The organism is Rheinheimera sp. UJ51, from assembly GCF_020819615.1.
Classification (GTDB): Bacteria; Pseudomonadota; Gammaproteobacteria; order Enterobacterales; family Alteromonadaceae; genus Alishewanella; species Alishewanella maricola.
In genome coordinates this window covers 1-47,658 of the sequence record NZ_JAJHOG010000018.1, presented here as the reverse complement: position 1 = coordinate 47,658, position 47,658 = coordinate 1, and the positions used below count along the sequence as shown (strand labels likewise).

Sequence of the window (47,658 nt, the reverse complement as noted above, 5' to 3'; positions counted from 1 at the left end):
CAGATAAGTGTGCATATCTGTCCTTACCATTTTCTTTTTACGTGTCATGACTACTCCGGCGAACAGTTAAAAAACTGTTATGCCAAAGTCCGTAAAACGAAGGAAGAACAAACTGGCCGGACGATACCGAAAAAGGTGGCCGGATGAGGCCGAAATCAGTGGCCGGATGATACCGAAATGGGTGGCCGACTCATGCCGAAATCGCTGGCCGGATCATCCCGAAATACGCACAAATAGACCTTAGGCACATCGAGGAACATTTTCATGGTCAAAGTGCCCTGAACAAGGCGGCTAACCACAGTGCATCCGTCTCTGCTGGAAGCTACAATTCCATATCACGCTTGCTTAGCAGGATATGCCGGGCCAGTGGCGAGCTTTGTGGTGCTAATTCAATGAAACCGGTGTCAACATTCTGATGAGCCAACAACTGGCGTTTACGGAGATTGAAATAGGTCGAGATAATCCCTTTTCATTTAGCAAATGCCGATTGAGTGAGGCCACTTTGGGCTTGCTCGGCGAATAAGGCTAGCCATTGTTCTTTAGTGCGTTTCATGATGAGTACCCTGATAATTTAAAGAGGTAGACAGATCCTGCTTATTGGTTAATAGAATTCATACTGAGTTAATTCTCCCTTGAACTATTTTGGGTTCGCTTCGTTCATCAACACTGTCTTGCCTGCGATGCTGATTTTGCTTATTAATTTGCTATTTTACTACTTTTATAAAGGGAATAAGTTACAAGAGTAGAAAAGGTGAGCAAGCCTGTCGCTTAGGTAGGTGGCATAGAGCAACCTCAACATGATTGGGGTTGCTCTAAGATTATCGAGAACAGGTAAACTGCTATTAATAATTATAGCTTATGTGCTTTTGAGGACTCTATTCTATACTGCCAGAACAGAAACACTTTGGTTGGTCAAATATAGTGTAAATTGCTATTTTATATAACAATTTAACTATTCCAGATGGAAAACATTGTCAAGTTGAGTGACGACAGGCGAGTTATCAGCATGGGTAACCATAATGTCCGCCATAAATGCCCACCATTTTTTTACAATGGGTGTTAGTGGTAGTTCATCCATTTTATGATCAGTCGTGCGTTTCAATACCGCAAAAAGAGTGTTGGTCTTTTTATCATGGTAGATAGAATAATCTGATATACCAGATTGTTTAAGCATCGCGGCAAGTCCCGGCCAGATTTCATCATGACGTTTTTTATATTCAGCCTCAAAGCCGGGCAGTAATGTCATTGTAAAAGCGATTTTTTCCATAACTCTGACCTATTTAATAGCTTGTTGATCTAAATAAAGCAGCCATTGAGATAGCGTGGTAATGTCACCAGCACCTTCCCAGGCAAAACCTGCTTTATAAGAAAGTTTTCCATTGTCATCAGTTTCGGTAATTAGCCAGATATGACTTTCGTCTTTGACTTCGCTGGGAGTATGTTTAATTTCTTTAAGCTGACTTGGCGCCAATAATGCTCCTGTGCCTACACCTTTTCCATCGATCACTTCCCAGGCTGCAATCCTTCCGGTGTTTTCGTTGTGATGAACGGAAGCTTTTTCATCATGGGTGGCTACACCAATCGCGATAGGTAATGAAGCGGGTTTGCCATCTAGAGTAAAAGTGGACTCGACCTGATAGAGCTGAGATCCCATAATCAAAGAGATATTTTTTTCTTCCTTGACAATTCCTAAGGGGGTATACCATTCGTAAGTTAGATTAAAGGAGATTTTATCGCCACTATTCTCCAAGATTTCATAGCGCTTGAAACTGTGTGCTGCGTAGGCCTTGCCATCAAGCCAAACAGCTGAGCCTCCAACGCCTCGACTAATTCCAGTATGATAGGGGTCATAACCTTCGCCATAGTCTATATGGTATGAAATACCATTTACAAATCCTTCATACCACTTATCAATAATTGAATAATCCACCTTTTTGAACCAGGCATCTACGCCACTTGAATGACCTTTCAGTGGAGCTGCTGGGCCATAAACCCTGAACGCTACTTTATCATTTTCCCAAGCAAAATCGTCACTGCGCTCAGGCACAAAACGACCATAAGCCATTACTTGAGTAGGGCTTGAAGTTTTCGACTTACCGTTTACTGAATCACCGCGATCAATAGTCGAGATACATGCCGTTAGAAATAAACTTCCGCACGCAATTAGGCTAAAGCTTTTCAACAGAGTTCTAGTTTTTACCGTCATAAAATGTCCAATAAATTAGTCAGTGGCTCAAAATTAATGTCCCGTGGATCTGTGAGTTTGCGCTATCTTGAAATTTAACGCTTGTTTGAGTGACCGATAATGCAGTATAGTGACTTAAATTGCAATTTTAAAAGTCGTATTAATAATGCTTTAGTTGTGAAAATGCTAAATTGCATGTTGGCTATTCTTATCTTTCTATAAGCAAAAAGTGCTTGCATCATCGCATAATGTTGATGCGAATCTGGGTTAGTGTTGTTAATTTCTAGGTTGTCCCCATAAATTTATCGCAAACCATACATATCTTTATCGAAATTACTAATCATGGTAAATCGAAAAATTTTTCGATACTTATGGAGTACTGTGAATTTACTGCAACTTGCAAAATTTTATATTTCAAAAACGCACTCTCGAAAAAGGGTTACTGAGAGTTTACCGAACATTAAATAAAGTATCTTCGGTGGCTTAATTTCTGACATTTGGCTCAAAGCATTCGCAGAATCAGCAAGGACACTAAATGGTAAGTAAATTAGTTGTTTTCGACTTTGATGGGACAATCACACATCCTGGTAATGACCTTTTCTTCAGTTGTTTTAACGACATATTAGACAAAAATCAATTCGAAAGTATCAACAAGATTGTCAAAAAAAATGGCAACGGGTTTAATTCAGCTCAATCGGTGCTTGAGCTTTGTAGAACATATCTGAATTTAAGAGGGGCAGGATGGGATAGTGAGTTACGGACGCTTGGCTATAAAAAAATGTCCATTCTGATTAAAAATGGGCTTTACTATAAACAGGCTTTAAAAGTGATTAATGACAGTGCGACAAAACATGGTCATGTCGTTTTAATTAGCACGGCAAATATCAGATTTATAGCTGAAGGTGCAATGTCCGCATTGAAAGATAGAAGTCTGTTGGAGGTTGAATCAGTCAAGCTTATTTCCTCTGAGATCTGTAGTAAGGGTGTTACGAGAGTAAACGCTGGAGTTGGAAAAGGTGTTTATCTCAGGGAATGGATGAAAATGAATATATTAGGAAGTCCGGATTCAATAGATGTTTATTGTGATGACCCACATGGAACTGATGCAGGGCTAATTGAGTTAGCTGACAAAACATTTGTAGTTCCAGAGTGTTTTGTATAGTTTATGAATATTCTGCTACAGAACGCTATATCCATACACGACCTGTGTACTGAAAAACATATCATCATCTCTAACTTACGAGGATATTAAAATAATAATACTGATTAAGTGCCCACTTAATTCGATTGGACTCAAAGCATGTAAATTTTGGTAATGTCTCGCCACTCAATTTGATGGTTTCACAAGAAGCAGGCATTTTAATTGCTCACCAAAAAAACCTCATTTTTTTAACTTGGATTTGTCATTAGGTAATCTTGCATTGGCATTTTGCATTTTAAATAATTTCATTTGGTGGCAGTGGGTAATTACTCTCAGCATAGCTGAAATATATAAGCGCTAGCGAGACAAAAAAACCATGGTCTCCCACTTTGTGACCTAATTCTTCATGGTTTAGCCGTTCAACAGTAAATAAAGCGTACCCATCAACACCTGTGTCTATGTAAGGTGTAAATTTGGTTGAAAAAAAGTGCTTAAATTTATTCGGAGTAGCCCATTTATCAATTAAGTCATGCCAACTTGATGTTGGATGTTCCCGGCGGGCACGGATCTGACATCTGAATTGATATGCAGTGTGGATTTTAACTAGCAATGGATACAGTTGTTCAAGGTACAACCATAGATCATCAGCCTCCCAAAATTGTGCACTAGCCCAGTCTTTTGTTTGAAACATCAGTGTTCTTTTACACGCTTCAAGGACGCTTTCTTTATCATGGTTATTGAGTGATAAAAAATGTGGGATAATAAAATTAATGGTTGCTTTTGCAAAGTTATGAATAGGACTTTTTCTTAGAGTAAAATAGGGATAAATAACATTGTCATCACCATACTCTAATTCGAAACTATTATGAGTTGAAAGGTTAGTTTCTGTTCTAATTGACGCTCCATATTTACCTGGCCATTTCTTATTTTGAAGCTCGTTAAGAAGTCTAACTGCATTTTCAAATTTTTTTTCATTAATGCTATTTTTCTTGGCCCATTCGTATGGCGGAGGGCATATGCTTGTTTTACCTAAATGAAAAGGAAACAAATACCATTCGTTATACGTCAATAATGCTTCATACAGTTCTAATTCAGCTAACGCGGTTTGTTTTCCTGTAGTAAAAGTTAATTCACGTTTAACATGTTCTGCAATCTCAGGACGTTGACAATATTCCGAAATAGCATCTAACAAGGTCATGTGAAAACCAACTTTTTTAAGTTTATCAAAATATGTTCTACGTGGAATATCGAGTAATTTTGCTGATGTATCAGGCGAAAACCATTGCTCTTTCCAAAACTCGGCGTGATAGGCCCATTGAAAAGAATGCATATAATGCAATATGGTTATAGATGGCCCTGAGTGACCTGTCAAAAGGCTTATTGCAAACAACTCGCTGCGAATTTCGTGTTCACCTTTACCTTGAAAATATACCTTACGTGCGTCAATAAGATGCTTCATGTACTCATGACTGAGATACGAAACCAATGGGAAATCATATTGATATTTATGCTGCTGCCAATACCAAAAAATCCATGTGTTGAAACTATGCCTGAGTCGATGATAGCGAAAAGAGTCATCTCCAGTTATTTGTTTTAATAATGAGACTAGAGGGTTAAACAACTCTTCTTGATCAAAAAGACTGTTCGTCATTGGGTTGGTAAATAGATACGTTGTATGTGTTGTGATTTTGTTTTTTTCAAGATAACGATTAAAAAAGCCTATTTCACTTGTATTGAGTAGTTGGCCAATTGGGATCCTTCTTTCTGCGGCAGAGCTTTTGAGCGTTCTTTGTTCAAACGGGCGGATCAGCATTTCAGTTCTTTTGGTTATCTTAATTTCTCGTTTTTCATTCCAATTTTCATTTATCGGATAAATGTCTGATATCCTTAGATAATAAACTTCACTTCGTCTAAGGCCGCATCTAAATCCAATAATTAATAATATGATTTGAGCATACTTTAAAGTTGGCACTTTATCCTGTGTAGCCTTTTCAGAAATGAATCTAAGTAGGTCAAAATACTCTGTCGGCATTAGAATATTGGCATCTACCATCATCTGTGTCTTTTTCACAGTATCAGTAATAAACCCAGAAAAAATGTAACTTGGTGTTAAGTTGTATTGTTTTTCAAGATAAATATGAAAGTCACGAAGGATCCGAGTTCGTTTTAGTTGTCCACGTAAGTTTGGTGCTTCATCAATAATCTCAAGATATAGCTCATCTAAAGAAGAAGGTTCCAATTGGTGTATTTGTTTCGCGCCAAAAACTCTGCTCATAGGGGAGAAAATAGTACCTAAAAATGATAGTAAGCTAGACGGCTTAAGTTTATTAGACCAACGACTGTTGGACGTTAAACGAGTTGCCGTCCATGAGATGAGCAATCGAGTGATAGGTAATAAATTATATTCAGAATTAGAGGCAATGACTTTTAAGGTACTAGAGATTTCTGAAAAGGTTATTTTTTTTTCATTAATGTTATTACGTTCTGACTGAGTTACCGTTAAGAGTTTTTTTAATTCCGCTTTGGCTTGTTTCATAACCTCGGCACAGTCTGTATATGCTGATTCTGGTAACTTAAAGTCTTCACTAATCCTTGGGCCTGTTACGGATGATGTTCTCATTTCTTCTATTGCTAAGTTGCTTACCTTCTTTTCATGAATACCAATTAAACGATAGAAGGAGTTTCTTTGCAGTGTTAGATTGGGTTGTGTCCCGTCGAGTACAGGTAAGTGACACGGAGTTTGTGTTAATGACAATTTAGCAATTAATAGACTAACTAAAGCTTTATTTCGATGTTTTCGAAGTGATGTGTCACCAATATTTTTTAGGTAAGCATTCAGGCACAACCGCCAGTTTGTATTTTTTAGAAAGTCACTTATTTCATCTATATTAGAATTTCTATGTTTGTAAAAGCGGGGTAAAAAATTCATAGTTACAGGATCTGGTATCCAAACATGAAAATCATTTGAAGAGCCTGTTAATTCAAACCAGCATAAATTTTCTTTAAAGAAAGGTTTGCCCTGAGTAAGGTTATGAAAGTATGAGTTAACTAAATCAAGGCGCAGTAATCCGCCAAACCGCATGGCAGAATAAATCAATTGACCCAAGTAAAAACGTGCATCCCATTCATGTGATTTTTGCTCTGATAGCGTTTTAGGTTTGCTAAGGCATAAGTCTGGTTCACTTTTAAACGTCTTATCAAGTCGTTCAATTAGCTTTAAATCATTGCCATACTTGTGTCGTAACGGTGGCTTGGGTCTACGAATTAGAACGGGGTTTCTGAGTTTAATACTATTCGGTACTTGTTTTGATAAGGCGGTAATGTATTCATTTAGGTAGTGGATAAAACGAGTAGCTTGATTTGATGATATCGGTTTACCGTTTTCGTCTCGATGTTGAGTTCTATACATGAGCCAAAAAATTTCATCATATTTATTTTGTGTTAATACATAATAGTTAACGAGCTTGTCTGAATACTTCTTATCAGCATTCTTCTTGATTAATGTTTGTAGTGTCTCAGGCAGTTCGTGAAATTGCATTAATCGATACCCTGAAGTGCTTTGATACCAAGCGACTTGCGTATCTCATCCAACAAAGGTTCAATTGCTTTTCGAATATCATTAATAGACAAGGTGGAAAAAACATGCCATTGGCTTTCTCCGATATTGCTATGGCCAAGAAATGCATCTATGAAAATGGGGTTAATATTTTTTAATTCAAAGTATGAGCGTAGAATCTTACGATTGCTATTTGCTGGTAGTTTGAAAAAATCAGATGTTTGTTGGATATAAATATATGGTCTATATGAACTAACAGTTACTTTTACTGAGCCATTTTTTATGTTGGAAGCTGTAAAAAAAAACGGTTCGGGACACCCTAGCTCTTGCCATTTCCTGAGTAAATCCAGTCTATGAAGGTGACTTAAGATCGACATGAGATGGTTACGATACATTTGTGCAATTTTAATCGCATATTGATGAAGCGGAAGTGTCCGAGTATGAAACTCGTCTGCACTGTCTTTGTCTCTTATTATGGCTACTTTTGAGTCAGCGAGTATTTCAGACATATTTATAAACCCATCATGTGTAGGTCTAATTCCTGATAATAATCCCTGGCAAACAATGCAATACGCTGTATAAAAATTATGAAACTGCATCAATGGATCAAGAGTCCAATTACTGTTCTCATCGAGTTTAGTCGTTTTTGAGTGAGGGAGGCGTTTCTTTAAGTCGGCTAATTTATTTTGAATGCCGCTAATAAGCTGCTTATATTGCGTAAAAGTTGGCAAATCGCGACAACCAATAAAAGTTTTATTTAATTCATTTGAGTCTGTTGTATCACAAAATGGGATTTCTATTCCTACTTCGAGTGATATGACTTCAATGAGTTTTCTATATCTTGTTTGCAATACAGAAATGGGGAGGGCGGTGTAATATAATCTTGCCTGACTTCCTGGCGCCGGTCTGTTGAACATAAGAGTTGCACAAGCACTACCAAACATTGCGCATGCTCTTAAAAATAAGTGATTTTCGAGTTTCGAGCGTATAACTTTAATACCTAATTCTTTCTCCACATTATCTATATATGTGGCTGATGTCCGAAAAAGGCTGCTAGAAGATAAATAATAGCCCTCTAATAATTCTTCTGCGATGTTTGATAAGACCTTTGGTAAAGGCAGATGCAAAAATTCTGAGTATTTGATTGAACATTCATGGTTACTGTCTGAGGAATACTGAATTTTAAAAGCAGGTATCACGAAAGTGTTTTTGCTAAGATTCACATGAGGATATGATTTTGCTGAGTCTATATAGCTTACGTCAGTGTTTGATAAATCATGTTCTTTTTGGCCTGAAAAAAATATCATAGCTAGATAAAATGCAGCAAATAACTTATCAGGGCCTTCTTTTGGAGAAAGGCAAAAATTTAATATTCGACTAACTTCTGTATTAGATAATGTGCGATTTTCAGTTTTCAGGTAATGATGTTGCCTCTCAATCTTTTTTATTACTCCCTTTGCTACTTTTTTGCCATGAAATGCAGCTATATAAGCTTCAACAGGCTCGTGATCAGTGAATACATAAAGTTGTTCATGTTGTTGCTCAAACACTTCTTCGCCGGCATCGTCGATATCATCACTCATACTTACTTGCTGAATTGAGTAAACCTCGTCATCTTTCGTTCCATTCGCGAGACTTTCAATTTGAACAATGACGTCTCTCTCTAGTTCTGTAACACCATGGTTATTGATCGACTCTTTAGGGTTAGCGTGGTTTCTTTTAATCTTAGAAATCTGTTTTCTATTTTTTCGCTTGCCTAAAGGTATCTCAAGGACCTTTATACAATTGGTTATTTCATGGTAGAGATATATTGCATTATCTGATTTGCTTTCAGATGATAGAGATCCTGGACTAAGAAGTGAGATGTGATTTAAGTTATTGGTTTTTTTGTAAAATGTTCTGTAGTTGTAAAGAAAGCCAATGAATTCAGATAGGTTTTGACATTTTCGGCAATCCATCATTTCAAGCCAGGTTATAGCGGTTGTGTCTACTGTTAGTCTTCTAAAGAAGACACTCAATAAGTTGTATTCATAATCCTTAAAGCGTTCAGTATCATCATTTTTGTTTCTAACAAGATACTTTAGCATCAGCAAAACGTGCCTAATCCATTTGAAAAAGCTAGCATTTTTTCTGTTTATTAAATAGAAGATAGGGTAAAAGGGGTAATCCGTAAGAGAGCCTCGGAATAATTCATTGAGTTCAGTTTTTTCATTATTTCTTTTATATTTCTTAGGGTTTCCATTATTTCTTATTATGCCCAATAAGCTATCAGATGCCTCAAGAAGATATTGGATCCTTTTAGTTAGCGCTATGTCTCTGTGTATGTCGTCCATCCATATGTCATCGAATGCAGCTCTAATATTTTTGAGCACCCCAATAATGCCATCTAGTGAACTAGGAGCATCAATTTCGGTTAATAAAGAAGAAAACCAACTGATTTCTTCATCATCTTTAATACCTAATTCTTTTAATGCTTTTTTATACAAGATTATTCATCCAACTTCTAAAGGCAAGTTACACATTTCTTTTTTGTTTGTATTTAGGGTAATCGTCCAGAATTGATGGTTTGAGATAACTCTTGATGATTTCTAGTTGTGCGCTGACCTTGGTTCCTAATGAAAACAACAACGCTCCGCCTGCTATGTCGTCTAATGCAAATTGTAATAGTTCTTCTTTTTTCTGTTTTTTCTTTAGTATTACTTTAAACATATTTAGCTGATCGATATCAAACGATGAATCCAGTTTCGAAGCGGCATGACAGGCACTAAGTAATTCGAATTGTCTAAATCCACTTACAACGAAGTAATCATTTTCAGATGTACCTTTTTTAACTACAGCTATTGGGAATACTTCTAGTAAGCGTGACAAGCTGTTAAATGAGATGTCGTTAATGTTTGCGTTATACATTAATCCATAAAGCTGAGAAATCTGCTCTTTAAGACTTGGGTGGATACCTTTAAGTTGTTCAAAAGATACATGAATGAATTGGTTCATTGCCTAGTCCTTAGTGCATACAAGTAGAGCTGATTATATTTTGAGCAGATATGTGAACGGTGACATTTTCAACTCAGAGCAGTAATCTAAAATGTTATTTTTAAAAGTGCAATAGTGTGACAAATTAATTGTTTTAAAGTGGTATAAACCGGTGTAATATGGGCGCTCATTGAGTATGGATTTTAGTTGTCTCCCAGCAAGTTTCTGCCAGTAAAATATTGTTTTTAATGATTTTTATGTCGCGCCTTCCTTTTTTATCTCCCTTGAAAATTTTATGCTCTCCGGAGGCAGAGGTCCCGCGTTCGAATCGCGGCGGGTGCACCATAAAACATCAAAACCACCTTAAGGTGGTTTTTGTGTTTTTGGCACTTTGCCCAGTGAGAACGCGTTGTTCGACAAAAACGTCTGGAACGTTTTTGAACAGCTCCGCTGGCCCGAAGGGCGAGGGCAGGACAGCCCGAGTAATCGCGGCGGTTGCGCCTTATAAATCAACCACTTATGCTAAAGTCAGGTGGTTTTTTTATGCCTTGTGACCACATTGTGACCATATCGTGACCATCCTATTTTTTATCTTGCCAAATCATGCACAAAATTGACCTTTGCCCTTTTTTAAATTAATGCTCTTAGTAAAATTTCTGGTTGACGTTCAAAGCAAATATATTGTTTGAACAAAACATCTCATAAAGACAGCCGATACGTTGGTTAATTAAGAGCATATTAAATACGAAGGACGAGTTTTTGTATTAGGTAAGCCTAGTCCCAAATGCAGAGCGTTATCACCACCAAAATAAGGATTCGGTATTTTTCTTAAATCAGATGCTTTAGCGTGTAGTTCGAAGGTTTGTAACCATTGAGTCCAATACAGTCCCTCCTTATTCGAACGTAATTTTTTAGTGATTAACTGTCTTTTTGCAAAAAATGCCGTGAGGTACTGAAGCTGGCCTTGATTATTAAATGCCTGCATAAATAGCGAGCCGGATTTATGGCGTTTTGGTGACTCAAGAAACGCAAGATATTCAGCAAAAGTGGTTACATGCAGGTGTTGATGTAACCAATACACTGCGCCTTCCCAGTAAGCACCAAATTCCTCTATCTCTGCTGTTTTTAATGGCATTTTAGGCAGTACCATATTGTTGCCAGCCACTATTGAATCAATAATGCTTTGGTACGCCTCGTGCCAATTAATAACCTGCCACTCAAGGGTGGTATAAGCGCGTTGGATATAGTCTTTACCATTAATAGTAAAAGCGACAGGCAAATCGGGTAACGGGATAACAATATCGTCCAATGTTGAGAGCATGCCGTTTGTGGGGGGCTTAGAATACTCTCGAAAAGCGAGTGGCAATGCGCCTACTCTTGCAAAGGTGAGCATGGTATTAAACCAGCCGATATAACGAGCATTGTTCGCCTTACAGAACGCCATTAGCTCTGGAAACCTATTTTCGATGGCGTCAGCAAGTTGTTCAGCTGTATGGTTTTTACAGTCCTCCCAACCAAAATATTGGTTACCTGTTGCCCCACTTGAATGATAAGCCTCTAACCGCTCACCTAAGGAGCAGCAGGCGAGTTCACCTTCTATAGAGATATAAAGTGCTTGAATGGGCAGCAGTTGTAGTCGCCAATAAAAACCGCTAGCAGACATATAAGGAAAAATGGCTAAGTTTTGGTAGCCACGTTGATGGAGAAGATTGATGGCATGAAGAAGCCTAAGACTGCGCCTAGCAGTCGAGTCATTTAATATCACGTTAGCGCTGTTCATAATCGTAATTAAAACTGTTTTGAGAGTTATATAGGTTAGTTCAGACTCGTGATGTTATTAGCGATTAGCTAAGTAAATGATCAAAAATGTCCATTAGGTAATTATATTTATTTAAGAATACGGGATGAAGAGGGATTCACGCGTTCCTCATAGAGCCGCTCTAGAGCCTCATTGATAGTCATTTCTTTGTCTTTACTCATGTAGCGCTCTATTTGCGGGCTTTTCTTTGATTGGCCTTTATTACACAAACCCCAATATAATCATAGGTTTTGGTGGGTCTGTGGCATCAATTTTAAAAGGGGTAATTAAGGCGAGCTCTTTTCCATTGGCGGAGGTCCCGCGTTCGAAGCAACGACGCGGCTAAAACAGGGGATTTTATTGCTTGGTGTTTTTTGACACTGTTCGCAGCAGTGAATTGCAGTTTTAGGTTGCAAGGTGATAAATTATTGTGCCGTGGTATGGCGAGTGTTGAGGTGCTTGAGCGGCTTTGTCTCTCTGTTGAAAGGGCAAATCACGGTAGGTGTGAGTACTAATAATATAGAGCTTGGTAAGACCGTTGAAGTCAGTCTTACCACGCTTAAGCCAGCCGTTGGTTACGAGTTTTAATTATGTATCGCGATAACCGATGGTAAAGTAACGTTCATTAATCGCAAGCAGCAGGGCCGTCTTTTAGTTGAATTGTTATTGCGTGTTATAATTAGCGTCGATGTAAATAAGCGTTGAATTGATCGAAGGCAAGGAGCCCGAACATGAAATGGATATTGGTTGCAGTACTCATGCTTATTCATAATCCCCTAATCGCTTCAACTCAGTATTCCCAAGCGCAATGTAATGAGTTAAAAAATGAAAGAGAATACATTCGTAAACGCATGAATGCAGGCTATGGTGTCGCTGAAGGTAATTGGTTAAATGAGCGAGACCGCGAGTTATTTCAGATCATCGGCCTGCGTTGCAATCAAGCATCACCCTCTGTAAATCACTCACTGCAAAACACTTCAGAAAATATCTACACACCTATGACTACTTCGTTGTCTGAACCGGCAAAGTCAGCACTGAAGGATATGCCCGATTGGTCGGCACAAAATGCTATTTTTAGTGGAAGCAAAGCGGCTGCTTGGGCTGATTTCTACCAAGTGACAACGCATTGTCGGCAAAAAACCTTGTCTGAAACTGACTTTGTAAAATGTGCAGACCATAAAGCGGAACAACGCCAGCAATTCATCACAAAATGGGAAAAACAGCAATACACTGTCGTTAACATTAGCCCTGCAATTGAGCAAAACGATCAGCAGATACAACAATCCACTTTTGCAATTCTCGAGGCCTATTTAGCTGAAAATAAAAATTTAGAATTGCCATCAAGCCTAACCCTAAGTGTGCAAGCTGAAAGCGATTATCAGCGGCACTTTAGATGGTTTGGCTTATCTTTTGTTCTGCTGCTGGCGGCGGGTGGGTGGTTGATATGGCGAAAGTGATGTTGATGAAAGCAGGCTAAGCACGTGTCAAAATTACTTTAGCGCACAGATTTATACGTTGCTCAAATCACACTTTATTGATAATACTAAACAACATCATGGATTGAGACGGTTTTATGTCGGTGAGTTATTACGATCAGCAAGCAGCGAGTTTTGCGCATGACACCCTCAGTGTCGATATGACGTTGCTTTATGACGAGTTTTTGCCGTTGCTGGCGCCGGGTAGTGTTATCGTCGATGCCGGTTGCGGTGCAGGTAGGGATAGTCGCTTTTTCCTGTCTAAAGGGTTTCAGGTATTGGCCTTTGATGCCAGTAAGTCGCTGGTCGACATCGCTGAACAAGTTACCGGTATCGCGGTGGCACATAGTACCTTTCTTCGCTTTACCCCTCCGATAAACGTTGATGCTATTTGGGCGTGTGCTTCGCTGTTGCACGTGCCCAAAGCTGAGCAGCAAGCTACGTTTCAGCATTTAGCGAAATGGCTAAAGCCCGAAGGGATCCTGTACTGCTCTTACAAGTATGGTGACAACGACTATGCCAAAGCAGGGCGGCAATTTACTAACGCCAATGAGGCGCGCTTAGCTGCATTCTTAGATGGTTCTGGTTTGCGTATAAAAAAAGTTTGGATCACCGCCGATGCTCGTCCAGGTCGCGCAGATGAGCAATGGTTAAATGCGATTTTGGAGAAAACTGCCTGATGGTGCAGCAGTTATTCCAAGGTAAGGTGCTTACTACAGGTGGCGCAAATGACCCGCTATTACCCAAGTTATTAACGGCAATTAATCATGCCACAGAAGTTGAAATCAGTGTGTCGTTTATTCAGCCATCGGGTTTGCAGTTGCTGTTGCCAGCGTTAACCGATGCGTTAAGCGCTGGCGCTAAAATCAAAATACTGACCTCTGATTATTTGCATATCACCTCGCCAGAGGCATTACGCCAGCTGTTGCTGCTTTGCGAGCAAGGCGCCCAAGTGAAACTGTTTTGTTGCCAAGCTAACACGCCGTTTCATATGAAAGCCTATATCTTTGTCAAAGGCTATGAGGGGGTGATGGAAGAGGGCTGCGCTTATATTGGCTCCAATAACATTAGCCGTACAGCACTGCTAAATTCTCATGAGTGGACATTACGCCATGATTTTCAGCAGAAATATGCTGTTGAGTGCCAGTTTACTGATATTCGCCAGCAATTTGCTGCCATATTTAGTCACCCACAAAGCCAGCCACTAACAGAAGCACTGTGGGCGGCTTATTTGCAGCGCTACCAACAAAATAAACAACAACGCTTACAGTTAGTGGATGCGGTTATTGAAGAAGAGCCGCGTTTTACGCCAAATGAGGCACAGTTGTTGGCATTAGCGGCGTTAACCGAGAGCCGTCAACAAGGGTATATGCGCGGCTTAGTGGTTCTTGCAACCGGCATGGGTAAAACCTGGCTGGCAGCGTTTGACGCCAAGCAATTGGCCGTCAAACGTGTGCTTTTTGTGGCCCATCGTGAAGAAATTTTATTGCAAGCGCAGCAAAGCTTTAGTCAGTTAAACCCGAATAAAAGTAGTGGTCTATATCTCGGTTCAGAAAAAGCACCCGAGGCTGACTTGTTATTCGCGTCTATCCAAACGTTAAGTAAAGTAGCGCACTTGCAGCAGTTTAAACCTGATCACTTTGATTATGTGGTTGTCGACGAATTTCATCATGCTGCCAGCCCCAGTTATCAGGCATTATTACATTATTTTACCCCTGAATTTCTTTTGGGGCTAACCGCCACGCCTGAGCGCAGTGATCAGGCGGATATTCTGGCGCTGTGTGATAACAATTTGGTGTTTGAACGCAATCTTGTGCATGGCATCGAAAGCCGTATCTTGGCGCCATTTCATTATTATGGCATTTACGATCAGTTTGTTGATTACCAAGAGATCCCATGGCGCAGTGGTAAGTTTGATCCCAAAGCCTTAGACAGCGCCTTCGCAACGCGCAAGCGGGCGTCACACATTTTTGAGCACTGGCAAAAACACAAACAACAGCGCACCTTGGCCTTTTGTGTGTCACGCCGACACGCCGATTACATGGCCGAGTATTTTAATGCGCAGGGCATCGCCGCGGCTGCGGTTTACCAAGGTAGTGTATTACGGCGCAATGAAGCATTAAGCCAATTGCAGCAAGCGCAGCTGAGTGTGCTGTTTTCGGTTGATTTATTTAACGAAGGAACTGACTTACCCGCTATTGATACGGTGTTGATGTTACGACCAACAGAGTCAAAGATTTTGTTTTTACAACAATTAGGTCGTGGGCTACGCCAAGCTGAACACGTCGGCAAAACGCATTTGGTGGTGCTTGATTTTATTGGTAACCATCAGTCATTTTTAAATAAACCGGCAGCGCTGTATAACGTGAGTGGTGTTAAAGCCATTACCAGTACATTGGCAAAACAGCCAAAGATAGCGCCAGGTTGTTATATTAATTTTGCACCTGAAGTGGTCAATTTTTGGCAGCAGTTAGTGCGTAAAGTGAAAAACACGGCGGCTGAAGATTTTCAACAATTGCAGTTAGAGCTTGGGCATCGCCCCACTGCGGCAGAGTTTGTGCTAGCAGGGTTCGATATCAAAAAAGTGCGGGATAAACACGGTAGCTGGTTTAACTTAGTGGCAGAGCAAACTGAAGATGCCGAAATGGCGTTGCTGCTTCAGCGCTATGGCAATTGGTTACGCGACGGTGTCGAAACGACCGGCATGACCAAATGCTTTAAAATGATCTTGCTGCGGGCTTTTTTAGCGTTAGATGGGTTTAGTGCGCCCGTCAGTACTCACCAATTAGCCAAACAAAGCCGGCAACAAATTTGGCGCCGACCCGATTTAGTAGAGAAAGACGTTCCGGCTGCACTTAGGCAAGACAATAACAGTGAAAAATGGCACCAGTATTGGTGTAAGAACCCAATCCATTTTTATGCCAAGCAAGATAAAGCGGCTAGCAAGCCCTGGTTTGTTTTGAATGCAGGGCGGTTTGCCGCTAACTTTGAGGTTCGTCCTGCTGATATTGAAGCGCTCACGGCGTTAACACATGAGTTAATTGACCTGCGATTAGCGCAATATTTATTGCGTGATGCCCTGGTTTAATAAGTCTTAAACACTCTAGTAGGCTAAATCGAGTCGGCTAAAAAGCAGTTCGTTGGGTTAAATCGACATATTGCCACCAAAATTGTACTTCCCCGACCCCCCGCAATGTCTCTTATTGGAGTGTTATGCCTCTTTAAAATGGTGTTCGCTCGGCAATAGTTGCCGCATTAAACCGACATGCGGCGGCCAAATCTTGGTATTTTGTATGAATGTCGTCGCTAGATGTACACAACTATCTTACCAATATCTGGTTTTAGTTATTACCACAAGTTTGGCGCTAGCCGCATGGCAGTGTTTTGGTTGTTACCTTGCTCGCGATCTCAGTAATTAAAATAATTTATCTTAACTTCCCTTTAAAGTCGTGGGTTAGCGGAGAGGGTGCAGGCTTTTTTGCATTAAATGAAAAGAGGTTTTTGTGCCTTTGCTCCGCTCATTTTTACTTTTGGTAAGCTATGTTTAAGTGCTTTTATCATAATTTAACCAAGAAATTGGTTGACAAATTGGCAAGAAGTAAATAGCTTTGCTGTCATACCGGGTGGTAAGCTTATGACTTTGGTCAAGCAATTTGCGGTCGGTACCTGTTAGTTCTACAACAGCATTTACGCGTTGCAACAATGCAACAACACAATTTTTTGTGGTGTACAAACGTTTCTTTGCACCATTGTCAGTGCAGCAAAAAAATTAGGGGTGAACAATGTCAAAACCAACGATCGGCTTTATCGGCCTTGGCCTTATGGGCGGCAACATGGTCGAAAATCTACAGAAAAAAGGTTATCAGCTGACTGTAATGGATCTTAACAAAGACGCAGTTGCAGCCTGTGTTGCCAGAGGTGCATCTACAGCAAGCACGGCAAAGGAACTGGCCGCATCAGTTGATATCGTCATGCTTTGTCTCACCACCTCAGCTATTGTTGAAAAAGTGGTTTACGGTGAAGAGGGTATTCTCGCAGGCATTAAAGCCGGGGCGGTACTGGTAGACTTTGGTACTTCTATTCCAGCGTCAACGCGCAAAATCGGTGCTGACCTTGCCAAAAAAGGCGCGGGTATGATCGACGCCCCCTTAGGTCGTACACCGGCACATGCTAAAGATGGCTTACTGAATATTATGGCTGCCGGTGATCAAGACACCTTCAACAAAGTGCAGCCGGTGTTGCAAGATCAAGGCGAAAACGTGTTTTATTTGGGCGAATTGGGTGCCGGCCACACCACAAAGCTTATCAACAACTTCGTTGGTATGACGACCGTTTGCGCCATGTCTCAGGCATTTGCTATTGCTGATCGTGCTGGTGTTAATCGGCAACAACTGTTCGACATTATGTCGACCGGGCCTTCTAGCTCACCCTTTATGAAGTTCTGTAAGCACTATGCAGTAGACAATGTGAGTGATCTTGGGTTTTCACTGGCTAATGCTAACAAAGACCTTGGCTATTTCCTGCAAATGGTTGAAGACCTTGGTACCGAATCAAAGATTGCCAAGGGCTCATCAAGTGATTTGCAAGCCGCATTCGATGCTGGCATGGGCAACGGCAACGTGCCAGAGATCTTCGATTACTACCGCGAACTTAACAAATAACGCGGTTTGTCAGCCTGTCGACGCTATCCGAGCTATCCATTCCTCGAAGAGGATCGCCGCTCAGTTTTAAAGAAGCATCGACGGTGAATCAGGCGCTAATAAGATGGAATTTATTAGCGCAGGAAGTAACTCCCTCTCTTCACGCTCCTGCAGCAATGAAGCGAGTCTCAGTATTGAGGTGCAAAAACCATAATGCGTTTATTCAAAGATTATCTGTTAAACATTTGCCTGGCGCTGATATTAGTCCCAGTATCAGTTGCTGCATTCGCTACTGAATATTTTGTCGCGAGCAAAGACGAGTACAAGGCGATTTCATCGAAACTGGTTGCAGGTGACAAGATCATCTTGAAAAACGGGGTATGGACAGACTTTGAGATCCTGCTAGAAGGTCAAGGTGAGGCTGATGCGCCCATAACGTTAACGGCAGAAACCAAGGGCCAAGTGATCCTGTCTGGCCTGTCTAATCTTCGGTTAGCCGGCCAGCATCTAGCCGTTTCTGGTTTGGTGTTTAAAAACGGTTATACCCCCAGCAGTGCCGTTATTGAGTTTCGCAAAAACAGTAATGCGTTAGCCTTCCACTCACGGGTGACGGAAGTGGTTATCGATAACTATAACAACCCGGATAAGCAGGAATCGGATTATTGGGTAGCCTTATATGGGCAGCATAATCGGTTAGACCACAGTCATTTTGTGGGAAAACGTAATAGAGGCGTTACCATTGCTGTCCGATTAAACAGCGAAAAGAGTCAGCAAAACTATCACCAGATTGATCACAACTACTTTGGTTATCGCCCTACCTTTGGCTCTAATGGTGGCGAAACATTGCGTATTGGCACCAGCCATTATTCGCTTACCGATTCTTATACCTTGGTTGAAAACAATTACTTCGAACGCACCAACGGTGAAGTAGAAATTATCTCGATCAAGTCCGGCAAAAATACCCTGCGTGGCAACGTGTTCTTTGAGGCCCGCGGTACGCTGACCCTGCGCCATGGTAACGGTAATATCGTCGAGCAGAATATATTTTTGGGTAATGGCGTGGAACACACTGGTGGGATACGTGTTATCAACAAAGATCAGGTGATCCGTAACAATTATCTGCAAGGTTTAAAAGGCTATCGATTTGGCAGTGGCTTTACGGTGCTAAATGGTGTCCCGAACTCATCCATCAACCGCTATCATCAGGTCGAAAACGCCCTTATCGTTAACAACAGCTTTATAGACGTTGATCACATGCACTTGGCGGCCGGTAGCGATGCCGAACGCACCGCAGTGCCTATCAACTCCGTGATGAAAGATAACCTGATTATCAATACCAATAAACAGCAGCCTTTCAGCCTGTTTGATGATGTAAGCGGCATAAAACTCTCCGGTAATATTGCCAATACCGAGCTGCCAGCCGCGCTGAGCTACGGGGTAAAACGCCAGAACGTCGCCCTTAAAAAAGCTGAAAACGGCCTGCTTTATCCCGTGTCGAGCAAGCTAAATGCCGGGGCGAAGCGCGACTTAAAGGTACTGTCCAAACAAGATACTGGGGCAAGTTGGTATCCGAAATCGCCTGGGTTTGTCACATTCGATTCAGGTCAAACACATCAAGTGGCACAGGGCGCAACGGCTTTATTAGCGGCAATAGACCAAGCCGGTGAAGGTGACGTTATTGTGCTGGCTAATGGTCAATATGATGTCTCAAAACTGATCAAAATTAGTAAAACCTTAACCATCAAAGCGGCACAAGCAGGTCAAGCCACGTTAACCTTTGAACGTTCCGCCTTGTTTGAAATTCAGAACGGCGGCAGTTTGAAACTTGAGGGCTTAGTGATCTCTGGGGCAAATAGTCCGGACTCGGCGGGTAATGCCGTGGTTCGCACGCAAAAATGGGGCATGGTTGATAACTACCGCTTTGTGCTGCTGAACTCACACATCTTAGCGCTGGATATCAATCATACCTTTGATTTCTTCGTCACGGGCAAGGGCGCCTTTGCCGATGAGATCACCCTGATGGGTAACACTTTTGACAATGTGACCGGCGATATTCTGGTTCTTAATACTGAAATTGAAGATTTGGGAATTTATAACGCCGAGTATGTCACGGTAAAAAACAACACCTTTAACAATGTACAGGGTGCGGTGGTTAAGCTTTATCGTGGTGGTACCGATGAAAGCACATTTGGGCCGCTTTTGCATATGGCAGATAACACGTTAAACCAAGTGGGTTATGGTAAGCGCAACAAAAATAAATCCAGCTTGTATTTGCACGGTGTGCAGGTTGCTAACATTCTGCAAAACACGCTAGTTAAGTCTGCGCCAATAGTGGTAGAGCATACGGTAGGTGAGCCCATAACGGTCATTAAGAGCAATCTTTTTGATGCCACCCAAGCACCCACTGTCACTGAACTCAGGGTTGAAGGGCCGCACACGGCAGTCATTGACGATAACAAAACCATAAATACTGACAAGAGGTAGCTTCAGATGAACATGTCAAAATTACTGTCAAAAGTAACGTCGCTGGTGCTGGTTACCTTGGCCTTTATACTGCCATTTGCTGTGCAAGCGGCTCATCCTAATTTGGTCATTACACCCGCTGATGTGTCCGAGATGCGCAAGGCCATTTCTAAGCCAGGACGATTCTCTAAAGCGTATAGCGATCTAAAAAGCCAAGTTGATCTGCATTTGGCTCAGCCTATCAATGTTCCTGTACCGAAGGACGGTGGCGGCGGTTTTACCCATGAACAGCATAAGAAAAATTATCAGCTAATGTACAACGCCGGCATTATTTATCAGCTTAGCCAAGATAAAACTTATGCCAATTATGTACGTGATATGTTGCTGGCTTATGCAAAGTTGTATCCAACATTAGATGTGCACCCCGCACGAAAAGTGGAGTCACAAAATCCCGGCAAGCTGTTTTGGCAAAGTTTAAATGAGGCCGTTTGGTTGGTACATACCATCCAGGCTTACGATTTTGTTCACAGTGCGCTCAATGCACAAGACAGAAAGCGCATTGAAACCAAGCTGCTTAAGCCTGTTGCGCTGTTTTTGTCAGAGGGGCAGCCCTCTACCTTTAACAAAGTGCATAACCATGGTACCTGGGCAACCGCCGGGGTGGGTATGGCCGGTTATGTGATGAACGAGCCAGAGTGGGTTGAAAAAGCGCTTTACGATTTGGAAAAATCAGGCAAAGGCGGGTTTTTAAAGCAACTGGATGAATTATTTTCCCCTCAGGGTTACTACAATGAAGGGCCTTATTACCAGCGTTACGCGTTATTGCCTTTCGTTACCTTTGCCAAAGCAATTGAAAATAACCAACCGCAAAGAAAGATCTTTCAGTATCGTGATGGGATTGTATTAAAAGCTATCGATACCACTGTTCAATTAAGTTATGACGGTCTGTTCTTCCCCATCAACGATGCGATAAAAAGTAAGGGTATCGATACCATTGAGTTGGTGCATGGCGTTGCGCTGGCATACAGCCTGACAGAAGCGCCCGGCTATCTGGATATCGCTAAGCAACAGGATCAGATTATTCTCTCTGGCGATGGCCTAAAGGTGGCGCAAGCGCTGGATAAAGGTTTGGCTGAAGCCTATCAATTTGACTCCGTAGCCTTTGGCGATGGCAGTGATGGCAAGCAAGGCGCGCTAGTGATTATGCGCAGCCAGTTAGCGGGTGATCAGGCCGTACTGTTTAAACCTGCAGCTCAAGGTCTTGGCCATGGCCACTTTGACAAGCTCACCTGGCAGTTTTATGACCTGGGTAAAGAAATTGTCTCTGATTATGGTGCGGCGCGTTTTCTGAATGTTGAAGCCAAATTTGGTGGCCGCTACCTACCTGAAAACGAAAGTTACGCCAAGCAAACGGTGTCTCACAATACGGTGGTGGTGGATGAAACCAGCCACTTTGACGGCGACGTTGAGGTAGGCAACCAACACTCGCCTGTACTTAATTACTTTGAAACCAGCCCGTTTGGCTCTGTTACCCGCGCGCATATTGATACGGCTTACCAAGGTGTTCAGTTAAAGCGGACTATGGCGTTGGTTAACTTACCAGAACTTAAAAAATCCATAGTGCTGGATGTATTTGATGTTGTTGCAGAAAAAACCCATCAACTGGATCTGCCGCTACATTACCAAGGCCAACTTATTGACACGAACTTTGATTTGTCGGTGAGTACCCAACAGCTTTCGGCGCTAGGCACTAAAAATGGTTATCAGCATCTGTGGCTTAAAGGCCGTGGTTTACCCAAGCAGGGGCTGGCTAAGGTGTCTTGGTTAAATGAGAACGGACGCTTCTATACTCATACTAGTTTGGTCAATGGTCAGGAAGAATTTCTGTTCACCCAGATCGGTGCCAACGATCCTCACTTTAATCTACGCAATGAGCAAGCTTTTGTCCGCAGAGTAGAGAACAGCAAACAACATCAATTCATTTCTATACTTGAACCTCACGGCGAATACAATCCGAGCGAGGAATACACGCTAGATGCAGAGAGTCAGCTGACTAAGCTTGGCTACAGCCAACAAGATGAACTGCTGTTGGTCAATATCACTATCGCAGGTAAATCATACCTGATTGCGATAAACCAAGCGGCAGAGGGTTCAGTTAATCAACAATTTCAATATCAACACCAATCGTATGTCATTAACGGTCGACTGGCTGTTTTTGCACTGAACGATGATGAGGAGTAAGACATATGAGCAAGCAAAGTAACCATTTTATCTCTGGCGCTGAGGCCGAGATTGAAGATTTGGGCGGCGGCTTAAAACGTCAGCTACTGGGTTATAACGACGAACTGATGATGGTGAAAGTGTGGTTTGACAAGGGTGCCGAAGGTTATGTACACAAACATCGTCATTCACAGGTGACCTATGTGGAAGAAGGAGAGTTTCACTTTAATGTTGGTGGGGAAATCAAAGTGATGAAACCCGGCGACAGTTGCCTGATCCCTCCTTTTGTGGAGCACGGTGCAGTATGTCCGACCGGCGGTATCTTAATTGACACCTTCAGCCCGCCCAGAGAAGACTTTCTAGAGGATTAATCATGAAAATTAAAGGTTTACGTTGGTGGGTGGTGATGTTGATCGCGCTGGCGACCATCATCAACTACATTGACCGTCAATCGCTCAGTGTGCTCTGGCCAGCTATTGTAGAGGATTTATTTCCTGAAAAATCGGCGCTGGAACGCAAACAAATTTACGCAAACATCTCTGTGGTGTTCGTGTTCGCCTATGCCTTTGGTCAGGCGATCTTTGGCAAGATTTTTGACTGGGTGGGTACCCGCATCGGTTTTGTGCTTTCTATCGGTGTCTGGTCATTGGCGACCATTATGCATGCCTTTGCGCAAGGTGTAATGAGTTTCGCTATTTTCAGGGCGATCTTGGGTGTTGCCGAGGCGGGTAACTGGCCTGGTGCCACTAAGGGTAATGCTGAGTGGTTTCCGATCAAAGAGCGTGCATTAGCTCAGGGTATTTTTAACTCAGGTGCGGCGATTGGTGGCATTATCTCTATCCCATTGATTGCGTTTCTTACCGTTTATTTTAGTTGGCAAATGGTGTTTGTGATTATCGGTCTGGTGGGTTTTCTTTGGCTGGTACCTTGGCTGATTTTAGTTAAAGCGCCACCTGCCATGCATTCGTGGATTACCGAAGAAGAACGCGACTATATCCTGACCGGTCAAAAACGTAAACTGACGCCGGAGCAGGCAGCTTTGCCAGAAGAGGCAGAATATAACCCTACTACCAAGGAGCTGCTTTCTCGCAAGGAAAGCTGGGGGGTGATTATTGCTTCTGCGGCCATCGATCCAATTTGGTGGTTGTTTGTGTTCTGGATCCCGATTTACCTGAATGAAGTTTACGGTATGGATGTGAAGTCTATCGGGATCTATGGCTGGGTACCTTATGTGGGTGCCATGTTTGGTGCCTGGTTTGGTGGCCTGCTGGCACAGAACAGACTGAACGCGGGTTGGAGTGCGGATAAAACCCGTAAACTGACCATCACCTTGGGCTGTTTAATTATGTTGCCATCATTACTTGCGATGGCCGATCCAGGAGAGCCTGTTATTGCGGTGTTAATTATGGCCGTGATTTTATTTGGTTTCCAAACGGCTATCGGTAACGTGCAAACACTGCCTAGCGATCTTTACAGCAAGCGTGCAGTGGGTACCTTAGCCGGGTTTTCTGGTATGGCGGCTAAGTTAGGCGCAGTGGGGCTGACCTCTTTGGTGCCTTACCTTACTGCAGACGGCAATTACACTCCCGCGTTTGTGATAGGCGCAGCATTAGCCATTACCGCAGCTGCCTCGGTGTGGATTTTGATCCCACGTATCGAACCTTTAAAGAAAGCTGAGTAAAAACATGACGAAGATATTTTTTCTTGGTGAGTGCATGGTTGAACTAAGAGAACTGGATGACTCGACGATGGGGCATTCGTTTGCTGGTGATGTCTATAACTCAGCGGTATATATGAAACGTTGTTTTCCAACAATAACCGTATCCATGATCACCGCCATTGGTCGTGACCGACTCAGTGAAAAAATGCTTAGCCGATTTAAGAGTGAGGATTTAGACACACAATTTGTGTTTCAACATCCAAGCAAAGTGGCGGGTATGTATTTCATTGAGACCGATAGCGCGGGTGAGCGGCGTTTCACCTACTGGCGTAACGATTCCGCCGCCAAAAAAGTGGTGCAGTTTCTAACTGATGATGTTGTTGAACAATTAACGGCAGCGGACATGTTCTTTTTCTCCGGCATTCCGCTGGCCATTATTGACGAAGACAGCCGGGACGCCTTTTGGCAAAAACTGGCACGTTTAAAGCAGGCTGGCGTGAAGCTGGTGTTTGATCCCAATTATCGGGCGCAGCTTTGGGCGAGTAAAGATGCGGCAATTGAGCAGTTTAATAAAGCCTTTCAAATAAGTGATATCGCCTTACCTGGCGTTGAAGATCTCAGCGTACTTTATGGCATTGCGTCTGCAGAAGAGGCGATAGACTTTTGCCAGCAATATCAACTGGAGGAATTGGTGGTAAAAAATGGGCCGAAATCCGTTGTCACACAAATTGGCACAGAACGGCACAGTCACCAGATCACCCCTGTTACCAATGTTGTGGATACCACTTCTGCTGGAGATGCTTTCAATGGCGTTTATTTAGGGGCGCGTTTGTCAGGACGATCGGTCTTTGAAGCGGTACAACTAGGCGCTAAAGCGGCCGGCACGGTGATACAGCACCCGGGCGCGATAGCGCCTTTGGCAGCATTCAAACAGGCCATGTCTGAAGTAGGCATATAGCTGTTATTGCAAAACAACATACATTATTAATTAAAGAGATATTCAGACATGACGCGTTTTTCTGAACTGATGGCAAAACAGACATTACTCCCTATTATTCAAGCGCAATCAACGAAACAAGGTGTGCAAATTGCCCAAGCTATGGCGGATGCCGGTCTTACTCTGGTCGAAGTGGTATTGAGAACAGAAGCTTCTCTTGCCGCTTTAACGGCGATTAAGCAAGAAGTGCCGCAACTGAAAGTCGGCGCAGGCACAGTGATCGATGCCCGGATCTTGAATCAGGCACTGCAAGCCGGAGCTGACTTCATTGTCACCCCAGCAACCTCAAAGACGCTATTGACTGAATTGGCAAGCTGTGGCGTGCCGGTGCTACCGGGTGTGTCTAATACCGGTGATATTTTGCTGGCGTATGAGCATGGCTACTCGGAAATGAAACTTTTTCCGGCTTCACTGTCGGGCGGGGTGCCCTTCTTGCAGGCGGTATCGTCGGTATTCCAGTCGGTTCGTTTTTGTCCGACCGGTGGCGTCAATCAGCAAAATATGCAGGACTATTTGTCATTGAGCAATGTGTTTGCGGTAGGTGGAACCTGGGTTGCACCTGCCAAGTGGGTTGAACAGGGTAATTGGCAAGCCATTACCGCCGCCTGCTATCAAGCGCTGAATAGACAAGGTGCAGAAATGACCCATTCAGTGACTTAGAAGCACTCGGGTATCGTCTTGGTAGAGCAAAAGGAACAACAATGAAAACAATAAACCGCATGTTGACGCTGAGCTTAATGTTAATGGCTGTTTTCGTCACTTACGCCAATGAAAATGACGAGAGTGACAGCAATATTATAATGCCAGAATCCCACCAACAATTAGCGCAAGGGGTATTACTGGGAAATTTTACGCATTTGGATCCTGCGAAAAAACCCAGTGAAAACTTTGACCTGCTGGATTGGAGTTTAACGCTGCCGACGGATCTGAACAAAGATAAAAAAGCAGACATTGTTTACGAGCGGGCATTAGCTGATGGCTTTGAACTGAAACCGTTGTTTTACACCGCCGAGGATGGCGGTATGGTGTTCGCCAGTCCAAATGAAGGTGCCAAAACTTCAAGCAATACCAAGTATGCCAGAACAGAGTTGCGCGAAATGCTCAGGCGCGGCAATACTCAGATCAAGACGCAAGGTATAACCAAGAATAACTGGGTTTTTAGCCAAGCGCATGGTTCAGTTAAACGCAATGCTGGCGCTGTTGAAGGCAGCCTAGAAGCAACGCTTGCCGTTAATAGGGTATCGATAACGGGCGATGAGAAACAAGTCGGCAGAGTGATCATTGGCCAGATCCATGCAACAGACGATGAGCCCATTCGACTTTATTACCGAAAACTTCCTAATAATGAAAAGGGCTCTATTTATTTTGCGCATGAGATCAATGGCGGCGATGACGTCTGGGTGAATATGATCGGCTCGCGCTCCCACACTTTAGCCGATCCCGAAGATGGCATCGGATTGAATGAAAAGTTCAGCTATAAAATTACAGTGGAAAACAGTGTGTTGTTTGTCACTATCATTCGTCCTGGCAAAGCCAATATCACTAAATCCATCGATATGAGTAAAAGTGGCTACCACAGGAATAATCAATATATGTACTTCAAAGCGGGTGTTTATAACCAAAACAACAGCGGCGATCCTCGAGACTATGTGCAGGCGACGTTCTATCACCTTGATAACCAGCACGATAATTAGCCATTTTTGTTGAATGGCAACGCTAAATGTATATCCATCAAAGCGCAAATTGGTTAACCAGTTTGCGCTTTTTTTATGGCGTTTTAGCTATTTTCTTCTAGGGGTGTTTACCTGTTGCATCTTTTTGTTTTTTATTGGTAATTAACATTGGTAATATCTGTATTTAATAATTGGTTGATATGATGGTCTGATTTGGTTATATTTCGAACGTTAAATAAATTTCTTACAGGTAACAGGTAAACCTAACCGCACAAAATAATAACGGAGAACAGGATATGTCGCTGATATTTGATAATGATGCAGACAGATGTAAACAAGAGAAACACTTCAGGCTTTCGCCTGTCGCCACAGTGGTAAAGATGGCACTGGTTGTCTCTCTTACCAGTTTTATTGCGATGTCTGCCAAAGCGCAAGACACGAACGCTGAACCGAAAAAAGAAGCTGAAAATATTGAAGTGGAGGTGATTGAGGTCATTGGTACCCGTAAAACCATCCAAGACCAAATTGCCATAAAGCGTGAGGCGACTTCGGTGGTTGATGGTTTATCGGCTGAAGATATCGGTGATTTACCTGCACTGTCAATTGGTGAAGCCTTAGAGTCAATAACGGGTGCCGCCTCTCACCGTGAAAATGGCGGTGCGACAGAAATTACGATTCGCGGCTTAGGCCCTTTCTTAAGTGCCACGCATATTAATGGTCGTGAAGCGACGAATGGCAGTGGTGACCGCTCAGTTAACTTCTCACAATTTCCGTCAGAGTTAATGCAAAAAGTGGCTATTTATAAAACTCAGGACGCATCACTGATCGAAGGGGGGGTGGCCGGTGTCATTACCCTAGAAACGCTTAAGCCTTTAGATTACGGTAAACAGCAAATTCAGGGGGAAGTAAAAGTAAATTATAACCCTGATGAAGCTAATATTGACAACTCATTACACGGCAATCTGGGTGGTCGGGTGACATTCAGCCTTGTTGACCAATTTGAGTTTGACAATGGTCAGGCCTTAGGGGTTTCGTTTGGCGTGCAACGTCAGGATATCAGCCAACCTGAAGCGGAATATCGCAGTTCAGGCCCTACCGGCGCTTCTTTGTGGGCATGTTTAAACGATCCCTCCAACACCAATGAAGGTTTTTTCCGCAGTACTGCCGGTGATTGCGAAGATCGGGTGGTGGGTAGTAGTAACCAAGGTTATCAAACCGCGATTAACCCTGTGACGGGTGAGGCACAAAGTGCGGGTACGCCTTACGCTTGGACGGGTAGTAGCCGGAGTTACCGCCAAAACGAAACGTCTGATGAGCGTGATGCTGTGTTTTTTGCGTTACAATATCGCCCTTCCGATGCGTGGGATATCAACTTCGACGCGCAAATCTCGGATCGTAATCAAGCGGAAGCACGTCATGATTTACTGTTTTTACAAAAGCGCGTGACGCCGGGTGTCACCGGTGAAAATCTTATTGTTAATGATGTCGGCGGCATTCTGCAATGGCAAGGCGAAGAGCGTTTTGAGTCTGCCGGCGAGCAGTTTTCTCGTGAAGAAAATTATGTTGGTTACGGCCTGAATGTTGAACACTTTTTCAGTGACCGCTTAACGATCACGGCTGATTTTGGTTATTCGCAAACCAAACGTGAAGAGTTGCAAATTTCTAACCGGGGCAGAACGATTGATCGGCCCTTTTTAATGTGGGAAATGGGCAAGTATATCCCGCATATTACCGTCACTGATTTTGATGTGACCGACATCTCAAATTTTACAGACAGCTTACGCACCCGTCTTGATAGAGAAGGTGTGCGTGAAAACGAGATTGTTTCTGCACGCTTGGACTTCAAATATGCGCTGGACAGCAATGTGTTTTCCAGTGTGCAAGGTGGGGTGAGAGCGTCAGAGCTCAGCTTTGTGCAGCTTGGTGGTAACCAAGGTAGTGGTTCACGCACGGAAATATTGCTGGATGAAAGTGCAATATCCGCATTAGACGTATTGCAGCAATGTCAGATCAATTTCCCTGAAACCGACTTATTATCCTCCGTGTCTGATGGCAATCTGATTACCCACATCGACAGTAACGGTAACGTCGTGGCCAGTGGTACGGGCTCATCATGGGCCACTTACGATAATGTCTGTTTCTCACAAGCCCTTGTGAATTCAGTCGGTGGGAGCTTTGCCTACCCAGAAGTTGAGTATCAAAACTCGGGAACTCAGGATGTTACTGAAAAAACCCTGTCGGCTTATCTGATGGCCAACTACGATACTGAAATGTTCGGTAAGTTTATTCGCGGTAATTTTGGTGTGCGGCTGGTTGATACCGACGTTACTTCAATTGGTTTTAGAAACAGCTTTGATGTTGTGACCAATGAATTAGGGGTGCTGAGCCTGGTTACCGGCGATTCGTTAGAGTCGATTACTGGCGGCGGCGGTTATACCGAAATACTCCCTAGCTTTAACTTGGTCGTCGATTACAGTGACAACATTTTGCTGCGGGCCGGTATTTACCGGGGCATGTCACGAGCGAACCCCAGTGATATGAGTTATAGCCGCACATTCCAAACGGATGATGATGTAGCGCCAACGTCCTTGGCAGACTTATTTGTCGGCGTGAATGGTTCAGGTAACCCCAATATCAAACCTCTGATGTCATGGAATTATGACGTCGCATTTGAATGGTATCCTAACGAAGATTCTATCTTCGCGCTAAGCCTCTATTACAAACAGTTCCAGGGTGGGTTCCAACAACGCACCGTATTGGAAGACTTTCTTGTTGACGGTCAGACGGTAACCTTGCCGATTACCAATTCGGTCACTACGGACAATGAAAGTGACCTGTACGGCTTGGAGGCGTCAATAGCCTATCGCTGGGACAATGGCCTTGGCGTTAAGCTGGGTTACAACTACGCCGATACGGACTTCGAGTTTGAAGACAGCTTGTACGGTAATACCTTTATTACCGATTTAGATGGCACCACGCGTCAATTGACAGCAGGTATTGTGCCACCTGGCTCGGTTCCTGGCTTTTCTGAACATGTATTCAGTGGTCAGATCTACTATCAAATCGGCGATTTTGATACGGCACTTATTTATAAGTATCGCAGTGAATACTTCCAGCCTTATACCACTGACGGAACCCGACTGCGTTATGTTGATGAAGTGGGCGTATGGGAAGCTCGCGCCTCTTACCGCATTAACAAAAATATTCGGGTAAAAGTGGAAGCGATTAACCTGTTCAGTGCACCTAAATCACAGGATTTCTTTGTGCAGGGTAACTTGGGCGAAGTTAACGACTACGGTCCGCGATTCTTTGCCGGTATCAGTTTGAAGTACTAATCGATTCACTAGAGATCTGAATCAGAATGCGGAAGAAAATCGAAGCCCGCGAGTATTGACCTATATTACTTTTGTTCAGTCACTAAGCCACTTGTTAGTACTGAACCATTAGGAGCAGAAAGCATGTTTAAACAGTCTCTGATAGCCATCATCTTGGCAACCGCTTTGGTCGGTTGTGGTGGTGGTGATAATAACGAACTGGCTGGCAATAGCAGAGGAAGTATCAGTATCAGTGGTGGCGCCTTAATCGCAGGCACCACCCTCTCGGCATCGGTAACGGATGCCGACGGCATTAAAAGCGACACCCTAGTTTACCAGTGGTCAACGGGGACAACGGGATCGTCATACACCATCACTGAAGCGGATGAAGGTTCTACCATCTCCGTGTCGGCCAGATATACCGATGAAAAAGGCATTACAGAAGGCGTAGGTGCATCGACGTCTGTGATACTGCCGACTCTGGATGTCAATGCCAATGTGGTAAAAGGGCCAATAGGCGCCGCAAATTGCGAAATATTTGCTGTGACTAACACGGGGGTTGCGGCAACACCGGCTCAAGCCTCGGCTATCTCCAATAGTATGGGCCGCGTCACTTTTACTAATGTGCATTTTGAAGGTACGGGTTTAATTTCATGTTCAGGCGGTACCTACAAAGATGAGTCAACCGGCTTAATGCTGGAAGCGCCTACCTTGAGGTCGGTAGTGAATGTGGTGGAAGGCACTGCAGAAACGCCAGCACCTTCTTATGTTGTGTCGCCTTTAACGGAAATGGCGGTACAGGCAGCAGGTGCCAACTTAAACACCTTTGCTGAGCGTGCTCGAGTCATCAATGCACGTTTTGGTATTCGTTTTGACACTACAACTGTGTTACCGACCGAGATTGGCGTTGTGGAGCTGGGCGCTGCTGGTGCAGCAGATGCCGACCGCTATGGCTCGGTATTAGCGCTGTTGTCGCAACTCGATGCCGACAACGTTGACAAAAACATGGCAACGTTAATCGCCGACATCGCGGCTGATTTGGCTGATGGTGCCTTTTCAGAGGGGCTGTTAGCTGCCCTTGAAACGGCCCAGCTTAATTTACAAACTATGTCAGTCATCGCAAATAAAGTGGATGTCTCTTTACTTAATATTATTGGTTCCGCGATTGGCTACAACAACACTCCTGTCGCTGCAATCATTGAAGGGACCTTGAGTAGCACTATTCAACATACGGCCACCGAGCCGTTAACGGGTTCTGTTATTGTGATTGACCCGAACTTTGGCGAAGATGAAATTCTGGCACAAAGTAGCGTGCTGCTTGACTATGGTTCCTTCAGTATCAGTGCCCAAGGCAATTGGTCATACACTGTCGATGTGAACAACGAAACGGTTGCCAGCCTAGAACTTGGTAACTCTGTGAATGATACGGTGACCATCACCTCGATTGACGGGACTACTGCTGAAATCAAGATCCGCATTGCAGCGTTAACGCAGTTAGTGAAGATTTCGGATACGGGTAATGACACTGGTGAAATTCGTTTTAGTGTCAACAATTTACGTAAAGGTAAACTCAGTGCGTCTTTTGCTAAAGATGAAACCCTGGGCAGTGATGGCAATATAAAAGATGCCTACATTACATTGTATGGTTCTTCTGGTAGTTCCAGTGAGGCGTTGATTGATTTGCGTATTCAAGGCTCGCAAACGGGCAGTAATGGGTTGCCCATTGCACCCCGCTTCTTGGTCAGAAACACGGAAAGTGCTGCTTATCCGGGTGTAATCGTTACCGCACCCTTTGTGGAAGGCGAGTTTTATAACGTTAATATTACCTGGGATTTAGATGCCGCCGAGCAATTAACGCTGACTATAAACGATGAAGTGATTGGTGGTGGGTCGTTCTCTACTGCGGCGGTGGTTGATCCTGATTTCGTTAATCTGGAACAGTGGTTCGCCGATGGCGTTAAGGCGGTACAATTTAGATTGGGTGATAATGATCGGACCATTCCTTTTGGTTCTTTTTATGTAGATGATATTGAGGTTTATTCAGACGTTGCAGGTACCACCCGCGTATTCGCAGATGATTTCGAAAGCTACGCCGAGGGTGATACCCTGGATGGTGTCGGCAGTCGTTATAACTTAGCGATCTACTCTGAAGTTGTGGTATTTGATGTTGGGGACGGCACTGTTGAGCCAACACCAGCTGCTTTCTTTGATTTAACTGCGTCTATTGCAAGCAATGCTACTACAGCCTTGACCGGAACCGTTACTGTTGTAGACCCGGATGAAGGTGAAGCCTTCATTATGCCTGCCTCATTCCGCAGCCGATTTGGCGACTTCACTATTCTGGAAGACGGCTCTTGGAGCTACTTACTTGATACGACCAACGCTACCATTGCGGCTTTAGTGAGTGGTGAACGCGAAACCGATACAATCACCATTGAATCTTTCGATGGCACCACCGCAGAACTGGTAATTACCATCAATGGTGTGGGTGGCGAAACCGCAGGCGCCAATAAAGTTGCAGTGATTATTGATACCGATCCAACGGATACTGGTGAGTTGCGTTATGCGCTTGGCAGTAATGGTCCACTGGCGCAAGGTCGAATTACCGCATCGGTTAAGCGTTTAGATGATGAGTTCGGTGATGGTGATGCGTTTATCACGCTATTTAACTCTGCCACCAATAACAATGGTGCCATCTTAGATTTACGTATCACTGACGATAGCTTTGCGGTTCGTAGCCCAAGCAATGTTGATACGTCGGCGGCCACCGTGTTGTTAGATACCTTTATGGACATTGTTATCACGTGGGAATATCCAAATGGTAACTTAGAGGTTAATCCGCTGGTAACGGTTGAAGTAGACGGCGTCAGTTTTGTGGCTGAAGGCTTTACGCCAGATAACAGTTCTACCGGTGGTGTCACGCACGTTGCATTCCGGTTTGGTGACAATAGTGGCGTACGACCAGAGACGGCTAAATTTACGGTGGATGACTTAGTCATTTACTCGGATAAGGCCGGAAATAATGTGGTATTTTCTGACGATTTTGAGTCATATAACAATGGTGATTCTCTTGGCACAGATAACCCGGCATCACCCTATAACTCAGCAACCTCTGAGGCAAGTGTTGAGACTATTGGTGAAGCGAGTGGCCCTGGCACACCGGGCAATAAAATTGCCGAAATACGGGATACCGATCCGACTGACACCGGCGAGTTAAGATATGCGCTTGCCGACAAAGGCCCGCTGGCTGAAGGTCGCTTTGTGCTTGCCATCAAGCGTTTAGATGATGAACTGGGTGATGGCGATGCCTATATTACGCTGTTTAATTCTGCCACCAATAACGATGGGGCGATTTTAGATCTGCGTATCACTGACGATAGCTTTGCGGTTCGTAGCCCGGCAGGTGTCGACACCTCCGCAGCCAACGTCTTGCTAGATGAATTTATGCATGTGGTGATTACCTGGAAGTACCCGGGTGGCAATCTTGAAGTGAATCCGGTGGTCACGGTTGAGGTTGACGGTGTGCGGTTTACAGCAGATGGCTTTACGCCAGACAATAACTCCTTCGGCGGTGTCACTCACATTGCGGTAAGATTTGGCAGCAACAGCGGCACCATAGCGGCAACCGGTGTGGTATCGGTAGATAATATTGCTATTTATGCCGATGCGGAGGGCAGAACCCTATTGTTCTCAGACGATTTTGAATCTTATGCCGTGGGTGACTCGCTGGATACAGACAATTCTGCGTCACCTTATAACTCAGCGACTAATGAGGCGGTTGTAGCCGTGGAATAACACCTTTACTATACTGCTGGGTGAACGCCCAGAGATTAAAAGTGTAAATAGCAAGGCGGGAATTATCCCGCCTTCTTTTTTGCTGTAACGTAAACCCCTGTAGTGTTTACGTTACTCGTACCGCGCTTATGTTATTCGCTAGCCGAATATCCGGTGTGACTGTTTTTAATTTCATAGAAGGTGGCTTGCACAAACTCTGCTGGATTGCTTGAATTGTTAACGTTATACACACCCACTTTAAAATAGTGGTACTGACCCGCCTGATCATACAAACTTTCAGCCATATCATACTGGGCCACAACATCGGCCTTGCCTTCACGGCTAATCGTCACGGTGAGTAAGTTGAAATTAACGCTGATGTGATAACTAAAAACCTCATTCAGGGCGATACCCTCCACCGGGTTTGCGGCGGTGTTGCTACGTGAGCCAATCATTTCAACATAGGTTTCAATGTTTCTACCTTGGCTGTCTTTCACCCGGCTCTCATGCGCGAAATAGATAGCACCGCGTTCATTTCCTGGCAGTTTGCGATAGTATAAGCGAACCGGCTCATCATCATTAGCGTGGATCTGACCAATGATTACCCGGCCAATCTGAAAATTTTCGCCAGTGGTGGTAACCTGATTGACCGCCATCTTAACCCGCAAATCGCCGTCATAGCCGCCTGCATTCTGCCGTCCTTGTGCTGAGGCACTGCCAAACACCCAGTTATTTTTATTCACGCCCTGCGTGCTGATACTACGGTCGCCACGGCGTAACATTTCTCTTAGTTCAACCCGTACATAGCTGGTATTGGCAGAGGTTTTAAAGCCATAACTGGGTGAGCGCATCACAATGCCGCCATCAGCTGAGGCATAAAAGAATTCAGAATTGGTATAACCGTTTGCAAGGTCTGTTTCAAAAATGGAGTCAGCGGTGCCACTGTTGTCCTCATCGGTAGGGATGCTCAGGTACCAGTCGATTAACTCGATACCCAATTCATTAGGAAAACGTTTGCTTAAGTTGCCGCCGGCATCTTGGCAATAATGTGCCTGAACTTCAACAATGGCATTATTTTGGTTTTCATTATTACCAAGCCCGATTAGCTTGATATAGCGGGCTGAAGTTGGCTCGATTTTTACCAGTTCAAAACCACTATGTCTGCCGCTGGAATCTGCTTGCGTTAATACGGTGGTCCAACTCATGTTATCGCTAGAGGTTTCCACAGAAAATCTCGCGATACGCTTATTCCCTTCAAACCATTTAATGGTCAGTGCACCCAGTGTTTTAACGCTTCCCAAATCTAATATTAGCGCGGCATTTCTACCATCGTTTGACCATCTGGATTGGGATGATGTGTTGCCATCAATGGCATTGGATGCTGGATATGCCGAGTTCTCCATGGCGTCAGTGGCAGAGCGTATTGGGTACACCTGATTAATGCATTGCTCAGGTGTGACTATCACAGGGGGTGGGGATGTAATATTGGTGGTATTAGTGTCACTACTTCCACCGCAGGCTGTTACAGCTAGAGCTAAATTTATGGCAATAACGAGTTTGCCGAATTGATGGACTCTTTTTGACCGATTAGACATGTCCTTATCTCCTACTAGAACGATGAATAGAACTTGGTATAAATCTGGGGTTATGGTGATTTTTGGTATTGCTGGTTACGCCATCAATAATTACCGGTTTATCCTCACTGGTCAACCAATTAATTTGAGTGATGGATGCTGGTGTCACATTTAAACCAATATTTCATCGGTAGCTTGGATATGTTCTTCAGTCGCATAGTCTCTTTAAGGTACTTTAAAAAGTAATCTTACTCATTAGGAAACAATGTAATAATCTGATTTTTATATATTTTTTATGTTGTTTTTGGTTTTTCGCTTATTGGTGGTGAGAATTTCTTACCAAATAGGTTAACCTTTTGGTTGACCAATATTCTAATAAGGTGTAAACATAAAGCATAATAATAAAATTGCCGGTAGTTGTTCTTTTAAGAATGTTGGCATAAAGGTTCGCGATTAACTTAAGGTCGCAGTTGCGACCCCAAAATATAATTACAATTTTAGACGGGGAACAAAAATGAGACATATGCTATCAAAAATTACCTTAGCGATACTGTCGACAACGGCACTCGGTATCGCGTCTACCGCCAACGCCCAAGAGTCAGAGGTAGAACAAAGCGATATCGAAGTGATACAGGTGACGGGGATCAGAAGCTCCTTAACAAGTGCTTTGGCAGAAAAGCGTAATGCCGCCAGCTTAGTTGAAGTTATTCAAGCAGAAGATATCGGTAAACTACCTGATCAAAATTTAGCGGAAGTGCTGGAAAATATTACTGGTATTCAGATTACCCGCTCAGCGGGTGTCGGTACGGGAGTACAAATTCGCGGTACTGATGCAAACCGCACTGAAATTAATGGTGTATCTACGGTGGGATCGGGTGCAGGGCGCAGTGGTATTGATTTTGAAGATGTTTCTGCATCGATTATTGCAGGTGTCGAAGTCATAAAAGCGCCACAAGCAAAAACGATTGAAGGCTCTGTCGGTGGCACTATTAACTTAAGAACCATTCGCCCACTTGAGTTAAGTGAAACGCTAGCCGCATTTAGAGTGCAAGGTGAAGAAAGCAGTTTATCTACCGATGGCGTTAAACCGCGCTTATCAGGAACCTTTGGTGATAATTGGGAAAATGACAATGGTGAGTTTGGTTTTGTCATTAGTGGCAGTTATGCAGAGCAGGATGTAACCGCATTTCGCCCCCGAGCTGACCGTGATAATCTGGTTCGCTCTGACAGTGGTTTAGCCAGTGCACAAAGTTTCCATTATCTACCCATTCAGTTTCTGATCCAGGATTACGATAACTTTGAATATGAGACAAAAAATTTTGCTGGTTCTTTTGAGTGGGCGCCAAACAGCAACAACAAATTTTGGTTTGATGCGATTATAAATGATCAGGACCGTCGGGAGGAAAGTTCCAGGGTTCAGGCGTCAGGGGTAAGTGATCTTATTGGTGTATCGGTTCCAACTGAATTTGAAACAATTAATTTTGGTTCTTTAGATGGTGTCGAGCTTGGCAGCATTCAAGCCGCACTTAAAGGCATCATTCCGGTTCAGTCTGACGGTTCGGACGGTAATTTACGCTTATCCAGTGACACCAGTTCCCGGGCCACCAAGAGCAAAATATTCCGGCTAGGCGGGGAACATCAGGGGGATAATTTTAAAATAAGCGCCGAGATATCCTCATCTTCATCTGACTCTGCGACCCCCCGAATTGATACTACACTCAATTTTGTCAATCCCAATGCGGCAATTGGGTCAGCTAACGATAATGGTGTCCCGTTTGAGTATGACTTAAGTGGTGGTGCCTTGGCCTTCGGCATTGCATTTGGTGCAGAAAATGCGCCTGCACCTGCTGACTTGCTCGACCCAGCCAACTACAGGTTGCAAGCGGTGGCACTAGCAAATAATACCAATGAAAATACCGAAGATGCCATGCGTGTTGATTTAAGCTACGACTTGAATATGTCGATTTTTACTACGCTTGACGCAGGCTATCGTTATAACAAGACATCCAGTGTGTCCAACGTTGTGGGCTCAAATCTTAGTTTGTCCAGTATGAGGGATTCTCCCAGTGGCGATTTGTTTGCTGATATTCTGACAACTGGCCCTAATAACTTTAATGCCGCAGATGGCAGAGCGCTTTATATTAAAGATTTTCTGCTGGTGAACCCGGCGTTGGTAGGCTCTGATCCTGATCGGGTATTTACTACGTTAGCTAACGCCATTACTGCCCATGGGGGTACAAGACCACTGAATGCCCCAACGTCATCAGTTGCAGGTTTTTATGACATCAGTGAATCCACTAATGCACTGTATGCTCAGGCAAATTTTGAAACTGGCATGCTTCGCGGTAATCTTGGTGTACGTTATTTAAAAACGGATCTTGATTCAACCGGCAACCGCAGTGTTAACGGCGATATCGTCGCAGAAACTAGCTCAAGTGATTACAGTTTTGTGCTGCCGCGGATTAATCTGGCCGCCGATGTAACCGACGATCTGGTGCTGCGCGCTGCTTTTGGGAAGGATATTCGCCGTCCGAATTTTAGTGATCTTTCAACTTCTTATACATTTAGTACTAGCCCCAATCCACCAGTAGCTGGTGGTAACCCAAACTTAAAACCTGAAGTGGTTACATCCTTTGATATTTCTGCAGATTGGTATTTTGCTCAGGCCGCAGTTGTTAGTATCGGCTATTTCCACAAGATACGTAAAGATGTGCATGTGGGGCAACAAGATGATCCTTATTCAGAGCCTGTTACAGGTTATCGTGACATTATTGGTCCAGCGTGTGAGCAAGGCGGTATCTGGAACCCCATTGCGCTAATCAACGTGTTTGGTCCGGTGAGTTCTAACGTAGGTGTTTGTGTACCATTCTCCACTATTATTAATGACACTAAAGAGACCACGCAAAAAGGCATCGAAATGGCATTCCAGTATGATCTTTCTGCTTTCGAAGATCAGCTGGGCTGGGCATCTGGTTTTGGTGTGGTGGCAAACTATACCATTCAAGAATTCTCTGGTGGTGAAGCGGTTAATACCTCGGCTAGTCGTCCTAGTCAGGTCTTTGCTGCATCCACAGGTGGTTCAGGCTCACTGGAGGTGACTGCCGTGCAAGGCTTACTCAACTTATCTGAAAATGCCTACAACTTTACCTTGTATTACGAAAAATATGGCTTGTCTGCCCGGATGCGTTACACCTGGCGAGAAGCGTTTCGTTCGAACGATTTTGGCAGTACATCAAGTTATCCTTGGGGGTTCCCGGTCATTCAGGAAGACCGAGGACAACTTAATGCCAGTATCAGTTATGATGTAAATGATCAACTCAATATTGGCATTGAAGCCGTCAACGTGACGGAATCTGAGGTTCGCCAATCTTGCGTTAATGAAGGCGCGCTGCTTTGCTTTCAGGGCTTAACAGACCGTCGGATAACCTTGGGTGCCAGTTATAGATTTTAATTCTACTATCTAGGGGCTGGTTGTCTAAGATAACCGGCTCGAGCAAACTCACAGCAAAAGCACTTGTTAAAGCAAACCGGAAGGTTTGCTTTTTTGCGTGTGGCAAGAAAAATATAAGCTCTGTGTCAAGAGCCTATTATGAAGGATAAAAAAACAGTGCCAGATGTGAAATGGGTTACGCTAACCGTTACTACTTATTTAAGTGTGAGATAGAATACAAACCTCGGGTTTCATCCGTTTTACGCTTGATCTCTTCCAAGGCTTTTGCTTCACTCGACTCAAATAAAGCATTGATCAGACGATCGAAGTGATTGTGCATCGCCGTTCTTGCCGCTGAAGCGTCACGTTTGGCTATGGCGTCATAAATAGCAGTATGTTCTTTGATGCGCTGCGCTATACCCTTCGAACATACATCTTTATAAGCTGCAACGACTTGCTGCTCATTCCGTCTGACTTTCCAAAGGTTGTTAATGGACAGGACAATGGCATTGTTACGTGTTGCGCTAGAAATGATCTCGTGGAATCGTTGATCGGCTTCATCAGCCTTATCCAAAGTTTCTGAAGATGACATATCATCCAGTGCCTGCTTGAGCGCTGCAAGCTCGGTGTCGCGGATTTTAACTGCGGCTAACGCTGCTGCTTCTCCCTCTACTAAGGCCCGAGCCTGGGTGAGCTCGAATGCGCTGATAGATTCAAGTGAAGGAGCTGAGCCAGCAGAATCAGTGACATATACGCCTGAACCTGTTTTTACTTCTACTCTGTCTCTAACTTCTAGCGCGATAATCGCTTCGCGTATCGTCGGACGGCTAACATGATAAATCTCAACCAGCTCTCTTTCAGCTGGCAGGCGGCTTCCTGCAGGGTAAACGCCTTTGTCGATCAACGCTTCTAACTTTTCAACAACTGTCCAGAAACGTCTGCGTTTCTTCATGATGGGTATCCCTTTAGGTCTTGCCATTGGTCATACAGGTACTAACGACGATTATACCTAGAACCTATAGAAATTCTCAAAATTCCGGCATCTTATTCAGCTATGATAACTCTCAAAATTAGAAAGTTCTAATTGATTTTGCTAAACGCTATGGTCTTGTTTAAATCGGTTTTAGCGTTTGGGAGCGTTGCCAAGAAAACAGTCGGCTACTGCTTTGTGATTCTAACAGTTGCAGCGCAATTCTGATGTCGGCAGTGTAATACAGTGACGCGAAGCCAAGCCGATTGCGGCCGAGGTTATGAAATACCATACCAAAAGCAATATCACCGGCACTGAAGTCTTGATGATGTTCGGCAAAATAGGTCGCCGGTTTACTAAGTTCTTCATCGATAAGCAGCGATCTTACTCTGCCGGGGCCACCGTGATAAGCCTGGATCAGCAGCAGCCGATAAACCTGTTCCCGTTTTTCTTCTGGCAAGTGGCCGAAGCGGGCTATGAATACAGGATGCAACATACGATGGTTACGTTCAAATAACCATAGCGCGCAATCGACCTGAGCGATGCGGTGTAACTGCTTATTTTGGGGAACGCCGCAGTCTTTTAATACTTGTGGGGTCAGTTGTAAGATCCCTCTAGCATTGGCTTTTGAATGGGCCTCGCGCACGCCACCACTTTCGATAATCAACATACCGGCCAGATCGGCTAGCAGATCTTCTGGCAGGCTAATACGCTTTTGCTGCGCGCGACGGGCATACACCAAGCGCAGGGTGTCATGCAGTGAAGCTTGGTTTTTAGGGGTGCCTACTTTTATACCATCCCAGTTGCCAGACAGCCGACCTTCCGGATGCTTGCCCAGATAACGCGCAATAGCCAACGACAAATCGACATAAGGTTGGTGGCAACGAATCGCGAAAGGATAGCCAAGGGTCTGGTTATTACCTTCCACCCAGGCATGCACTCGTCCTTGTTGTGCCATACCCTGACGAGTTTGGTTCAGAATTAACTGGGTTTGCGGTGAGTCTGAGGCATCTTCAATAAATTCCAGAAAGTTGCCGCGCATATCAAATAGCAAATGGCGATTGCGCTCGGTACAGTGTCCTGAACGCGTCAGGATCCAGCGCCTAACGTTCATTACGTTGTCATACACACCTTGGCTCTCGGCATAAGGCTTACTGCGCACAACGTCAGTCCAGTTCTGGTAAGGTTGCACGAGCTGTTGCCCCAGAGCGCTTGCGGACAATAGGCATCCAAATAGTATAGCGGCGGTAACGGGCCAGTAGCTGCTAGGTCGCATGGAACCCATATTTTCTCCGGTGTTGCAAAAGCTGATGCAACGGTTGTTAGCTGAGGTTCAATAGCCAGAATGATTTGTACCAGCAACAGTGGGCACTTTACTAAGTACTGTTGCTGACACTGAGTATAATCTACTGCGCCTTTAATTAAACACTAATTAGAGGTTGTTGTGATCTGTAAGCTCACCGTACTGTATTTAGACCATTTGCCTGTCATCCTAGAGGCAAATGGCAGCGCAGAGCGTTCAACTTGATTCAATAAATACTGCTGGTAGCTTTCATCATCACCATAACGGATCACTGAGGCAGCAATGGTGCTGCTTATATTATCATCAAGTTTATTCTCTATGCCGTAATCTGCAGGTACTATTTCGTCAGGATAAAAGCCCTGCAATGGGCCAATAAAGCTTTGGAAAAAACGTGTGCCATCCGTAAGCGTGGTTTGTGCATAAAGATAAAAAGTATTAAAGCCCTGTATTGAACCTAAGTTGTAACTGTTGTTGTTCGATTGCAAGTCGCGGAATAAAAAGTTTTCTAAAGCCGACATGGCATCGGTGTTTGGGATATTCAGAATGACTGAGCCCGATAGAGGTGTGTTGAGGTTTTGGCGCTGTGAAGACGTTCTAAAAACATTGCCGCCATCAACAACATCAAATTGGCTTTGTGAAGCTCTTAACGTAACAAAAGTAACACCATCAAGCTGATTAAATACATAGGCTTCATTACTATTTGAACGAGATCTCGCCGTCGATGCTCCTGTTTCAGTGTAATGTATTTCTAACAGTGAGGCATTGCTACTATTGATACTGATGGGTAAGGCCGCAGCACTCTGGTTTAGGAGTAATTCAACATCATTGTTTACGTTATATTGTCTGATGCTGCCGGCAATGGCATCAGGCGTGCCATTATTGGCAAAGGCCGTAAGTAAAGGCCAACTGCCATTTGTTGCTCGGCATAAGCCCACTTGCTCAAACATCACCTCGTTATTAGACAGTAGCGTTTTGCGTTGTTCTGGCGAGCTAAAACCCGTTAGCTGAACAGATGACGTATTAAGCGTACCGACAGACGAGGTTACCCGCACATTAGTGCTTTGGCATTCACAGCCTTGCTGAGTTTTGCCCGGGATCAGAATTGTGCCCAGATTGACAACGGGATGCTGAGCATACGAACTGACGACAAACTCGGCATTGCTGCCGGTACTAAAAGTAATAAGACTGATATTGGCGTGACTAGCACCGGTAATAGAGGCAGAGATTTTGCCTGTAGCGTCAGCTTTATGGCGGCTTAATACTTTCCAGTTTTGATCATGCACAAGCAGTTCAGCATTGGAGGAGCTGCTCGTTGTACCACACATCGTTTCTTGTATCACATTCGCTTGAAAAGTTAATGTTGAATTACCTGAGCCATTGCCATTACCCGGTGGCACATCAGGACTTGAGCTACTTCCTCCACCGCATGCGCTTAGCAAACAGCCTGTAATTAAGCCCGCTATAATTTTTGTTTTGAGCATATCTCATTCCTTGATTTGGTTTTTATGGCTTCTGAGCAAGCAGAATGACTCTTATATTATCTCGCCATTTAAGATTTGAGTATTTTTTTATCGCGCTTAGCATAATAAAGCGAGGCGTGATCTTACGCCGTCAGTTTGGAGTAACCGGCTTGCTATTTAACTTACCTGCGAATTGAGTGCGAACGTCCCTAAAGGCGATGAGTGTCGGGCCTTGGCAAGAATTGATGGCGCTTTGTTGTGAACACATTCTCTAAAGTTAAACACTAAAACATTATGGTTTTTTTAATAGCAAACAATATGTTTGTTCATTGTCGGTTGAAAAGACAATACGCCAACTTAAACCTAAAATGGGTACTTGAGTTGGCTAAATGTATAGTACTCTTAATGTACTATGTTAAAAGGACAGTAATTAAAGGGGGCAACGATGCGACTGAAATTAAGTATTGTATTGCTAGGTATGTTTTTTACCGTGTCTGCGGTTGCGAATTGCAGTTTTCGGTTGCAAGACGGTAAGTTATTGCGCTGCGGTATGGCAAGCATTGAGGTACTTGAGCGGCTTGGTCAGCCTCTGTTGAAAGAGCAACTTACCGTAGGTGTCAGTACTAATCACATTGAGCGCGGCAAATCAGTTGAGATCTGGTCTTATAAAACCAAAGCCGATGTCGGCGGCGAGTTTTTATTATCGATAGAGCTAACCGATGGTAAGGTGACAACCATTAATCGCCAGCAGCAGGGGCGTTTATAAGCTGAATTGTTGCTGCGTTTTTTTAGGTGGTCGCGGTCTATTTCGGCTGAGCTTGCAGCATTAGCAATGTCGGAGATGCCATATTTCGATTTGCTATATGTAATCGTTTTAAATTATTTTTTGTTATATGAGAAAACCGTTATGGTGTCTGCCTTTTATAGTCTGGGTAGGTAGTAACCATGAAAAAACGTTTAGTAGTGAGTGTAGTAACGGCCAGTATTTTTCTGAGTTCTCCCGCTTTTGCAACCAATGGCTATTTTACCCACGGTTATGGCATGACGCATAAAGGTATGGCGGGTGCGGGGGTGGCGGTATCAGAAGAGCTGATGTCTGCAGCGAATAACCCGGCTAACTTGCAGGTAAAAGGGAGCGAGTTGTCAGTAGGGTTAGAGTTATTTGCCCCCGATCGCAACTATGCGGTGGCGGAGGTTAACGAGTTTTTTCCTGGCGCTTTTTACTTACAAGGTCCGGGTAAGCGAAGCGCAAAAACGTTATTTGCTATTCCCGAGTTTGCTTTTGGCCAGCAATTAAACGATCAAGTGAATGTGGGCATATTAATTTATGCTAACGGCGGTATGAATACGGAATACCAAGCCGACGCTATGCCCGAAGGCACTTTTTATGCGGGCACGACGGGGGTGGATTTAAAGCAATTATTTGTTAGCCCCACCTTAAGTTATCAGTGGACCGAACAATTACGCGTAGGTGTGGCGCCGGTGCTGGTTGTTCAGCAGTTTTCAGCGCAAGGACTGGCGAGTTTTGCACCGTTTTCTCAAGCACCCACTTCGTTGTCAGATAATGGCTCCGATTTCAGTAGCGGTATTGGCTTGCAATTAGGTTTAACCTATTTAGTGTCGGATGCATTCAGTGTCGGAGCCAGTTATCGTTCTGCGGTCAGCATGGGCGAGTTCGATCAATATGCGGGTTTGTTTGCCGAGCAGGGCGATTTTGATTTACCCAGCGCCTTACAAGTCGGTTTGGCGTGGCAAATTAATCGGTCGCATCAATTATTGTTAGATCTGCAGCATATCAATTACGGCGAAGTGAGCAGTGTGGCAAACCCGATCGGTAATATTATGTCGGCTCCTTTGGGTGCGTCGAATGGTGCAGGCTTTGGTTGGCAAGATATGACGGTATATAAAGTGGGCTATCAGTGGCAGCGAACCGAGCAGCAAAAGATCCGGTTTGGTGTTTCTTACGGTGAGCAACCTATTCCATCATCGCAGGTGTTATTCAACATTTTAGCACCCGGGGTACAGGAATGGCATTTCACTACCGGGTTAAGCCAGTCGTTAACGGCTAATGTACAGATGAATCTAACAGCGTTTTACTCACCCACTAAAACGGTTACTGGGGCAAATTTTTTAGCGCCAAATCAACAGCTAAGCATTGCTATGCAACAGCGTGGCGTAGGGGCATCAGTAGCTTGGGCATTCTAGATTTTACCCGTGTGTAGTTGCATTCTTGTTATTGCGTTAACTCAGCTTATTGAATAAAAACAGGCGCTTTAAGCGCCTGTTTTATCTGGGTTAACAACAGTCAGGTTTAGCCATCAATTTTTAAATGACCACTACTAATCAAGCTATCAATAATGGCTTGTGTATCATTACCAAAGCTACTCAGGTCAACGTTTTCCAGCGTGATTTTTTGCGTTACTTTGCCACTGCCAGTATGTTTAATATCTATCGTGGTATGACCATCGACAGTAGTAAAACTGAGGTAATTGGTAATGTTGTCGCTATTTTCACCTTGAAGTAAGTCACGTAAATCGATGACATCACCTTGTGCTGTGCTGAAATCTTTAATGACATCAACAGCCGCTTTACCGCTACTTGATTGATCGCCAAGTTGCCAAGCGAATACGTCTGCCCCTTCACCACCGATAAGCGTATCGTCACCGGCACCACCAAACAGTACATCGTTGCCGCTGCCTGCATTAATGGTGTCATTACCTTGTCCGCCATAGATCACATCATTGCCTGCATCCGCGTTGATCACGTCATCGCCACCGTAAGCATTAATTAGATCACCCTGATCAGTACCAATAATGGTTTGCGAAGCATCATTGCCGCTGGTAACCGTATTGGTCGTTTGCGACAGGTCGATAATTAGCGTATCGGATACTGCAGTAGTAGAAGTGCCATCAGTTGTGGTCGCCGTAACGGTTAAGTTAAGCTGGCCAACAAAATCAACCGGGGTTAGTAAGCTTAAACCTTCCAATTGTTCTTGGGTTAGGGTCCAGCTACCGTCAGCATTTTTTATACCCGCGGTGAGCAGGGCGTTGCTGGGTATACCGGTGATAGTGATTAACATGCTTTCACTGGCATCAGTAAGTGCGGCATTAATCGTTAAATCAACCATATCGCCATAAGTAACGCCATTCACTGTGATTGTGCTTGACGATAAGTTCAGTTGTGAATCTTTACCGCTATCTCTACCGTTGAGGACAAGCCAGTCAAACTTATAGTCACCATCTTGCGTTGCCGTAAAGTTAAAGGTGCCATTACCATTAACGCCTGCGCCCAAGAACTCTGCTGAGGTAATAATTTCTGTGGTTTTACTACCATCAGGTGCGGTAATAATGACTAACACAAAATCGTTAAAGCCTTGTCGGATCTCACTTGCAATGTTTTCACCGTTAATGAAATTCCAATTAAAGCCAACCGACATACCGCTATTTAAACTAACCGTACTTGACGTATAGTTTCCATCGATAACATTGATATTGCCGGATGAATTTAGTGCACCTGAAGGTGGGTTGAAGCCATCTAAGAAGCCACTGCTTAAACCAAGAGCTTGTTCAATAGAGGCTTGGCTTAAGCCAGATCCTATTAAAAGGCCGTTCGAGCCAGTAGTAATAGAGGTTGCGCCGACCTTAGTTGAAACGGCATCACCGACTTGCAGAATTGCTGCGTCTGCTACTCCTGCCAAAGTAATGTTTAATGCAGCAGTAGATGAACCCCCTTGTCCATCTGTTAGGGTATAGGTCACAGAAGGCAGTGAACCACTCCAATTTGCTACAGGGGTGAAAGTAAAGTTACCGTTGGCGTCTATTGTTAATTTACCTTGGTTTTCAATAATCACTTCTGCGCCGGCTAGATAAGTTTGCCCATTTATCACAAAGCTTTGTACGGTTAGGGTATTGCCATCTACATCGACGTCATTGGTGAGCACATTACCTGTAATAACTTCATCTTCGTTACCGTTAACCACGTTATTCATCGCGACTGGCGCATTGTTAATACTGGCAGTGTCGCCACTACCTTCATTACCAACGAGATCCGTGTAACTGCCATTTGCCACAGTAAATGAAATAGGAGCAGTGCCACTTGCCACGAAGGTGGCTGTCCATACATTCGGATTAGTTGGATCTTGTTTTAATCCGGACAGCACGCCACCGGTCACGGCAATATCAGTCAGATCAAAGCCTGCGATTTCCTCATTAAAGGTAAACGTGATCGTTGCAGATTGGCCACTCTCAAGTGTTGCTTGATCAGAAGTGATATCAACACTTGGCGGTGTGAGATCTAAAGCGACAATCGCGTTATCAATTAATGAGTTACCGTTGTTATCCACTGCCGTTGCAGCAATGGTCAATGGGCCATCGGCTAAGGCGCTGACATCGACATCGGCTAACTGATAGCTGCCATCGGCCAGCACGGTGGCTTGGGTAATAACCGTTTTACCATTTTGATCGGTGATGGTGATGTTAATCACGGTACCTTCGGCAACATCCGTGGTGGTGCCGCTGAGGTCAAGCGTACCATCGGTGTTATCGATTGTCGCAGCGATATCCAATGAGCCGGCAACCGCATCAAGTGTGGCTGATGTGTCGGCCGCGAGAGGGTTGCCGTTGTTATCCACCGCAGTGGCCTCAATGGTTAATGGGCCATCGGCTAACGCGCTGACATCGACACCTTCTAACTGATAGCTGCCATCGGCCAGCACGGTGGCTTGGGTAATGACCGTTTGACCGTTTTGATCGGTAATGGTGATGTTAATCACGGTGCCTTCGGCAACGTCCGTGGTGGTGCCGCTGAGGTCAAGCGTACCATCGGTGTTATCGATTGTCGCAGCGATATCTAATGAACCGGCAACCGCATCAAGTGTGGCTGATGTGTCGGCCGCGAGAGGGTTGCCGTTGTTATCGACTGCCGTGGCCTCAATGGTTAATGGGCCATCGGCTAACGCGCTGACATCCACATCGGCTAACTGATAGCTGCCATCGGCCAGCACGGTGGCTTGGGTAATAACCGTTTGACCATTTTGATCGGTGATGGTGATGT

The 47,658-nt window shown here is 44.0% G+C and carries 28 protein-coding genes; 17 read left to right on the top strand and 11 right to left on the bottom strand.

The features are described from left to right. Positions 1–952 precede the first annotated feature (952 nt). Both rhaM and LMJ53_RS15815 read right to left on the bottom strand, forming a co-directional pair. Positions 953–1,267, bottom strand: coding sequence for an L-rhamnose mutarotase (rhaM, locus tag LMJ53_RS15820; RefSeq protein WP_229588280.1), 315 nt, complete (start codon positions 1,265–1,267; stop codon positions 953–955). A 9-nt stretch (positions 1,268–1,276) separates the two neighbouring features. Next, entirely contained in the window at positions 1,277–2,206 is a 930-nt protein-coding gene (locus tag LMJ53_RS15815) for a DUF4861 family protein (RefSeq protein WP_229588278.1), read from the bottom strand. Between the two features lie 514 nt (positions 2,207–2,720). Between LMJ53_RS15815 and LMJ53_RS15810 the strand changes: the two genes are divergently transcribed. Then, complete coding sequence (locus LMJ53_RS15810) at positions 2,721–3,347, top strand: haloacid dehalogenase-like hydrolase (RefSeq protein ID WP_229588276.1); 627 nt, start codon at positions 2,721–2,723, stop codon at positions 3,345–3,347. 274 nt (positions 3,348–3,621) lie between these two features. Here the strand turns inward: LMJ53_RS15810 and LMJ53_RS15805 are convergent, their stop codons facing one another. The 4 genes from LMJ53_RS15805 to LMJ53_RS15790 all read right to left on the bottom strand — a co-directional run bounded on the left by LMJ53_RS15805 (position 3,622) and on the right by LMJ53_RS15790 (position 11,620). Beyond that, a complete protein-coding gene (locus LMJ53_RS15805; RefSeq protein WP_229588275.1) occupies positions 3,622–6,864 on the bottom strand; it encodes a hypothetical protein in 3,243 nt (1,080 codons plus the stop codon). After that, positions 6,864–9,368: a hypothetical protein gene (locus tag LMJ53_RS15800; protein ID WP_229588273.1), complete on the bottom strand. Its 2,505-nt coding sequence runs from the start codon at positions 9,366–9,368 to the stop codon at positions 6,864–6,866. Before LMJ53_RS15800 ends, LMJ53_RS15805 begins: the two co-directional genes overlap by 1 nt. A gap of 28 nt (positions 9,369–9,396) precedes the next feature. Continuing rightward, on the bottom strand, positions 9,397–9,876 hold the full coding sequence (locus LMJ53_RS15795) for a hypothetical protein (protein WP_229588271.1): 480 nt from the start codon (positions 9,874–9,876) through the stop codon (positions 9,397–9,399). A gap of 706 nt (positions 9,877–10,582) precedes the next feature. Beyond that, a complete protein-coding gene (locus LMJ53_RS15790; RefSeq protein WP_229588269.1) occupies positions 10,583–11,620 on the bottom strand; it encodes a hypothetical protein in 1,038 nt (345 codons plus the stop codon). A 764-nt stretch (positions 11,621–12,384) separates the two neighbouring features. Between LMJ53_RS15790 and LMJ53_RS15785 the strand changes: the two genes are divergently transcribed. From LMJ53_RS15785 to LMJ53_RS15725, 13 genes are all read left to right on the top strand, one after another. Beyond that, a complete protein-coding gene (locus LMJ53_RS15785) occupies positions 12,385–13,110 on the top strand; it encodes a hypothetical protein (RefSeq protein WP_229588268.1) in 726 nt (241 codons plus the stop codon). Between the two features lie 116 nt (positions 13,111–13,226). Beyond that, positions 13,227–13,808 (top strand): class I SAM-dependent methyltransferase, encoded by a 582-nt coding sequence (locus tag LMJ53_RS15780; protein ID WP_229588266.1) that lies wholly within the window; start codon positions 13,227–13,229, stop codon positions 13,806–13,808. Beyond that, the gene (locus tag LMJ53_RS15775; RefSeq protein ID WP_229588264.1) at positions 13,775–16,216 is read left to right on the top strand and encodes a DEAD/DEAH box helicase family protein; all 2,442 of its coding nucleotides are present in this window, start codon (positions 13,775–13,777) and stop codon (positions 16,214–16,216) included. The genes LMJ53_RS15780 and LMJ53_RS15775 overlap by 34 nt, the downstream gene beginning before the upstream one ends. Positions 16,217–16,910: 694 nt before the next feature. Then, the gene (locus LMJ53_RS15770; RefSeq protein WP_229588262.1) at positions 16,911–17,789 is read left to right on the top strand and encodes an NAD(P)-dependent oxidoreductase; all 879 of its coding nucleotides are present in this window, start codon (positions 16,911–16,913) and stop codon (positions 17,787–17,789) included. Positions 17,790–17,981: 192 nt separating this feature from the next. Then, positions 17,982–20,252, top strand: coding sequence for a polysaccharide lyase 6 family protein (locus LMJ53_RS15765; protein ID WP_229588260.1), 2,271 nt, complete (start codon positions 17,982–17,984; stop codon positions 20,250–20,252). A gap of 6 nt (positions 20,253–20,258) precedes the next feature. Then, a complete protein-coding gene (locus LMJ53_RS15760; protein ID WP_229588258.1) occupies positions 20,259–22,472 on the top strand; it encodes a heparinase II/III domain-containing protein in 2,214 nt (737 codons plus the stop codon). A gap of 5 nt (positions 22,473–22,477) precedes the next feature. Next, entirely contained in the window at positions 22,478–22,822 is a 345-nt protein-coding gene (locus LMJ53_RS15755; protein ID WP_229588256.1) for a cupin domain-containing protein, read from the top strand. Positions 22,823–22,824: 2 nt separating this feature from the next. Next, entirely contained in the window at positions 22,825–24,132 is a 1,308-nt protein-coding gene (locus LMJ53_RS15750) for an MFS transporter (RefSeq protein WP_229588254.1), read from the top strand. A gap of 4 nt (positions 24,133–24,136) precedes the next feature. After that, entirely contained in the window at positions 24,137–25,069 is a 933-nt protein-coding gene (locus tag LMJ53_RS15745) for a sugar kinase (protein WP_267867543.1), read from the top strand. 48 nt (positions 25,070–25,117) lie between these two features. Continuing rightward, positions 25,118–25,768 (top strand): bifunctional 4-hydroxy-2-oxoglutarate aldolase/2-dehydro-3-deoxy-phosphogluconate aldolase, encoded by a 651-nt coding sequence (gene eda / locus LMJ53_RS15740; RefSeq protein ID WP_229588250.1) that lies wholly within the window; start codon positions 25,118–25,120, stop codon positions 25,766–25,768. A gap of 41 nt (positions 25,769–25,809) precedes the next feature. After that, entirely contained in the window at positions 25,810–26,802 is a 993-nt protein-coding gene (locus tag LMJ53_RS15735) for a polysaccharide lyase family 7 protein (protein WP_229588248.1), read from the top strand. A 275-nt stretch (positions 26,803–27,077) separates the two neighbouring features. Continuing rightward, positions 27,078–30,116, top strand: a complete 3,039-nt coding sequence (locus LMJ53_RS15730; protein WP_229588246.1) for a TonB-dependent receptor — start codon at positions 27,078–27,080, stop codon at positions 30,114–30,116. Positions 30,117–30,239: 123 nt separating this feature from the next. Further along, positions 30,240–33,890, top strand: a complete 3,651-nt coding sequence (locus LMJ53_RS15725; protein ID WP_229588244.1) for a VCBS domain-containing protein — start codon at positions 30,240–30,242, stop codon at positions 33,888–33,890. A gap of 131 nt (positions 33,891–34,021) precedes the next feature. Here LMJ53_RS15725 and LMJ53_RS15720 read toward each other — a convergent pair whose 3' ends face one another. After that, the gene (locus LMJ53_RS15720; protein ID WP_229588242.1) at positions 34,022–35,464 is read right to left on the bottom strand and encodes a polysaccharide lyase family 7 protein; all 1,443 of its coding nucleotides are present in this window, start codon (positions 35,462–35,464) and stop codon (positions 34,022–34,024) included. A 502-nt stretch (positions 35,465–35,966) separates the two neighbouring features. Between LMJ53_RS15720 and LMJ53_RS15715 the strand changes: the two genes are divergently transcribed. Continuing rightward, positions 35,967–38,894 carry a TonB-dependent receptor gene (locus LMJ53_RS15715; RefSeq protein WP_229588240.1) on the top strand — a complete coding sequence of 976 codons (2,928 nt, stop codon included), beginning with the start codon at positions 35,967–35,969 and terminating at the stop codon, positions 38,892–38,894. Positions 38,895–39,084: 190 nt separating this feature from the next. On the opposite strand, the gene LMJ53_RS15710 is transcribed toward LMJ53_RS15715, so the two are convergent. The 3 genes from LMJ53_RS15710 to LMJ53_RS15700 all read right to left on the bottom strand — a co-directional run bounded on the left by LMJ53_RS15710 (position 39,085) and on the right by LMJ53_RS15700 (position 42,627). Continuing rightward, positions 39,085–39,825, bottom strand: coding sequence for a FadR/GntR family transcriptional regulator (locus LMJ53_RS15710; protein WP_229588238.1), 741 nt, complete (start codon positions 39,823–39,825; stop codon positions 39,085–39,087). Between the two features lie 160 nt (positions 39,826–39,985). Next, positions 39,986–41,065: a transglycosylase SLT domain-containing protein gene (locus tag LMJ53_RS15705; RefSeq protein ID WP_229588236.1), complete on the bottom strand. Its 1,080-nt coding sequence runs from the start codon at positions 41,063–41,065 to the stop codon at positions 39,986–39,988. A 206-nt stretch (positions 41,066–41,271) separates the two neighbouring features. Beyond that, positions 41,272–42,627 (bottom strand): hypothetical protein, encoded by a 1,356-nt coding sequence (locus tag LMJ53_RS15700; RefSeq protein ID WP_229588234.1) that lies wholly within the window; start codon positions 42,625–42,627, stop codon positions 41,272–41,274. A gap of 424 nt (positions 42,628–43,051) precedes the next feature. On the opposite strand from LMJ53_RS15700, the gene LMJ53_RS15695 reads away from it, so the two are divergent. Both LMJ53_RS15695 and LMJ53_RS15690 read left to right on the top strand, forming a co-directional pair. Continuing rightward, positions 43,052–43,372, top strand: coding sequence for a DUF2845 domain-containing protein (locus LMJ53_RS15695; RefSeq protein ID WP_229588232.1), 321 nt, complete (start codon positions 43,052–43,054; stop codon positions 43,370–43,372). A gap of 179 nt (positions 43,373–43,551) precedes the next feature. Beyond that, the gene (locus LMJ53_RS15690) at positions 43,552–44,811 is read left to right on the top strand and encodes an OmpP1/FadL family transporter (protein ID WP_229588230.1); all 1,260 of its coding nucleotides are present in this window, start codon (positions 43,552–43,554) and stop codon (positions 44,809–44,811) included. A gap of 106 nt (positions 44,812–44,917) precedes the next feature. Here the strand turns inward: LMJ53_RS15690 and LMJ53_RS17055 are convergent. Continuing rightward, the coding region (locus LMJ53_RS17055; RefSeq protein WP_267867542.1) for a beta strand repeat-containing protein at positions 44,918–47,658 on the bottom strand (2,741 nt) is incomplete at its 5' end.

What these genes read in the sequence shown, in the direction of transcription:
- rhaM (WP_229588280.1), bottom strand. Translation starts at nt 1,267, where the DNA reads ATGGAAAAAATCGCTTTTACAATGACATTACTGCCCGGCTTTGAGGCT.
- LMJ53_RS15815 (WP_229588278.1), bottom strand. Translation starts at nt 2,206, where the DNA reads ATGACGGTAAAAACTAGAACTCTGTTGAAAAGCTTTAGCCTAATTGCG.
- LMJ53_RS15810 (WP_229588276.1), top strand. Translation starts at nt 2,721, where the DNA reads ATGGTAAGTAAATTAGTTGTTTTCGACTTTGATGGGACAATCACACAT.
- LMJ53_RS15805 (WP_229588275.1), bottom strand. Translation starts at nt 6,864, where the DNA reads ATGCAATTTCACGAACTGCCTGAGACACTACAAACATTAATCAAGAAG.
- LMJ53_RS15795 (WP_229588271.1), bottom strand. Translation starts at nt 9,876, where the DNA reads ATGAACCAATTCATTCATGTATCTTTTGAACAACTTAAAGGTATCCAC.
- LMJ53_RS15785 (WP_229588268.1), top strand. Translation starts at nt 12,385, where the DNA reads ATGAAATGGATATTGGTTGCAGTACTCATGCTTATTCATAATCCCCTA.
- LMJ53_RS15780 (WP_229588266.1), top strand. Translation starts at nt 13,227, where the DNA reads ATGTCGGTGAGTTATTACGATCAGCAAGCAGCGAGTTTTGCGCATGAC.
- LMJ53_RS15775 (WP_229588264.1), top strand. Translation starts at nt 13,775, where the DNA reads ATGGTTAAATGCGATTTTGGAGAAAACTGCCTGATGGTGCAGCAGTTA.
- LMJ53_RS15770 (WP_229588262.1), top strand. Translation starts at nt 16,911, where the DNA reads ATGTCAAAACCAACGATCGGCTTTATCGGCCTTGGCCTTATGGGCGGC.
- LMJ53_RS15765 (WP_229588260.1), top strand. Translation starts at nt 17,982, where the DNA reads ATGCGTTTATTCAAAGATTATCTGTTAAACATTTGCCTGGCGCTGATA.
- LMJ53_RS15760 (WP_229588258.1), top strand. Translation starts at nt 20,259, where the DNA reads ATGAACATGTCAAAATTACTGTCAAAAGTAACGTCGCTGGTGCTGGTT.
- LMJ53_RS15755 (WP_229588256.1), top strand. Translation starts at nt 22,478, where the DNA reads ATGAGCAAGCAAAGTAACCATTTTATCTCTGGCGCTGAGGCCGAGATT.
- LMJ53_RS15750 (WP_229588254.1), top strand. Translation starts at nt 22,825, where the DNA reads ATGAAAATTAAAGGTTTACGTTGGTGGGTGGTGATGTTGATCGCGCTG.
- LMJ53_RS15745 (WP_267867543.1), top strand. Translation starts at nt 24,137, where the DNA reads ATGACGAAGATATTTTTTCTTGGTGAGTGCATGGTTGAACTAAGAGAA.
- eda (WP_229588250.1), top strand. Translation starts at nt 25,118, where the DNA reads ATGACGCGTTTTTCTGAACTGATGGCAAAACAGACATTACTCCCTATT.
- LMJ53_RS15735 (WP_229588248.1), top strand. Translation starts at nt 25,810, where the DNA reads ATGAAAACAATAAACCGCATGTTGACGCTGAGCTTAATGTTAATGGCT.
- LMJ53_RS15730 (WP_229588246.1), top strand. Translation starts at nt 27,078, where the DNA reads ATGTCGCTGATATTTGATAATGATGCAGACAGATGTAAACAAGAGAAA.
- LMJ53_RS15725 (WP_229588244.1), top strand. Translation starts at nt 30,240, where the DNA reads ATGTTTAAACAGTCTCTGATAGCCATCATCTTGGCAACCGCTTTGGTC.
- LMJ53_RS15720 (WP_229588242.1), bottom strand. Translation starts at nt 35,464, where the DNA reads ATGTCTAATCGGTCAAAAAGAGTCCATCAATTCGGCAAACTCGTTATT.
- LMJ53_RS15715 (WP_229588240.1), top strand. Translation starts at nt 35,967, where the DNA reads ATGCTATCAAAAATTACCTTAGCGATACTGTCGACAACGGCACTCGGT.
- LMJ53_RS15710 (WP_229588238.1), bottom strand. Translation starts at nt 39,825, where the DNA reads ATGAAGAAACGCAGACGTTTCTGGACAGTTGTTGAAAAGTTAGAAGCG.
- LMJ53_RS15700 (WP_229588234.1), bottom strand. Translation starts at nt 42,627, where the DNA reads ATGCTCAAAACAAAAATTATAGCGGGCTTAATTACAGGCTGTTTGCTA.
- LMJ53_RS15695 (WP_229588232.1), top strand. Translation starts at nt 43,052, where the DNA reads ATGCGACTGAAATTAAGTATTGTATTGCTAGGTATGTTTTTTACCGTG.
- LMJ53_RS15690 (WP_229588230.1), top strand. Translation starts at nt 43,552, where the DNA reads ATGAAAAAACGTTTAGTAGTGAGTGTAGTAACGGCCAGTATTTTTCTG.